This is a genomic window from Shigella sp. SIG6 (assembly GCF_053555815.1).
The window spans coordinates 1-48,661 of sequence record NZ_JBQZXC010000015.1 but is presented as its reverse complement, the minus strand read 5'-3'; the positions used below and the strand labels follow the sequence as shown (position 1 = coordinate 48,661).

Annotated in this window: 41 protein-coding genes and 8 pseudogenes; 33 read left to right on the top strand and 16 right to left on the bottom strand. The window is 54.2% G+C overall.

Features of this window, described 5'->3' with window-relative positions; genetic code table 11:
• Window positions 1-124 precede the first annotated feature (124 nt).
• The 16 genes and pseudogenes from ACUU1M_RS04625 to phnP all read left to right on the top strand — a co-directional run bounded on the left by ACUU1M_RS04625 (window position 125) and on the right by phnP (window position 12,113).
• Entirely contained in the window at window positions 125-460 is a 336-nt protein-coding gene (locus tag ACUU1M_RS04625; protein WP_001300891.1) for a zinc ribbon domain-containing protein YjdM, read from the top strand.
• Window positions 461-717: 257 nt separating this feature from the next.
• The gene (gene yjdN / locus ACUU1M_RS04620; RefSeq protein ID WP_001131335.1) at window positions 718-1,161 is read left to right on the top strand and encodes a VOC family metalloprotein YjdN; all 444 of its coding nucleotides are present in this window, start codon (window positions 718-720) and stop codon (window positions 1,159-1,161) included.
• A 132-nt stretch (window positions 1,162-1,293) separates the two neighbouring features.
• Entirely contained in the window at window positions 1,294-2,082 is a 789-nt protein-coding gene (gene phnC / locus ACUU1M_RS04615) for a phosphonate ABC transporter ATP-binding protein (protein WP_001193423.1), read from the top strand.
• Window positions 2,083-2,106: 24 nt separating this feature from the next.
• Entirely contained in the window at window positions 2,107-3,123 is a 1,017-nt protein-coding gene (phnD, locus tag ACUU1M_RS04610; protein ID WP_000992018.1) for a phosphonate ABC transporter substrate-binding protein, read from the top strand.
• Between the two features lie 105 nt (window positions 3,124-3,228).
• Window positions 3,229-4,008, top strand: coding sequence for a phosphonate ABC transporter, permease protein PhnE (gene phnE, locus ACUU1M_RS04605; protein WP_001193500.1), 780 nt, complete (start codon window positions 3,229-3,231; stop codon window positions 4,006-4,008).
• 20 nt (window positions 4,009-4,028) lie between these two features.
• Window positions 4,029-4,754: pseudogene (phnF, locus tag ACUU1M_RS04600) on the top strand (phosphonate metabolism transcriptional regulator PhnF).
• Window positions 4,755-5,207 carry a phosphonate C-P lyase system protein PhnG gene (gene phnG / locus ACUU1M_RS04595; protein ID WP_000542806.1) on the top strand — a complete coding sequence of 151 codons (453 nt, stop codon included), beginning with the start codon at window positions 4,755-4,757 and terminating at the stop codon, window positions 5,205-5,207. It begins immediately after the preceding pseudogene.
• Entirely contained in the window at window positions 5,204-5,788 is a 585-nt protein-coding gene (gene phnH, locus ACUU1M_RS04590; RefSeq protein ID WP_000171590.1) for a phosphonate C-P lyase system protein PhnH, read from the top strand. The genes phnG and phnH overlap by 4 nt, the downstream gene beginning before the upstream one ends.
• On the top strand, window positions 5,788-6,852 hold the full coding sequence (gene phnI, locus ACUU1M_RS04585) for an alpha-D-ribose 1-methylphosphonate 5-triphosphate synthase subunit PhnI (RefSeq protein WP_005072230.1): 1,065 nt from the start codon (window positions 5,788-5,790) through the stop codon (window positions 6,850-6,852). The genes phnH and phnI overlap by 1 nt, the downstream gene beginning before the upstream one ends.
• Window positions 6,845-7,690 (top strand): alpha-D-ribose 1-methylphosphonate 5-phosphate C-P-lyase PhnJ, encoded by an 846-nt coding sequence (gene phnJ, locus ACUU1M_RS04580; protein WP_000002272.1) that lies wholly within the window; start codon window positions 6,845-6,847, stop codon window positions 7,688-7,690. The genes phnI and phnJ overlap by 8 nt, the downstream gene beginning before the upstream one ends.
• The gene (gene phnK / locus ACUU1M_RS04575; RefSeq protein ID WP_001075532.1) at window positions 7,687-8,445 is read left to right on the top strand and encodes a phosphonate C-P lyase system protein PhnK; all 759 of its coding nucleotides are present in this window, start codon (window positions 7,687-7,689) and stop codon (window positions 8,443-8,445) included. The genes phnJ and phnK overlap by 4 nt, the downstream gene beginning before the upstream one ends.
• A 110-nt stretch (window positions 8,446-8,555) precedes the next feature.
• On the top strand, window positions 8,556-9,236 hold the full coding sequence (gene phnL / locus ACUU1M_RS04570) for a phosphonate C-P lyase system protein PhnL (protein WP_000611402.1): 681 nt from the start codon (window positions 8,556-8,558) through the stop codon (window positions 9,234-9,236).
• Window positions 9,233-10,369, top strand: a complete 1,137-nt coding sequence (phnM, locus tag ACUU1M_RS04565) for an alpha-D-ribose 1-methylphosphonate 5-triphosphate diphosphatase (protein ID WP_000586284.1) — start codon at window positions 9,233-9,235, stop codon at window positions 10,367-10,369. Before phnL ends, phnM begins: the two co-directional genes overlap by 4 nt.
• Window positions 10,369-10,926 (top strand): ribose 1,5-bisphosphokinase, encoded by a 558-nt coding sequence (phnN, locus tag ACUU1M_RS04560; RefSeq protein ID WP_000971876.1) that lies wholly within the window; start codon window positions 10,369-10,371, stop codon window positions 10,924-10,926. Before phnM ends, phnN begins: the two co-directional genes overlap by 1 nt.
• The gene (phnO, locus tag ACUU1M_RS04555) at window positions 10,913-11,347 is read left to right on the top strand and encodes an aminoalkylphosphonate N-acetyltransferase (protein WP_001110500.1); all 435 of its coding nucleotides are present in this window, start codon (window positions 10,913-10,915) and stop codon (window positions 11,345-11,347) included. The genes phnN and phnO overlap by 14 nt, the downstream gene beginning before the upstream one ends.
• A 7-nt stretch (window positions 11,348-11,354) precedes the next feature.
• Window positions 11,355-12,113, top strand: a complete 759-nt coding sequence (gene phnP / locus ACUU1M_RS04550; protein WP_000059937.1) for a phosphonate metabolism protein PhnP — start codon at window positions 11,355-11,357, stop codon at window positions 12,111-12,113.
• Window positions 12,114-12,259: 146 nt separating this feature from the next.
• Here phnP and yjdP read toward each other — a convergent pair whose 3' ends face one another.
• The 3 genes and pseudogenes from yjdP to ACUU1M_RS04535 all read right to left on the bottom strand — a co-directional run bounded on the left by yjdP (window position 12,260) and on the right by ACUU1M_RS04535 (window position 15,586).
• A complete protein-coding gene (yjdP, locus tag ACUU1M_RS04545) occupies window positions 12,260-12,589 on the bottom strand; it encodes a DDRRRQL repeat protein YjdP (RefSeq protein WP_000806198.1) in 330 nt (109 codons plus the stop codon).
• 68 nt (window positions 12,590-12,657) lie between these two features.
• A complete protein-coding gene (locus ACUU1M_RS04540; protein WP_000636708.1) occupies window positions 12,658-13,290 on the bottom strand; it encodes an N-acetyltransferase in 633 nt (210 codons plus the stop codon).
• 80 nt (window positions 13,291-13,370) lie between these two features.
• Window positions 13,371-15,586 (bottom strand): annotated as a pseudogene (locus tag ACUU1M_RS04535) (ATP-binding protein).
• A gap of 113 nt (window positions 15,587-15,699) precedes the next feature.
• Between ACUU1M_RS04535 and ACUU1M_RS04530 the strand changes: the two are divergent.
• From ACUU1M_RS04530 to ACUU1M_RS04505, 6 genes are read left to right on the top strand one after another with little or no spacing between them, the layout of a single operon-like run.
• Entirely contained in the window at window positions 15,700-17,220 is a 1,521-nt protein-coding gene (locus tag ACUU1M_RS04530) for a sugar ABC transporter ATP-binding protein (RefSeq protein WP_152028878.1), read from the top strand.
• Complete coding sequence (locus ACUU1M_RS04525) at window positions 17,217-18,191, top strand: ABC transporter permease subunit (protein ID WP_000213466.1); 975 nt, start codon at window positions 17,217-17,219, stop codon at window positions 18,189-18,191. The genes ACUU1M_RS04530 and ACUU1M_RS04525 overlap by 4 nt, the downstream gene beginning before the upstream one ends.
• 30 nt (window positions 18,192-18,221) lie before the next feature.
• The gene (locus ACUU1M_RS04520) at window positions 18,222-19,163 is read left to right on the top strand and encodes an ABC transporter substrate-binding protein (RefSeq protein ID WP_001237471.1); all 942 of its coding nucleotides are present in this window, start codon (window positions 18,222-18,224) and stop codon (window positions 19,161-19,163) included.
• Between the two features lie 54 nt (window positions 19,164-19,217).
• A complete protein-coding gene (locus ACUU1M_RS04515) occupies window positions 19,218-19,901 on the top strand; it encodes a D-lyxose/D-mannose isomerase (RefSeq protein ID WP_000830343.1) in 684 nt (227 codons plus the stop codon).
• A 14-nt stretch (window positions 19,902-19,915) separates the two neighbouring features.
• Window positions 19,916-20,776, top strand: coding sequence for a ketose 1,6-bisphosphate aldolase (locus ACUU1M_RS04510; RefSeq protein WP_152028879.1), 861 nt, complete (start codon window positions 19,916-19,918; stop codon window positions 20,774-20,776).
• On the top strand, window positions 20,773-21,774 hold the full coding sequence (locus tag ACUU1M_RS04505) for a carbohydrate kinase family protein (protein ID WP_005072244.1): 1,002 nt from the start codon (window positions 20,773-20,775) through the stop codon (window positions 21,772-21,774). The genes ACUU1M_RS04510 and ACUU1M_RS04505 overlap by 4 nt, the downstream gene beginning before the upstream one ends.
• Here ACUU1M_RS04505 and ACUU1M_RS04500 read toward each other — a convergent pair.
• The gene (locus ACUU1M_RS04500; RefSeq protein ID WP_000805934.1) at window positions 21,771-22,478 is read right to left on the bottom strand and encodes a response regulator transcription factor; all 708 of its coding nucleotides are present in this window, start codon (window positions 22,476-22,478) and stop codon (window positions 21,771-21,773) included. The two genes, ACUU1M_RS04505 and ACUU1M_RS04500, sit on opposite strands and share 4 nt — an antisense overlap.
• Before the next feature lie 290 nt (window positions 22,479-22,768).
• Between ACUU1M_RS04500 and yjcS the strand changes: the two are divergent.
• The 7 genes and pseudogenes from yjcS (at window position 22,769) to yjcO (ending at window position 32,933) form a co-directional block, all read left to right on the top strand.
• Window positions 22,769-24,770: pseudogene (yjcS, locus tag ACUU1M_RS04495) on the top strand (alkyl sulfatase YjcS).
• A gap of 208 nt (window positions 24,771-24,978) precedes the next feature.
• Complete coding sequence (locus tag ACUU1M_RS04490; RefSeq protein WP_024260654.1) at window positions 24,979-25,254, top strand: YtcA family lipoprotein; 276 nt, start codon at window positions 24,979-24,981, stop codon at window positions 25,252-25,254.
• Window positions 25,255-25,272: 18 nt separating this feature from the next.
• Window positions 25,273-26,304: a multidrug efflux transporter periplasmic adaptor subunit MdtN gene (gene mdtN / locus ACUU1M_RS04485; protein ID WP_000446345.1), complete on the top strand. Its 1,032-nt coding sequence runs from the start codon at window positions 25,273-25,275 to the stop codon at window positions 26,302-26,304.
• Window positions 26,304-28,355: a multidrug efflux transporter permease subunit MdtO gene (gene mdtO / locus ACUU1M_RS04480; RefSeq protein WP_001275136.1), complete on the top strand. Its 2,052-nt coding sequence runs from the start codon at window positions 26,304-26,306 to the stop codon at window positions 28,353-28,355. The genes mdtN and mdtO overlap by 1 nt, the downstream gene beginning before the upstream one ends.
• Window positions 28,352-29,804: pseudogene (gene mdtP, locus ACUU1M_RS04475) on the top strand (multidrug efflux transporter outer membrane subunit MdtP). Before mdtO ends, mdtP begins: the two are co-directional and overlap by 4 nt.
• Window positions 29,805-30,001: 197 nt before the next feature.
• Window positions 30,002-32,150: pseudogene (fdhF, locus tag ACUU1M_RS04470) on the top strand (formate dehydrogenase subunit alpha).
• A 93-nt stretch (window positions 32,151-32,243) separates the two neighbouring features.
• Window positions 32,244-32,933: a Sel1 family TPR-like repeat protein YjcO gene (yjcO, locus tag ACUU1M_RS04465; RefSeq protein ID WP_000719889.1), complete on the top strand. Its 690-nt coding sequence runs from the start codon at window positions 32,244-32,246 to the stop codon at window positions 32,931-32,933.
• Window positions 32,934-33,010: 77 nt separating this feature from the next.
• On the opposite strand, the gene gltP is transcribed toward yjcO, so the two are convergent.
• The 8 genes and pseudogenes from gltP to ACUU1M_RS04425 form a co-directional block, all read right to left on the bottom strand.
• The gene (gene gltP / locus ACUU1M_RS04460; protein WP_000789587.1) at window positions 33,011-34,324 is read right to left on the bottom strand and encodes a glutamate/aspartate:proton symporter GltP; all 1,314 of its coding nucleotides are present in this window, start codon (window positions 34,322-34,324) and stop codon (window positions 33,011-33,013) included.
• A 341-nt stretch (window positions 34,325-34,665) separates the two neighbouring features.
• Window positions 34,666-35,262 carry a heme lyase NrfEFG subunit NrfG gene (gene nrfG, locus ACUU1M_RS04455; protein ID WP_000812982.1) on the bottom strand — a complete coding sequence of 199 codons (597 nt, stop codon included), beginning with the start codon at window positions 35,260-35,262 and terminating at the stop codon, window positions 34,666-34,668.
• Complete coding sequence (nrfF, locus tag ACUU1M_RS04450) at window positions 35,259-35,642, bottom strand: heme lyase NrfEFG subunit NrfF (protein ID WP_001032549.1); 384 nt, start codon at window positions 35,640-35,642, stop codon at window positions 35,259-35,261. The genes nrfG and nrfF overlap by 4 nt, the downstream gene beginning before the upstream one ends.
• Window positions 35,635-37,353 carry a heme lyase CcmF/NrfE family subunit gene (locus tag ACUU1M_RS04445; protein ID WP_071818682.1) on the bottom strand — a complete coding sequence of 573 codons (1,719 nt, stop codon included), beginning with the start codon at window positions 37,351-37,353 and terminating at the stop codon, window positions 35,635-35,637. Before ACUU1M_RS04445 ends, nrfF begins: the two co-directional genes overlap by 8 nt.
• A 19-nt stretch (window positions 37,354-37,372) precedes the next feature.
• Entirely contained in the window at window positions 37,373-38,329 is a 957-nt protein-coding gene (nrfD, locus tag ACUU1M_RS04440; protein WP_000195180.1) for a cytochrome c nitrite reductase subunit NrfD, read from the bottom strand.
• Window positions 38,326-38,996 (bottom strand): annotated as a pseudogene (gene nrfC / locus ACUU1M_RS04435) (cytochrome c nitrite reductase Fe-S protein). The gene nrfD and the pseudogene nrfC overlap by 4 nt, the downstream one beginning before the upstream one ends.
• Window positions 38,993-39,559 (bottom strand): cytochrome c nitrite reductase pentaheme subunit, encoded by a 567-nt coding sequence (gene nrfB, locus ACUU1M_RS04430; RefSeq protein WP_005071416.1) that lies wholly within the window; start codon window positions 39,557-39,559, stop codon window positions 38,993-38,995. The pseudogene nrfC and the gene nrfB overlap by 4 nt, the downstream one beginning before the upstream one ends.
• Window positions 39,560-39,603: 44 nt before the next feature.
• Window positions 39,604-39,702: pseudogene (locus ACUU1M_RS04425) on the bottom strand (hypothetical protein); the annotation flags it as partial.
• Between ACUU1M_RS04425 and actP the strand changes: the two are divergent.
• Both actP and ACUU1M_RS04415 read left to right on the top strand, forming a co-directional pair.
• A pseudogene (gene actP / locus ACUU1M_RS04420) lies at window positions 39,692-39,997 on the top strand (cation acetate symporter); the annotation flags it as partial. The pseudogenes ACUU1M_RS04425 and actP sit on opposite strands and share 11 nt — an antisense overlap.
• Window positions 39,998-40,174: 177 nt before the next feature.
• Window positions 40,175-41,467, top strand: coding sequence for a pentapeptide repeat-containing protein (locus tag ACUU1M_RS04415; protein ID WP_152028880.1), 1,293 nt, complete (start codon window positions 40,175-40,177; stop codon window positions 41,465-41,467).
• Between the two features lie 153 nt (window positions 41,468-41,620).
• Here ACUU1M_RS04415 and ACUU1M_RS04410 read toward each other — a convergent pair whose 3' ends face one another.
• From ACUU1M_RS04410 to soxR, 3 genes are all read right to left on the bottom strand, one after another.
• Window positions 41,621-43,270 carry a Na+/H+ antiporter gene (locus ACUU1M_RS04410; RefSeq protein ID WP_000402208.1) on the bottom strand — a complete coding sequence of 550 codons (1,650 nt, stop codon included), beginning with the start codon at window positions 43,268-43,270 and terminating at the stop codon, window positions 41,621-41,623.
• A gap of 150 nt (window positions 43,271-43,420) precedes the next feature.
• The gene (gene ghxP / locus ACUU1M_RS04405; RefSeq protein WP_000106882.1) at window positions 43,421-44,770 is read right to left on the bottom strand and encodes a guanine/hypoxanthine transporter GhxP; all 1,350 of its coding nucleotides are present in this window, start codon (window positions 44,768-44,770) and stop codon (window positions 43,421-43,423) included.
• 705 nt (window positions 44,771-45,475) lie between these two features.
• A complete protein-coding gene (gene soxR / locus ACUU1M_RS04400; RefSeq protein ID WP_000412428.1) occupies window positions 45,476-45,940 on the bottom strand; it encodes a redox-sensitive transcriptional activator SoxR in 465 nt (154 codons plus the stop codon).
• 85 nt (window positions 45,941-46,025) lie between these two features.
• Between soxR and soxS the strand changes: the two genes are divergently transcribed.
• On the top strand, window positions 46,026-46,349 hold the full coding sequence (gene soxS / locus ACUU1M_RS04395) for a superoxide response transcriptional regulator SoxS (protein WP_000019363.1): 324 nt from the start codon (window positions 46,026-46,028) through the stop codon (window positions 46,347-46,349).
• A 2-nt stretch (window positions 46,350-46,351) separates the two neighbouring features.
• Here soxS and pdeC read toward each other — a convergent pair whose 3' ends face one another.
• Window positions 46,352-47,938, bottom strand: a complete 1,587-nt coding sequence (pdeC, locus tag ACUU1M_RS04390; protein WP_000019522.1) for a c-di-GMP phosphodiesterase PdeC — start codon at window positions 47,936-47,938, stop codon at window positions 46,352-46,354.
• Window positions 47,939-48,366: 428 nt separating this feature from the next.
• Between pdeC and ACUU1M_RS04385 the strand changes: the two genes are divergently transcribed.
• Complete coding sequence (locus ACUU1M_RS04385; protein ID WP_005072266.1) at window positions 48,367-48,648, top strand: YjcB family protein; 282 nt, start codon at window positions 48,367-48,369, stop codon at window positions 48,646-48,648.
• Window positions 48,649-48,661: the final 13 nt, after the last annotated feature.

The window sequence follows — 48,661 nt, the reverse complement described above, 5'->3', positions numbered from 1 at the left end:
CGATCGTCGTCTAAAATCAGCAGTACCCCCGACAAACTCAGGGATTTTGTGTATAATTGCGGCCTTTTTCGGCAATCTGCCGTTTTTTGGCGCTTTTGCCCTGCTGACTTTTGAGGAAATCCACATGTCATTACCACACTGCCCAAAATGCAACTCCGAATACACTTACGAAGATAACGGCATGTACATCTGCCCGGAATGTGCCTACGAATGGAACGACGCAGAACCTGCACAGGAAAGCGACGAGCTGATCGTTAAAGATGCTAACGGCAATCTGCTGGCTGACGGCGACAGCGTTACCATCATTAAAGATCTGAAGGTGAAAGGTAGCTCTTCGATGCTGAAAATTGGCACCAAAGTGAAAAACATCCGCCTGGTTGAAGGCGACCATAACATCGATTGCAAAATCGACGGTTTTGGTCCGATGAAACTGAAATCTGAGTTTGTGAAAAAGAACTGATTGTATTGTGATCGGTAAGCCGGATAAGGCGCTCGCGCCGCATCCGGCAACGATGCCGACTGCCTGATGCGACGCTTGCGCGTCTTATCAGGCCTACAAATTCCCGCACCCTCCGTAGGCCGGATAAGGCGTTTACGCCGCATCCGGCAACAGTGCCGACTGCCTGATGCGACGCTTGCGCGTCTTATCAGGCAGCCTCTCATCTGTATAAATTTCGAACTACACTTAACTGGCTTCTCTTAACTGAGGTCACCATCATGCCGTTAAGTCCCTACCTCTCTTTTGCCGGTAACTGTTCCGACGCGATTGCCTATTATCAACGTACGTTGGGCGCGGAACTGCTCTATAAAATCAGCTTCGGCGAAATGCCGAAATCAGCGCAGGACAGCGCCGAGAACTGCCCTTCCGGAATGCAATTTCCCGATACCGCCATCGCTCATGCCAACGTGCGCATTGCCGGAAGCGACATCATGATGAGCGATGCTATACCGTCAGGAAAAGCCAGCTACTCCGGCTTTACGCTGGTGCTCGATTCGCAACAGGTCGAAGAAGGAAAACGCTGGTTTGATAACCTTGCCGCTAACGGAAAAATCGAAATGGCCTGGCAGGAAACTTTCTGGGCGCATGGCTTTGGCAAAGTCACCGATAAATTTGGCGTACCGTGGATGATTAATGTCGTCAAACAACAACCAACGCAATAACCCGCCGGGAGGCCCGCCCTCCCGCACTGTCATCGAATTCCCGTTAACTCTTCATCTGTTAGTCACTTTTAATTAACCAAATCGTCACAATAATCCGCCACGATGGAGCCACTTTTTTAGGGAGGCTGCATCATGCAAACGATTATCCGTGTCGAGAAGCTCGCCAAAACCTTCAATCAGCATCAAGCGCTGCATGCGGTTGATCTGAACATTCATCACAGTGAAATGGTGGCTCTGCTTGGGCCGTCGGGTTCCGGCAAATCCACCCTTTTACGTCATTTAAGCGGTTTGATTACCGGCGATAAATCCGCCGGTAGCCATATCGAGCTACTGGGCCGCACTGTCCAGCGCGAAGGCCGCCTGGCCCGCGATATCCGCAAAAGCCGCGCCAACACCGGCTACATCTTTCAACAATTCAACCTGGTGAACCGCCTGAGCGTACTGGAGAACGTGCTGATTGGCGCGCTCGGCAGCACGCCGTTCTGGCGCACCTGTTTTAGCTGGTTCACCGGCGAGCAGAAACAGCGCGCGTTACAGGCGCTGACCCGCGTTGGCATGGTGCATTTTGCCCATCAGCGCGTTTCCACCCTCTCCGGCGGCCAGCAGCAACGTGTGGCTATTGCCCGTGCGCTGATGCAGCAGGCGAAAGTGATTCTGGCCGATGAACCCATCGCCTCGCTGGACCCGGAATCAGCGCGCATCGTGATGGACACCCTGCGCGACATCAACCAGAACGACGGCATCACCGTGGTCGTCACGCTGCATCAGGTGGATTACGCCCTGCGCTACTGCGAACGCATCGTCGCCCTGCGTCAGGGGCACGTCTTCTACGACGGCAGCAGCCAACTGTTTGATAACGAACGTTTTGACCATCTCTACCGCAGCATTAACCGCATCGAAGAGAACGCGAAAGCTGCCTGATATCCCCATCATTGAGGAAAACGAATGAACGCTAAGATAATTGCCTCGCTGGCCTTCACCAGCATGTTCAGCCTCAGCACCCTGTTAACCCCGGCACACGCCGAAGAGCAGGAAAAGGCGCTGAATTTCGGCATTATTTCAACGGAATCACAGCAAAACCTGAAACCGCAATGGACGCCGTTTTTACAGGATATGGAGAAGAAACTGGGCGTGAAGGTCAACGCCTTCTTTGCCCCGGACTACGCGGGCATTATCCAGGGGATGCGCTTCAATAAAGTGGATATTGCCTGGTACGGCAACCTGTCGGCGATGGAAGCGGTGGATCGCGCCAATGGCCAGGTCTTCGCCCAGACGGTCGCGGCGGATGGATCGCCGGGTTACTGGAGCGTGTTGATCGTCAACAAAGACAGCCCGATCAACAACCTGAACGATCTGCTGGCGAAGCGGAAAGATCTCACCTTCGGCAATGGCGATCCTAACTCCACCTCTGGCTTCCTCGTCCCCGGTTACTACGTCTTCGCTAAAAACAATATCTCCGCCAGCGACTTCAAGCGCACCGTCAACGCCGGGCATGAAACCAACGCGCTGGCCGTCGCCAACAAGCAGGTGGATGTTGCCACCAACAACACCGAAAACCTCGACAAGCTGAAAACCTCCGCGCCGGAGAAGCTTAAAGAGCTGAAGGTGATCTGGAAATCGCCGCTGATCCTAGGCGATCCGATCGTCTGGCGCAAGAATCTGTCCGAAACTACCAAAGACAAGATCTACGACTTCTTTATGAACTACGGAAAAACGCCGGAAGAGAAAGCGGTGCTGGAACGCCTGGGCTGGGCGCCGTTCCGCGCTTCCAGCGACCTGCAACTGGTGCCGATTCGCCAGCTCGCACTGTTTAAAGAGATACAAAGCGTGAAAGGCAATAAAGGGCTGAATGAGCAGGACAAGCTGGCGAAAACCACCGAGATTCAGGCGCAGCTGGATGACCTGGACCGCCTGAACAACGCGTTAAGCGCGATGAGTTCGGTGAGTAAAGCGGTGCAGTAAATCGTAGGTCGGATAAGACGCCCCGGCGTCGCATCCGACAATGTGCAGGCGTTGATGCCGGATGCGGTGCAAGCACCTTATCCGGCCTACAGACCGGAGCCAAACATGCAAACCATCACCATCGCCCCACCCAAGCGTAGCTGGTTCTCGCTTCTGAGCTGGGCCGTTGTTCTCGCCGTGCTGGTCGTCTCGTGGCAGGGCGCGGAAATGGCCCCGCTTACGCTGATTAAAGACGGCGGCAACATGGCAACCTTCGCTGCCGACTTCTTCCCGCCCGATTTCAGCCAGTGGCAGGATTACCTCACCGAAATGGCCGTCACGCTGCAAATCGCCGTCTGGGGCACCGCGCTGGCAGTGGTTCTCTCCATCCCCTTCGGTCTGATGAGCGCCGAAAACTTGGTGCCGTGGTGGGTTTACCAGCCCGTTCGCCGCCTGATGGACGCCTGCCGCGCCATTAACGAAATGGTCTTCGCCATGCTGTTCGTGGTCGCCGTCGGCCTCGGCCCGTTCGCTGGCGTGCTGGCGCTGTTTATCCACACCACCGGCGTGCTCTCCAAGCTGCTTTCCGAAGCGGTGGAAGCGATCGAACCCGGCCCGGTGGAAGGCATTCGCGCCACCGGCGCCAACAAACTCGAAGAGATCCTTTACGGCGTGCTGCCGCAGGTGATGCCGCTGCTGATCTCCTACTCCCTCTATCGCTTCGAATCCAACGTCCGCTCGGCGACCGTCGTCGGCATGGTCGGCGCGGGCGGGATCGGCGTCACCCTGTGGGAAGCGATTCGCGGTTTCCAGTTCCAGCAAACCTGCGCCCTGATGGTGCTTATCATCGTCACGGTCAGCCTGCTGGATTTCCTCTCTCAACGGTTGCGTAAGCACTTTATCTGATAAGCGAGGCATTGATATCTATGCACTTGTCTACACATCCGACCAGCTACCCAACACGCTATCAGGAGATAGCCGCAAAACTTGAGCAGGAGCTTCGTCAACACTACCGCTGCGGCGACTATCTTCCCGCCGAGCAGCAACTGGCGGCGCGCTTTGAGGTGAACCGCCACACCCTGCGCCGCGCCATCGACCAACTGGTGGAAAAAGGCTGGGTACAGCGCCGTCAGGGCGTCGGCGTGCTGGTGCTGATGCGCCCGTTCGATTACCCGCTCAACGCCCAGGCGCGTTTTAGCCAGAACCTGCTGGACCAAGGCAGCCATCCCACCAGCGAAAAACTGCTGTCGGTATTGCGCCCCGCGTCCGGTCACGTTGCTGACGCGCTGGGGATTACCGAGGGCGAGAACGTTATCCATTTGCGCACCCTGCGCCGGGTCAACGGCGTCGCGCTCTGTTTAATCGACCACTACTTTGCGGACCTCACCCTTTGGCCGACGCTGCAACGCTTCGACAGCGGTTCGCTGCACGATTTTCTGCGCGAGCAAACCGGAATTGCGCTGCGCCGCAGCCAGACGCGGATCAGCGCCCGCCGCGCCTAGGCCAAAGAGTGCCAGCGCCTTGAAATCCCGAATATGTCGCCGCTGCTGTGCGTGCTCACCCTTAACCACCGTGACGGTGAAAGCAGCCCGGCGGAGTACTCCGTCAGCCTGACGCGCGCCGACATGATTGAATTCACTATGGAGCACTGAATGCACGCAGATACCGCGACCCGCCAGCACTGGATGTACGTACTGGCGCACAGCCAACCGGCTGAACTGGCAGCCCGCCTGAACGCGCTGAACATCACCGCCGACTATGAAGTGATCCGCACCGCCGAAACCGGCCTGGTACAGATTCAGGCGCGAATGGGCGGCACCGGCGAACGCTTTTTTGCCGGCGACGCCACGCTGACCCGCGCCGCCGTACGCCTGACTGACGGCACCCTCGGCTACAGCTGGGTGCTGGGGCGTGATAAACAGCACACCGAACGCTGCGCGCTGATTGATGCGCTGATGCAGCAATCTCGCCACTTTCAAAACTTATCAGAAACCCTTATTGCCCCGCTGGACGCTGACCGTATGGCACGCATTGCCGCACGCCAGGCCGAAGTGAACGCCAGCCGGGTCGACTTCTTTACGATGGTTCGCGGAGACAACGCATGACTCTGGAAACCGCTTTTATGCTTCCCGTGCAGGATGCCCAGCACAGTTTTCGTCGCCTGTTAAAGGCCATAAGCGAGCCGGGCGTGATTGTCGCCCTGCATCAGCTCAAGCGCGGCTGGCAGCCGCTGAATATCGCCACCACCAGCGTGCTGCTGACGCTGGCTGATAACGACACGCCGGTGTGGCTTGCCGCGCCATTGAGTAACGATATCGTCAATCAGAGCCTGCGTTTTCATACCAACGCGCCGCTGGTCAGCCAGCCGGAACAGGCGACCTTCGCGGTGACGGATGACGGAATTTCCAGCAAACAGCTCAACGCCCTTTCCACCAGCACCGCCGTTGCGCCGGAAGCGGGCGCGACGCTGATTTTACAGGTCGCCAGCCTGAGCGGCGGGCGCATGTTGCGTCTCACCGGCGCGGGTATTGCCGAAGAACGAATGATCGCTCCGCAGCTGCCGGAGTGCATTCTGCACGAACTCACCGAGCGCCCGCCCCCGTTCCCGCTCGGCATCGACCTGATCCTGACCTGCGGCGAACGCCTGCTGGCTATTCCGCGAACCACTCATGTGGAGGTGTGCTGATGTACGTTGCCGTGAAAGGGGGCGAAAAGGCGATCGACGCCGCCCACGCCCTGCAAGAGAGCCGACGCCGGGGCGATACCGATTTGCCCGAACTGAGCGTCGCCCAAATTGAACAGCAGCTTAATCTCGCGGTGGATCGCGTGATGACCGAAGGCGGCGTTGCCGACCGCGAACTGGCGGCGCTGGCGCTGAAACAGGCCAGCGGCGATAACGTTGAAGCAATTTTCCTGCTGCGCGCCTACCGCACCACGCTGGCGAAACTGGCGGTAAGCGAGCCGCTCGACACCACCGAGATGCGTCTCGAACGGCGTATTTCGGCGGTTTATAAAGACATTCCCGGCGGCCAGCTGCTTGGCCCAACCTACGACTACACCCATCGCCTGCTCGATTTCACCCTGCTGGCAAACGGTGAAGCGCCGACGCTGACCACCGCCGACAGCGAACAACAGCCGTCGCCGCACGTTTTCAGCCTGCTGGCGCGTCAGGGGCTGGCGAAGTTTGAAGAAGATAGCGGCGCACAGCCGGATGACATCACCCGCACGCCGCCGGTTTACCCCTGCTCACGCTCCTCCCGCCTGCAACAATTAATGCGCGGGGACGAAGGCTATTTGCTGGCGCTGGCCTACTCCATCCAGCGTGGTTACGGACGCAATCACCCGTTCGCGGGCGAGATCCGCAGTGGTTACATCGACGTGTCGATTGTGCCGGAAGAGCTGGGATTTGCGGTAAACGTCGGCGAACTGCTGATGACCGAGTGTGAAATGGTCAACGGTTTTATCGACCCGCCGGATGAGCCGCCGCACTTCACGCGCGGCTACGGGCTGGTATTCGGCATGAGCGAGCGCAAAGCGATGGCAATGGCGCTGGTTGACCGTGCGTTGCAAGCCCCGGAATACGGCGAGCACGCGACAGGCCCGGCGCAGGATGAAGAGTTCGTGCTGGCGCATGCCGACAACGTCGAAGCCGCAGGCTTTGTCTCGCACCTCAAACTCCCCCACTACGTCGATTTCCAGGCCGAACTGGAGCTACTCAAACGTCTGCAACAGGAGCAGAACCATGGCTAATCTGAGCGGCTACAACTTTGCCTACCTCGACGAGCAGACCAAACGCATGATCCGCCGCGCCATCTTAAAAGCGGTGGCTATCCCCGGTTATCAGGTGCCGTTTGGCGGGCGCGAGATGCCGATGCCCTACGGCTGGGGAACCGGCGGCATTCAGCTCACCGCCAGCGTGATTGGCGAAAGCGACGTGTTGAAGGTGATTGACCAGGGCGCAGACGACACCACTAACGCCGTGTCGATTCGCAACTTCTTCAAGCGCATGACCGGGGTGAACACCACTGAACGTACGGACGATGCGACGCTTATCCAGACGCGCCATCGCATCCCCGAAACGCCGCTGACCGAAGATCAGATAGTTATTTTCCAGGTGCCGATCCCCGAACCGCTGCGCTTTATCGAGCCGCGCGAAACGGAAACCCGCACTATGCACGCGCTGGAGGAGTACGGCGTGATGCAGGTGAAACTGTATGAAGATATCGCCCGCTTCGGTCATATCGCCACCACCTATGCTTATCCGGTGAAGGTGAACGGGCGCTACGTGATGGACCCGTCGCCGATCCCGAAATTCGATAACCCGAAAATGGACATGATGCCCGCCCTGCAGCTGTTCGGCGCAGGGCGCGAGAAGCGCATCTATGCGGTGCCGCCGTTTACCCGCGTGGAAAGTCTCGATTTCGACGATCACCCGTTCACCGTTCAGCAGTGGGATGAGCCATGCGCCATCTGCGGATCGACCCACAGCTATCTCGACGAAGTGGTGCTGGATGACGCCGGAAACCGCATGTTTGTCTGCTCCGATACCGATTATTGCCGCCAACAGAGCGAGGCAAAAAACCAATGAATCAACCGTTACTTTCGGTCAATAACCTGACCCACCTTTACGCGCCGGGCAAAGGCTTTAGCGATGTCTCTTTTGATTTATGGCCGGGGGAAGTGCTGGGCATCGTCGGGGAATCCGGCTCCGGGAAGACCACGCTGCTGAAATCAATCTCCGCGCGCCTGACGCCGCAGCAGGGGGAGATTCGCTACGAGAATCGTTCGTTGTATGCGATGAGCGAGGCCGACCGCCGTCGCCTGCTGCGCACCGAATGGGGCGTGGTGCATCAGCATCCACTCGACGGCCTGCGTCGCCAGGTCTCGGCAGGCGGCAATATCGGCGAGCGGCTGATGGCGACCGGGGCCCGTCATTACGGCGACATCCGCGCCACCGCGCAGAAGTGGCTGGAAGAGGTGGAGATTCCCGCCAACCGGATCGACGACCTGCCGACCACCTTTTCCGGCGGCATGCAGCAACGTTTGCAGATTGCCCGCAACCTGGTGACGCATCCGAAGCTGGTGTTTATGGACGAGCCAACCGGTGGGCTGGATGTGTCGGTGCAGGCACGCCTGCTCGATCTACTGCGCGGCCTGGTGGTGGAGCTGAACCTGGCGGTGGTGATTGTCACCCATGATTTAGGCGTCGCCCGCCTGCTAGCGGACCGTTTGCTGGTGATGAAGCAGGGGCAAGTAGTGGAGAGTGGGTTAACCGACCGCGTGCTCGACGACCCGCACCATCCGTATACCCAGCTGCTGGTGTCATCGGTTTTGCAGAATTGAGCCGGTGCCGGATGCGGCGTAAACGCCTTATCTGGCCTACAAATGCGCTCCCCGTAGGTCGGATAAGACGCATCAGCGTCGCATCCGACACCCGAACCACGAGGCGAAAAATGATTAACGTACAAAACGTCAGTAAAACCTTCATCCTGCACCAGCAAAACGGCGTGCGCCTGCCCGTCCTCAACCGCGCCTCGCTCACCGTCAACGCGGGCGAATGCGTGGTGCTCCACGGCCACTCCGGCAGCGGCAAATCAACCCTGCTGCGCTCGCTGTACGCCAACTATCTGCCCGATGAAGGGCAAATCCAGATCAAACACGGTGACGAGTGGGTAGACCTGGTCACCGCGCCAGCGCGCAAAGTGGTGGAGATCCGCAAAACCACCGTCGGCTGGGTGAGCCAGTTTCTGCGCGTCATCCCGCGTATTTCAGCACTGGAAGTGGTGATGCAGCCGCTGCTCGATACCGGCGTACCGCGTGAAGCCTGCGCCGCTAAAGCCGCGCGTCTGCTCACCCGCCTGAACGTGCCGGAACGCCTGTGGCACCTGGCGCCATCAACCTTCTCCGGCGGCGAACAGCAGCGCGTCAACATCGCCCGCGGCTTTATCGTCGACTACCCGATTCTGCTGCTCGACGAACCTACCGCCTCGCTGGACGCCAAAAACAGCGCCGCGGTGGTGGAACTGATCCGCGAAGCCAAAGCTCGTGGCGCAGCCATTGTCGGCATCTTCCATGACGAAGCCGTACGTAATGACGTTGCCGACCGCCTGCACCCAATGGAAGCCTCTTCATGATTATCAATAACGTCAAATTGGTGCTGGAAAACGAAGTGGTACACGGTTCACTGGAGGTGCAGGACGGCGAAATCCGCGCCTTTGCCGAAAGCCAGAGCCGCCTGCCGGAGGCGATGGACGGCGAAGGCGGCTGGCTGCTGCCGGGGCTGATTGAGCTGCATACCGATAATCTGGATAAATTCTTCACCCCGCGCCCGAAAGTCGACTGGCCCGCCCATTCGGCGATGAGCAGCCACGACGCGCTGATGGTGGCAAGCGGCATCACCACCGTACTGGACGCCGTGGCGATTGGTGATGTGCGCGACGGCGGCGATCGGTTGGAGAATCTGGAGAAGATGATCAACGCCATCGAAGAGACGCAGAAACGCGGCGTCAACCGCGCCGAGCACCGTCTGCACCTGCGCTGCGAACTGCCGCATCACACCACGCTGCCGCTGTTTGAAAAACTGGTGCAGCGCGAGCCGGTGACGCTGGTGTCGCTGATGGACCACTCGCCGGGCCAGCGCCAGTTCGCCAACCGCGAGAAGTATCGCGAATATTATCAGGGCAAATACTCGCTCACCGATGCGCAGATGCAGCAGTACGAAGAAGAGCAACTGGCGCTTGCCGCACGCTGGTCGCAGCCGAATCGCGAATCCATCGCCGCCCTGTGCCGCGCGCGACAAATTGCGCTCGCCAGCCATGATGACGCCACCCACGCCCACGTTGCCGAATCCCACCTGCTTGGCAGCGTGATCGCCGAATTTCCCACCACGTTTGAAGCGGCGGAAGCCTCGCGCAAGCATGGCATGAACGTACTGATGGGCGCGCCGAATATCGTGCGCGGCGGTTCGCACTCCGGCAACGTGGCGGCCAGTGAACTGGCGCAGCTTGGCCTGCTGGATATCCTCTCTTCCGACTACTACCCCGCCAGCCTGCTGGATGCGGCATTTCGCGTCGCCGATGACCAGAGCAACCGCTTTACGCTGCCGCAGGCGGTGAAGTTAGTGACCCAAAATCCGGCGCAGGCGCTTAATCTTCAGGATCGCGGGGTGATTGGCGAGGGCAAACGCGCGGACCTAGTGCTGGCGCATCGCAAGGACAATCATATTCATATCGACCACGTCTGGCGTCAGGGTAAAAGGGTGTTCTGATGATGGGAAAACTGATTTGGTTAATGGGGCCGTCCGGCTCCGGGAAAGACAGCCTGCTGGCGGAAATCCGCCTGCGGGAACAAACTCAGTTACTGGTGGCGCATCGCTACATTACGCGCGACGCCAGCGCCGGAAGTGAAAACCATATCGCCCTGAGCGAGCAGGAGTTTTTTACCCGCGCGGGGCAAAATCTGTTGGCCTTAAGCTGGCACGCTAACAGTCTGTATTATGGCGTCGGCGTTGAGATTGATCTCTGGCTGCACGCCGGATTCGACGTGCTGGTCAACGGCTCACGCGCCCATCTGCCGCAGGCGCGGGCGCGCTATCAATCGGCGCTGCTGCCCATTTGCTTACAGGTTTCGCCGGAGATCCTGCGCCAGCGCCTCGAAAACCGTGGTCGTGAAAATGCCAGTGAAATTAACGCCCGACTAGCACGCGCTGCCCGCTATACTCCTCAGGATTGTCTTACGCTCAATAATGACGGCAGCCTGCGCCAGTCGGTCGACAAGCTGCTGACGCTGATTCATCAGAAGGAGAAACACCATGCCTGCTTGTGAGCTTCGCCCGGCTACGCAGTACGACACCGACGCAGTTTACGCGCTGATTTGTGAGCTAAAACAGGCGGAGTTTGACCACCATGCGTTTCGCGTGGGCTTTAACGCCAACCTGCGCGACCCAAACATGCGCTACCATCTGGCGCTGCTGGATGGCGAAGTTGTCAGCATGATCGGCCTGCATTTGCAGTTTCATCTGCATCATGTCAACTGGATCGGCGAAATTCAGGAACTGGTGGTGATGCCGCAGGCGCGCGGTCTGAACGTCGGCAGTAAATTACTGGCATGGGCAGAAGAAGAAGCCTGCCAGGCCGGGGCCGAAATGACCGCGCTTTCGACCAACGTGAAACGCCACGACGCGCACCGTTTCTATCTGCGAGAAGGCTACGAACAGAGTCACTTCCGCTTCACCAAGGTGCTGTAACATGAGCCTGAGCCTGACCCTCACGCTCACCGGCACTGGCGGCGCACAGGGCGTTCCGGCATGGGGCTGCGAGTGCGCGGCCTGCGACCGAGCGCAGCGCTCACCGCAGTATCGCCGCCAGCCATGCAGCGGCGTAGTGAAGTTTAACGACGCAATCACCCTGATCGACGCCGGGCTGCACGATCTCGCCGATCGCTGGTCGCCCGGATCGTTCCAGCAGTTTTTGCTGACGCATTATCATATGGATCACGCCCAGGGGCTGTTTCCGCTGCGCTGGGGCGTGGGCGATCCGATCCCGATCTACGGCCCGCCGGATGACCAGGGTTGCGACGATCTGTTTAAACATCCGGGCCTGCTTGATTTCAGCCACACAGTGGAACCGTTTGTGGTGTTTGATTTGCAGGGGTTGCAGGTCACGCCGCTGCCGCTTAACCACTCAAAACTGACCTTCGGTTATCTGCTGGAAACGGCACATAGCCGGGTGGCGTGGCTATCTGACACCGCTGGCCTGCCGGAAAAAACGCTGAAATTTTTACGCAATAATCAGCCACAGGTAATGGTGATTGATTGCAGCCACCCGCCGCGCGCGGATGCGCCGCGTAATCACTGTGATTTAAATACCGTGCTTGCGCTGAATCAGGTTATCCGCTCGCCACGGGTGATTCTGACCCATATCAGCCACCAGTTTGATGCGTGGCTGATAGAAAACGCACTGCCGTCGGGGTTTGAGGCGGGGTTTGATGGGATGGAGATTGGGGTGGCGTGATGAGAGGGAATGTGCGCGCTGGTCCCCTCACCCTAACCCTCTCCCCAGAGGGGCGAGGGGAGCGATTGTGCTCGATATTGAATATTGCGCTGGTTTTCTCCCTCTCCCCATTGGGGTGAGGGGCGATGCCTGCTCCATACCCAACCTCATCGCCCATACTCATCTTCCATTCTCCGCTCTTCATCTTCTAGCTGCCGACGCTCCTGATCAAGCTGGCGCTGGCGATCGTCCAGCTGCCTGCGGCGATCTTCAAACTGGCGGCGGCGGTCGTCATATTGTCTGCGCCGATCGTCGCTCACTTCACGCTGCCAGCCGTCGTCGCGCGAATCTTCATAGTCTCGCCCACGGTCAGAGTTATAAGCGTCATTAATCGCCTGCTGAATATTACCAATAGTATCGTCGATAATATCGGCCTGGGCCGGAACGGTGGACAGCGTGAGCAGGGTGAAAAGAAAAAGCGTGGAGTAAGGTTTCATAAGCCAGTCTCTGCGATGGACTGGCTTAACGTTAGTTGAGTGTGAATGACCGGAGTAGCGGAGTAATCTCAAATTCGGTAAGGCGCAGACTCTTCCATTAGCTGGTTAGCTCGCTGTTTATTTTCCGCCACCAATACAATGCCATGACATTTTTGATCCGGTGAAATACTCCAGATACGCTCTTCCGGAATGCAGCCGCCATCGTAGATCACTTTCGTGCCATCGTAGGGCCAAAATGCCCCTTGTTCAGTGTCTAATACAAACACGGAAATCTGATCGGACTCGCGTGCGATCTTCTGCCAGAGCATCTTCCCGCCATCATATTGATCAAAATCGCTGATTAGCGTGATACCGCATTGCAGGATTAGCGCTTCATACAGCCGAGTTGCCAGACCCTTATCGCGCTCACCTGGAGAGACACAAATACCTTCCACCTGTACCAGATCCGAGTCTTCCCACCAGCGTTCAACGGCAATGATATCGCTGCCGAACTCTTTTTTACGCTGCAGATCGAGAGCGGCAAGTACCCGATGACGCGGCACGCCTGCAAAAACTTCAATGTCCGCTTCAATGATGGCCGCTCTTGGCGTCTGGTTGTCATAAATTACCTGTAACAGACGTCCAGAAAGCTCGATCTCTTCCACCACGCGAAAAGAACGAGCAACCGTCATAGGGCTATAGGTAGTTGGCATCACGATCATATGTAAATCACTTCAATTCAGAACAGAATTGCTCACAATAGCAGCACGTTTGCTTCGAGCCTCTTGATAAATTCTGAAAATCATCCCTCAATTTGCCCCAGCACCTGCGCCAGCTGCGCGCGGGTAAAGGGTTTGCGCAGCAGCGCCACGTCCGGCAGCGCGGGGTTATGGCTGGGGCGTAAATCCTGACCGCTGATGAGTAGCAGCGTCAGGTGCGGGTAAAGTTTGCGGGCCGCATTGACCACTTCTGCGCCGCTCATGCCGCCAGCAGGTCCAGCGCCTGTTCGCCGCTGCTCGCTTCCAGTGTCAAATAGCCCAGCAGGTGCAACTGCTCGCAGATGGTCTGGCGCACCGCGGCTTCATCTTCCAGCACTAACACCAGTTTATCGCCATTAACAGCTGTCTGTTCTACCGCCGCTGGCGATAGGTTTTTCGCCGCCGTCAGCGCGCGGGGAAGCTGTAATCTGACCGTTGTCCCCTGCCCCGGCGCGCTTTCAATTTCCACGCGCCCGCCGGACTGGCGCACGAAACCATAGACCATCGACAAGCCCAGCCCGCTGCCGCTCCCCGTCTGTTTGGTGGTAAAGAACGGCTCGAACACCTGGCTTTTCACCGCCTGCGACATACCGCTGCCATGATCGATGACCTCCAGTGCCACCATGTCCTGACGCTGCCCACTGCTGCGGGTAACACGCTGATTCCAGGTACGAATTTTGATAATTCCCGTCTGCCCTTCCATCGCGTCGCGGGCGTTCATCACCAGGTTGATGATGGCGTTTTCCAGTTGGCTGACGTCAATCCACGCGGACCACGCCGGAGACTGCGCTTCAATCTCAATCGTCAGCGTCGCCGGTAAGGAGTGGCGCATTAATTCGCTTAACTCTTCCAGCAGTGTTTTTAGTTCAACGGCTTGCGGATGTAAGGACTGCTTGCGGGAAAATGCCAACAATCGCTGGGTCAGTAGCGCGCCACGTTCGGCGGCTTGCTGCGCCCGCTGTATTCGCGGCGCGTCGGGTGAGTTCGTGTTCACCAGTTCCAGGCTACCAATAATTACCGCCAGCAGATTATTAAAATCATGGGCCAGCCCGCCCGTCAGTTGCCCGACCGCTTTTAACTTCTGGCTGTGCAATAGCGCCTCTTCCAGCCCCTGCCGCTCGGTTTGGGCAATCTCCATCTGCGTGGTTTTCTCTTTCAACAGCCGTGACGTTCGTTCAAGTGATGCGGTATTGCGGGCAAAAACGTTAAAGGCGCGCGCCAGTTCACCCAACTCATCGCGCCGCTGTAACGCCGGAAAAGTGACGTCCGCTTCGCCGTGCGCCAGGCGGCTCATCGCGCGGGAAATCGCCGTCAGGTTAGAGCCGAGATTGCGATAGATATACCAACCTGCAAACGCGGTGATCACCACCGCTAACAGGGCGAAAATCATGATCAGCCTCTCGCCGGAGCGCAAATCCTGGTAACTTTGCTCCACCCGCTGACCAGAGAGCGTCGCCACCTGTTCGGCGTAACGGTTGATGTCGCCATTAAGGATCGCCACCAGCGCTTTGATGTGAAACATATACCAGCTGATTGCCAGATCGCTTTGCTCCAGAGCCGCCGAAAGTGGCGCGAGTTTACGCAGTTCACGATTAAAATCAGCGAGTAGCGTATTAACCAATGGCGTATCGCTGTGAGTTGGCAAGGCAGACATCACTCCGACCAGTTGATGAATAATCGCCTGCGGCGCGGGGGTGGCAATGGCGGCAACAATCAGTCGGTTCATCTCGTTAAGCAAAATATTATCTTGCGCGTGAGTGACTTTTTGCAGATGCCGCAGATAACTTAAGTTTTGATACAGCGAACTTAACAGCGCGTTACGCTCCAGATGCCGCCTTTGCCCGCGTTCCAGCATTCCGCCGACGCTGGTTTGCAGTTCGTTGCTACGCGTGATGATGCGCGTCACCAGCCCGGCTTCCTGCTGCGCTAAAGGCGCGTTCGCCAGTTGTGCAAGCGAGCTTTTTAATGCCCGCTGTGTCTCCTGCAACCGCTCGGCTTCGCCTTTATATTCCAGTGCTCCCACCACCTGCGACAATCGCACTGCCGCCGTTGCCACGTTTGCCGTGTCGCGCGCCAGATTCAGGCTGCCGGTCATATCATCTACAGTTTGCTGCTGCACCAGCTCTTGCATCTGGCTGGCATGACGAAAGCCCATTACCGCCACGCCGCTGACCATCAACGTCACCGCCACCACCAGCAAATTCAAAAGCAGCAATCGCCCGCGCGCGCTGGCAAAAAAGTGACGTCCGGGGTGCGCCATATCACGCTCCGTGAAGAAAAATCGCAATATGACAAATATGAACGGCTTCTGACATTTTGCATTTACTTTCCTGTGATGGAGTGCTGATATCGACAACCTCGCAGGAGTCCACCATGAACAGCACGCCGGTTCTTGAGATGCGCAATATTGCCAAAGCCTTCGGCAAATTTTATGCGCTCAAAGGGGGGGATTTGACGGTCTACCCTGGCGAGATCCATGCCCTGATGGGGGAAAACGGCGCGGGAAAAAGCACGCTGATGAAGGTGCTGGCGGGGGCGTATACCGCCACCAGCGGCGAGATCCTGATAGACGGCAAGCCCTTTCACATTCGCACGCCAAAAGATGCCTTAAGCGCCGGTATTACGCTGATTTATCAGGAGATGCAGCTGGCACCCAATTTGACGGTGGCAGAAAATATTTTCCTCGGCAGCGAGCTTTCCCACGGCGGGCTGGTGCAGCGAAAAGAGATGCTGGTGCAGGCGCAAAGAGTGATCGACCGCCTCGGCGCGCAGTTTAACGCCAGCGATAAGGTCATGACGCTGACCATTGCCGAACAACAGCAGGTCGAAATCGCCCGCGCGCTACATCGCAACAGCCGCATTCTGGTGATGGACGAACCCACCGCTGCCCTCTCCTCCCGTGAAACTCACCGTCTTTTTGAACTGATTATGCGGCTGCGCGATGAAGGGATGGCGATTATCTACATCAGCCACCGTATGGCGGAAGTGTATGAGCTTTCCGATCGCGTCAGCGTGCTGCGCGACGGGCAATACGTTGGCAGCCTGACCCGCGATAACCTCAATGCCGGGGAGCTGGTGCGGATGATGGTCGGCAGGCCACTGAGCGATCTGTTCAATAAAGAGCGCGATATCCCGCTCGGTAAAGCCCGCCTGAATGTTCACCACCTGACCGACGGCGGCAAAGTCCAGCCGAGCTGCCTGCAGGTGCTTTCCGGCGAAATTGTTGGCCTCGCCGGGCTGGTGGGAGCCGGACGTTCCGAACTGGCGCAGTTAATTTTCGGCGTGCGGAAAGCGACAGGCGGAATGATTGAAGTCGATGGCGAACCGGTGGTGATCCACTCCCCGCGCGAAGCCATCGATCTTGGCATTGGTTTTCTCACCGAAAACCGCAAAGAACAAGGCTTATTCCTTGAAATGGCGGCAGTCGAAAACATCACTATGGCAACCCTGGAGCGCGATGCCAGCTGGGGAATGCTCAATCGCAAAAAAGCGCAAACCATTTCCGATGACGCCATTAAGTTGCTCAACATTCGCGTGCCTCATGCCCAGGTACGCGCGGGCGGGCTTTCCGGCGGCAATCAGCAAAAACTGTTGATCTCCCGCTGGGTGGCGATTGGCCCGCGCATTTTACTGCTCGATGAACCCACCCGCGGCGTGGACGTTGGCGCAAAAAGTGAGATCTACCGGATCATGAACGAGATGGCGCGCAAGGGCGTGGCGATCCTGATGATCTCCAGCGAACTGCCGGAGATAGTGGGAATGAGCGATCGCGTCCATGTGATGCGCGAAGGCAGCATTGCCGGTGAGCTAAATGGCAAAAACATCACCCAGGAAAACATTATGACCTTAGCGACTGGCGTCAACGACGCCCATTCCCAGGCGGTGACCTCATGACGACCTCTGCAAAAACCTCTGCCAAAAAAATGCTGATGAGCGATCTGATGCAAACGGTCGGCATTTTGCCCATTTTGATCCTGATCGTAGCGGTATTTGGCTTTATCGCGCCAAACTTTTTTACCGAAAGCAACCTGCTAAATATTACCCGCCAGGCGTCGATCAACATTGTGCTGGCGGCGGGGATGACCTTCATCATTTTGACCGGTGGGATCGATCTTTCTGTAGGTTCAATCCTCGGCACCACGGCGGTGGCGGCAATGGTTGTCTCCCTTAGCCCGGAGTTCGCCATGTTGTCTATCCCGGCGGCGCTGATGCTCGGCCTGCTGCTGGGGCTGTTCAACGGCGCGCTGGTGGCCTTTGCCGGATTGCCGCCGTTTATCGTCACGCTTGGCACCTATACGGCGCTGCGCGGGGCGGCGTATCTGCTGGCTGATGGCACCACGGTTATCAACTCCAACATTAATTTCGAGTGGATAGGCAATAACTATCTCGGGCCGGTCCCGTGGCTGGTGGTGATTGCGCTGGCGGTGATCGTGCTGTGCTGGTTTATTCTGCGTCGCACCACGCTTGGCGTTCATATCTACGCCGTCGGTGGCAATATGCAGGCGGCGCGTCTTACCGGCATTAAGGTCTGGCTGGTGCTGCTGTTTGTTTATGGCATGAGCGGCCTGCTTTCAGGGCTTGGCGGGATTATGAGCACCTCGCGGCTGTACAGCGCCAACGGCAACTTAGGTATGGGTTACGAACTGGATGCCATTGCGGCGGTGATCCTCGGCGGCACCAGTTTTGTCGGCGGCATCGGCACCATCACCGGCACGCTGGTGGGGGCGCTAATTATCGCCACGCTCAACAATGGCATGACCTTAATGGGCGTCTCTTACTTCTGGCAGCTGGTGATCAAAGGGGCGGTGATCATCATTGCGGTGCTTATCGACAAATACCGTACCCGACATCATCAAAGTGCATAACAACAATACCCTACACATGAGGAATACAGCATGAGATTGAAGCCCTTAGTGACCGCGCTCTGTGCAGGCGCGCTGCTGGCCGCAGCACCGTTCGCCCAGGCGAAAGATCTGAAATCGATAGGCGTAACGGTAGGTGACCTGGCGAACCCGTTCTTCGTACAGATCACCAAAGGCGCGGAGCTGGAAGCACGCAAACTGGCGGGCGATAACGTCAAAGTGACGCTGGTTTCCAGCGGCTACGATCTGGGTCAGCAGGTCTCGCAGATAGACAACTTTATCGCCGCTAACGTCGATATGATCATCCTTAACGCTGCCGATTCAAAAGGGATCGGCCCGGCGGTGAAACGGGCAAAAGACGCCGGGATCGTGGTGGTGGCGGTTGACGTGGCGGCAGAAGGTGCCGATGCCACCATCACTTCCGATAACACCCAGGCAGGCGAAATGGCCTGTAAATACATCACCGATCGCCTGAAAGGCAAAGGCAACGTGGTGATCATCAACGGACCGCCGGTGTCCGCCGTGCAAAACCGCGTCGAAGGCTGCCAGACCGAATTTAAACGCCATCCTGACATCAAGGTGCTCTCTGACAACAAGAACGCCAAAGGCAGTCGTGAGGGCGGGCTGGAGGTGATGACCGGGCTGCTGGCGGCAAATCCGAAGATCGACGGCGTATTTGCGATTAACGATCCGACAGCGATCGGTGCCGATCTGGCAGCAAAACAGGCGCAACGTAACGAGTTCTTTATTGTCGGCGTGGATGGAAGCCCGGACGCCGAAGAGGCGCTCAAGCGTGAGAACTCGTTGTTTGTCGCTACTCCGGCGCAAGATCCACAGGTGATGGCAGCGAAAGCGGTTGAGATCGGTTATGACATTTTGCAGGGCAAACCTGCGCCGAAAGAGCCGGTGCTGATCCCGGTGACGATGATCGATAAAAACAACGTCGGCAATTACAAAGGCTGGACGGTGAAATAAGTCCACACGCCGGGCGGCGATGCTGCCCGACCACCGCTAAGGAGAACGCTTTCGATGAAACGCTCCGCTATAAACAACATTCTCGGCCATACACGGCAATTCTTTTCGCAACATGACGTACATCTGCCGCCCTTTGCCAGTTTCTCTCCTGCTCAATGGCAGCAGCTCGACACCGCCGCGTGGGAGGAGGTTTTTGATCTCAAACTCGGCTGGGATGTTACCGCTTTTGGTGGTAACAACTTTGCAGCACAGGGGCTGACGCTGTTTACCCTGCGTAACGGCTCAGCAAAAGGAATGCCGTATGTGAAATGTTACGCCGAGAAGATCATGCATGTGCGCGATGCGCAGGTCACGCCAATGCATTTTCACTGGCGTAAGCGTGAGGACATCATCAATCGCGGCGGCGGCAATTTGATTGTTGAACTGTGGAATGCCGATAGCAACGAGCAAACAGTTGATACCGACGTTACGGTGGTGATCGACGGCTGCCGCCAGACTCATGTCGCAGGCAGTCAGTTACGCCTGTCCCCCGGCGAAAGTATCTGCCTGCCGCCCGGCCTGTATCACAGCTTTTGGGCGGAAACCGGTTTTGGCGATGTTCTGGTTGGCGAAGTCTCTTCTGTCAATGACGACGACCACGATAACCACTTTTTACAACCGCTGGACCGCTACAACCTGATTGACGAAGACGAACCGGCCCAGCTGGTGTTGTGTAACGAATACCGCCAGTTCCTCTGAATAAGGATAACGTTATGCCGTTGATTTCTCTCGCTGAAGGGCTGGCACATGCCCGCGAACATCACTATGCGTTAGGTGCGTTTAATGTGCTGGACTCACACTTTTTACGCGCCTTGTTTGCTGCTGCCAGACAAGAACGTTCGCCCTTTATTATCAACATTGCCGAAGTACATTTTAAATATATCTCGCTGGATTCCCTAGTCGAGACAGTGAAATTTGAAGCGGCGCGTCAAGCGATTCCGGTGGTATTAAATCTCGATCACGGGCTGCATTTTGAATCGGTAGCGCAAGCGTTACGGCTGGGATTCAGCTCGGTAATGTTTGATGGCTCCACGCTGGGGTATGAAGAGAATATCCGCCAGACGCGGGAAGTGGTGAAAATGTGCTATGCCGTTGGCGTATCGGTAGAAGCTGAACTGGGCGCGGTGGGTGGTGACGAAGGCGGTGCGCTTTACGGTCATGCCGATGAATCTCTGTTTACCGATCCGCAGCTGGCGCGTGATTTTGTCGACCGTACCGGCATTGACGCGCTGGCCGTGGCGATTGGCAATGCGCACGGCAAATATCGCGGCGAACCGAAACTCGATTTCCCGCGCCTCGACGCTATCCGCCAGCAGGCGGCTATCCCGCTGGTATTACACGGCGGTTCAGGGATTAGAGATGCCGATTTCCGCCGCGCCATCGAACTGGGTATCCACAAAATCAATTTCTACACCGGCATGTCACAAGCGGCGCTGGCTGCCGTTGAGGCCCGAATGGCGCACCGTCAGCCGATGTATGACGAGTTTGCCGAGTTACTACTAGCAGTGGAAGCCGCCATCAGCGATACGGTTGCACAACAGATGCGTATTTTCGGCAGTGCGGGGCAGGCATGATGGAACGTAAAGGGATTATCGCCGCAGGCAATATGCTGGTTGACCACGTCCACCAGATTATCCAGTGGCCAGAGCGCGGCTGGCTGGCGGAGATTACCCACAGCGAACGCTCCACCGGCGGCGCGCCGCTTAACGTCCTGCTGACACTGGCGAAAATGCGCACCGGGTTGCCGTTACAGGCGGTCGGGCTAATCGGTCAGGACAGCGACGGCGATTACATTATGGCGATGCTTGAGCAATATCACGTCAATCGTCAGCATGTGCAGCGCACTACCTTTGCCCCGACGTCAATGTCGCAGGTAATGGCTGATCCAAGCGGGCAGCGGACGTTTTTCCATTCGCCAGGTGCAAACAGACTTTTGGATCTTCCGGCGTTCGATCAGCTCGATAACACCATGAAGATTTTCCATCTCGGCTATTTACTGTTGCTCGACAGCCTGGATATGCCGGACGATGTTTACGGCACCCGTAGCGCACGCCTGCTGGCGCAAATGCGTGATACTGGCTTTGAAACCTCACTCGACCTGGTCTCCCGCAAGGGCGATCCGCGTTATCAGCCGCTGGTGCTGCCCGCGTTGCGCCATCTGGATTACCTGGTAATTAACGAACTGGAGGCCGGGGAGTTTAGCGGGCTGGAAATTCGGTTACCCAACGGCGAACCGCATATCGCGCATATTGCTGCCGCCGCGCGTGAACTGTTAGATGCGGGCGTACGCCAGCGTGTGGTGATCCACTGCCCGGAAGGGGCGTGGGGAGAGACCCCGGAACAGTGCGGCGTGTGGATCCCTTCGCAAAAGTTAGAACAACGGGAAATTATCGGCAGCGTCGGTGCGGGCGATGCATTTTGTGCCGGATTTTTATATGGCTGCCATGAACGCTGGACGCTTACCGAGAGCATCAAACTGGCACACGCCTGCGCGCGAGCAAGCCTGTTATGCGCCAATGCCATCGACGGGGCGAAAACGCTGGAAGAGCTGCAAACAGAAATGTCGGATTAATGCACGTCGGCAGCGAAGACATACCCCAGACCGCGCAGAGTTTTAATCAACATCGGCTGATGCGGGTTGAGTTCGATTTTGCGTCGTAAGCGCATGATTAATACGTCGATGGTGCGATCAAACACCTCCACGCTGTCGCTATGAGTGAACGCCAGCAGCTGTTCGCGGCTTAATACCCGACGGGCATTTTGAGCCAGGGCCAGTAACAAGCCATATTCGCCCTGAGTCAGCTCGACATGTTGTTGTAGCGGACTATGCAGTTGGCAGCGAATGGTATCGAGATACCAGCCATTGAATGACAGCCCGGCGTTTTTCTCCTCATTAACCGCCAGCGCGCCAACCCGTCGCAACACCGCTTTCAGTCGTGCGACCACCACCCGTGGGGTGAACGGCTTGCAGATGTAATCATCCGCGCCCATTTCCAGCCCGACCACCACATCAGACTCACTCCCCATTCCGGTCAACATCACCACAGGCAATGCCGGACGCAGTTTCTGGATTTGCTGCAATACCCTCAGGCCGTTGGTATCGGGCAGCATCATATCCAGCACCACCAGCGCAATGTCAGGCTCGCCCTCAATACGCGATATGGCCTCCTGTCCGGTATGGCTGACTGAAACCGTAAAGACATGTTCACTTAACACGTCCTGCAACAGTGCGCAGATAGCCGTGTCATCATCCACCACCAGCACGACGGGTTTCATGGTTACACTCCGCATCATTCATCTAATTAATCATTGTGCGTACTTCTTGTCGAAGTGAAAGCGGAAAGTAATATAAATAATAAAAATATAAGTCAGGTCACATTATTGATGATAGTAATAAATATGCCGTGCTTTTCCCTCTTCAGCACAAATGCCTAATAAAATGGCGCGTTCCGCTCACACTTCCACTTATTAAAGTCGCAAATTCCCAATTATGATAACCCCAGCTTTAAATGACGTATTTTGCATGGATTACATATTTACGACACAAATGATAAATGGAGATTTATATGAATAACTCTCGGTTATTCCGTTTGAGCAGAATTGTTATTGCGTTAACTGCCGCCAGCGGCATGATGGTAAATACCGCTAACGCGAAAGAGGAAGCGAAAGCCGCCACTCAATATACCCAACAGGTTAATCAGAATTACGCCAAATCATTACCGTTTAGCGATCGTCAGGATTTTGACGACGCTCAGCGTGGATTTATCGCTCCGCTGCTGGATGAAGGTATTCTGCGCGATGCTAATGGCAAACCATATTATCGCGGGGAAGATTATAAATTTGATATCAATGCGCCCGCGCCCGAAACCGTTAACCCTAGCCTGTGGCGTCAGTCGCAGTTAAACGGTATTTCCGGCCTGTTTAAAGTCACCGACAGAATGTACTAGGTTCGCGGTCAGGATATCTCCAACATCACCTTTATCGAAGGTGATACCGGGATTATTGTCATCGACCCGCTGGTGACGCCACCGAGCGCAAAAGCCGCCCTTGACCTTTACTTCCAAAATCGCCCGCAAAAACAGATTGTTGCGGTTATTTATACCCACAGCCATACCGACCACTATGGCGGCGTGAAAGGCATTATCTCTGAAGCCGATGTTAAATCAGGCAAAGTTCAGGTGATTGCCCCAGCAGGCTTTATGGACGAAGCCATCAGCGAAAACGTGCTGGCGGGGAACATCATGAGCCGCCGTGCGCTCTACTCTTACGGTCTGTTACTGCCGAACAACGCGCAAGGCAACGTGGGTAATGGCCTTGGCGTGACGCTGGCAACGGGCGACCCGAGCATTATTGCACCGACTAAAACTATCGTCAGAACTGGCGAGAAGATGATTATCGACGGCCTGGAGTTTGACTTCCTGATGACCCCAGGTAGCGAAGCACCAGCCGAAATGCACTTCTATATTCCGGCCCTGAAAGCGCTGTGTACCGCCGAGAACGCCACGCATACCCTGCACAACTTCTACACTCTGCGCGGCGCGAAAACCCGCGACACCAGCAAGTGGACCGAGTATCTGAACGAAACGCTGGATATGTGGGGTAACGACGCGGAAGTCCTGTTTATGCCGCACACCTGGCCGGTCTGGGGCAATAAGCATATCAATGATTATATTGGTAAATATCGCGATACTATCAAGTACATTCACGACCAGACCCTGCACCTGGCGAACCAGGGCTACACCATGAATGAAATCGGCGACATGATTAAACTGCCGCCTGCACTTGCCAATAACTGGGCCAGCCGTGGCTATTACGGTTCTGTCAGCCACAACGCCCGCGCGGTGTATAACTTCTATCTTGGCTATTACGACGGTAACCCGGCTAACCTGCATCCGTATGGTCAGGTGGAGATGGGTAAACGTTACGTGCAGGTGCTGGGCGGTTCCGCACGCGTTATTAACCTGGCGCAAGAAGCGAACAAGCAAGGTGATTACCGCTGGTCGGCAGAACTGCTGAAACAGGTGATTGCCGCCAACCCGGGTGACCAGGTCGCGAAGAATCTGCAAGCGAATAACTTTGAACAGCTGGGCTATCAGGCCGAGTCCGCCACATGGCGCGGTTTCTACCTGACCGGCGCGAAAGAGCTGCGCGAAAGAGCTGCGCGAAGGGGTGCATAAGTTCAGCCACGGCACCACCGGTTCCCCGGACACCATTCGCGGGATGTCGGTCGAAATGCTGTTCGACTTTATGGCCGTTCGCCTCGATAATAGCGCGAAAGCGGCGGGTAAAAATATCAGCCTGAACTTCAATATGAGCAACGGCGATAACCTCAACCTGACGCTGAACGATAGCGTGCTTAACTACCGTAAAACACTGCAACCGCAAGTCGACGCCTCTTTCTACATCAGCCGTGAAGATCTGCACGCCGTGCTGACCGGACAGGCAAAAATGGCGGATCTGGTGAAAGCGAAGAGAGCCAAAATTATTGGCAATGGCGCGAAACTGGAAGAAATTATCGCCTGTCTGGATAATTTCGATTTGTGGGTGAATATCGTAACCCCAAATTAATGTCACTCGCTTTTGGGGGCGCTGAAGCCCCCAAAAACATTTATTTTAAAAATATATACAGCCAATTAATAAATAAAATATATAAGTTATGAATGCGGTGGCTGAATAAAGCTATTTTTATTCATCGAGAAAATAGCCATACTGACGCCTTCAATGGATATTGATATTCACTACAGATATTGTTCGCAGCAGACAGGATGTATTTAATATGCCAACAGTTCTCTCTCGCATGGCGATACACCTCAAAAAAACAGCCTGGATAATTCCCGTCTTCATGGTTTCGGGATGCTCATTATCTCCGGCAATCCCGGTGATCGGCGCTTATTATCCCAGCTGGTTTTTCTGCGCCATTGCCAGCCTTATTTTGACGCTCATCACGAGGCGAGTTATTCAGCGGGCAAATATCAATCTGGCATTTGTCGGAATTATTTATACCGCCCTTTTTGCTCTCTACGCCATGCTGTTCTGGCTGGCATTTTTCTAATCTATTTGAGACGCGCTCATGGAAAGTACGCCGAAAAAAGCTCCTCGCAGTAAATTCCCTGCTCTGTTAGTGGTTGCGTTGGCGCTGGTTGCCCTTGTTTTCGTTATCTGGCGCGTAGACAGTGCGCCATCAACTAATGACGCTTACGCGTCAGCAGATACCATTGATGTGGTGCCGGAAGTCAGCGATCGCATTGTAGAACTGGCGGTCACCGACAACCAGGCGGTGAAACAGGGCGATTTGCTGTTCCGCATCGACCCGCGCCCGTACGAAGCCAACCTGGCGAAAGCCGAAGCCTCCCTCGCGGCGCTGGATAAGCAAATTATGCTCACCCAGCGTAGCGTTGACGCCCAACAGTTTGGTGCCGACTCGGTTAATGCCACGGTAGAAAAAGCCCGTGCCGCCGCGAAACAGGTCACAGATACATTACGCCGCACCGAGCCATTACTGAAAGAGGGTTTTGTCTCAGCAGAAGACGTTGACCGTGCAAGAACGGCGCAGCACGCCGCAGAAGCGGATCTTAATGCCGTATTGTTACAGGCGCAGTCAGCCGCCAGCGCCGTCAGCGGCGTCGATGCGCTGGTGGCGCAACGTGCGGCGGTCGAAGCGGATATTGCCCTGACCAAACTACATCTGGAAATGACGACCGTTCGCGCGCCATTTGATGGCCGGATCATTTCCCTCAAAACCTCCGTCGGGCAATTTGCTTCTGCCATGCGCCCTATTTTTACCCTCATCGACACTCGTCACTGGTACGTGATCGCCAACTTCCGCGAAACCGATCTGAAAAATATTCGCTCAGGTACACCCGCAACGATTCGCCTGATGAGTGACAGCGGCAAAACCTTCGAGGGTAAAGTGGATTCGATTGGCTACGGCGTGCTACCCGATGACGGCGGCCTGGTGCTGGGCGGCCTGCCAAAAGTGTCTCGTTCTATTAACTGGGTCCGCGTTGCCCAGCGTTTTCCGGTCAAAATCATGGTCGATAAACCTGACCCGGAAATGTTCCGCATCGGCGCTTCGGCAGTCGCTAATCTTGAGCCGCAATAATGAGCGCGCTCAACTCCCTGCCATTACCGGTGGTCAGGCTGCTGGCGTTCTTTCATGAAGAGTTAAGCGAGCGGCGACCCGGCCGCGTGCCGCAGATCGTGCAACTCTGGGTAGGCTGCCTGCTGGTGATTCTGATCTCGATGACTTTTGAGATCCCTTTTGTGGCGTTATCGCTGGCAGTGCTGTTTTACGGTATTCAGTCGAACGCGTTTTACACCAAATTTGTGGCGATCTTGTTTGTGGTTGCCACGGTGCTGGAGATCGGCAGCCTGTTTTTGATCTACAAATGGTCATACGGCGAACCGTTGATCCGATTGATCATCGCCGGGCCGATCCTGATGGGCTGCATGTTTTTGATGCGCACCCATCGGCTGGGACTGGTCTTTTTCGCTGTCGCCATTGTCGCCATTTACGGGCAAACCTTCCCCGCCATGCTCGACTATCCGGAAGTAGTCGTGCGCTTAACGCTGTGGTGTATCGTTGTTGGCCTCTATCCAACCTTGCTGATGACGTTAATCGGCGTGCTGTGGTTTCCCAATCGTGCCATTACGCAAATGCATCAAGCGCTTAATGATCGGCTTGATGATGCCATTAGCCACCTGACGGACAGCCTCGCACCGCTACCCGAAACGCGGATTGAAAGAGAGGCGCTGGCGCTGCAAAAACTGAATGTCTTTTGTCTCGCGGACGATGCCAACTGGCGAACTCAAAGCGCATGGTGGCAAAGCTGCGTGGCAACGGTAACCTACATTTACTCGACGCTGAATCGCTACGATCCCACCTCTTTTGCTGATTCTCAGGCAATTATTGAATTTCGGCAAAAATTAGCCTCAGAAATCAACAAGCTGCAGCATGCCGTTGCTGAAGGTCAGTGCTGGCAAAGCGACTGGCGGATCAGTGAAAGTGAAGCGGTGGCGGCACGGGAATGTAACCTGGAGAATATCTGCCAGACGTTGTTACAACTGGGCCAGATGAACCCGAATACGCCGCCAACGCCCGCCGCCAAACCGCCATCAATGGTCGCCGATGCTTTTACCAATCCAGACTATATACGCTACGCGGTAAAAACATTGCTCGCCTGTTTGATCTGTTACACCTTTTACAGCGGCGTGGACTGGGAAGGCATTCACACCTGTATGCTGACCTGCGTGATCGTCGCTAATCCAAATGTCGGTTCGTCGTACCAGAAGATGGTGCTGCGTTTTGGCGGGGCCTTTTGCGGCGCGATTCTGGCGCTGTTATTCACGCTACTGGTCATGCTCTGGCTGGACAATATTGTCGAATTGCTGTTTGTGCTGGCACCGATTTTCCTGTTGGGCGCATGGATTGCCACCAGCTCTGAACGCTCTTCTTATATCGGCACACAGATGGTGGTCACCTTCGCGCTCGCCACGCTCGAAAACGTTTTTGGCCCAGTGTACGACCTGGTGGAAATTCGCGATCGCGCCCTGGGTATCATCATTGGTACCGTGGTGTCCGCGATGATTTACACCTTTGTCTGGCCTGAAAGTGAAGCGCGCACGCTGCCGCAAAAACTGGCTGGCGCGCTGGGTATGTTAAGTAAAGTAATGCGGATCCCACGCCAGCAGGAAGTCACGGCTCTGCGCACTTATCTGCAAATTCGTATCGGTCTGCATGCGGCGTTTAATGCCTGTGAAGAGATGTGCCAACGCGTGGCGCTGGAGCGTCAACTGGACAGCGAAGAACGCGCCTTACTGATTGAACGTTCGCAAACGGTTATTCGTCAGGGCCGCGATATCCTTCACGCCTGGGATGCCACCTGGAATTCGGCGCAGGCGCTGGATAACGCACTACAGCCGGACAGAGCAGGTCAGTTTGCCGACGCCCTGGAGAAATACGCTGCCGGTCTGGCAACCGCACTCAGCCGTTCTCCTCAAATAACGCTTGAAGAGACACCCGCCTCGCAGGCCATCCTGCCCACCTTATTAAAACAGGAGCAACACGTCTGCCAGCTTTTCGCCCGCTTGCCAGACTGGACAGCCCCGGCATTAACGCCCGCCACGGAACAGGCACAAGGAGCCACGCAATGATCAATCGTCAACTTTCACGTCTGCTGTTGTGCAGCATTCTCGGCAGCACGACGCTGATTTCCGGCTGTGCCCTGGTACGTAAGGATTCTGCGCCTCATCAACAGCTCAAACCGGAACAAATCAAACTGGCCGATGATATTCATCTTGCCAGCTCCGGCTGGCCGCAGGCGCAGTGGTGGAAACAACTCAATGACCCGCAGTTGGATGCCCTGATCCAACGGACGCTAAGTGGTTCACACACCCTCGCCGAAGCGAAACTGCGGGAAGAAAAAGCGCAATCGCAGGCCGATTTGTTAGATGCCGGTTCACAGTTGCAGGTGGCAGCGTTAGGGATGCTTAACCGCCAACGTGTCTCGGCGAACGGCTTTTTTGGATGCGCCCGCACTGGGGATGGACGGGCCGTACTATACGGAAGCCACAGTAGGTTTGTTTGCCGGACTGGATCTTGATTTGTGGGGTGTGCATCGCTCAGCGGTTGCCGCCGCCATTGGCGCGCATAATGCCGCGCTGGCAGAAACCGCAGCAGTAGAGCTATCGCTGACCACGGGCGTAGCGCAGCTTTATTACAGTATGCAGGCCAGCTATCAGATGCTCGATCTGTTAGAACAAACTCGCGATGTGATTGATTACGCGGTGAAAGCGCACCAAAGTAAAGTGGCGCACGGTCTGGAAGCACAAGTGCCTTTCCACGGCGCGCGGGCACAGATTCTGGCGGTCGATAAACAAATTGCTGCCGTCAAAGGGCAAATCACCGAAACGAGAGAATCTCTGCGCGCATTGATTGGCGCGGGAGCCAGCGATATGCCGGAGATCAAACCTGTGGCATTACCACGAGTCCAGACCGGCATTCCGGCGACACTCTCTTATGAGTTGCTCGCCAGACGCTCGGATCTGCAAGCCATGCGCTGGTATGTTCAGGCGTCATTAGATCAGGTGGATTCCGCGCGGGCGTTGTTCTATCCGAGCTTTGATATCAAAGCGTTTTTCGGCCTTGATGCCATCCACCTGGATACCTTATTCAAAAAAACCAGTCGCCAGTTCAACTTCATCCCGGGTCTGAAATTGCCGCTGTTTGACGGTGGACGGTTGAATGCCAATCTCGAAGGCACGCGCGCCGCCAGCAACATGATGATTGAACGTTACAACCAGTCAGTACTGAACGCGGTGCGTGACGTTGCCGTCAACGGCACGCGTCTGCAAACGCTCAACGACGAGCGAGAAATGCAGGCTGAACACGTGGAAGCAACGCGCTTCACCCAGCGCGCTGCCGAGGCCGCCTATCAGCGCGGCTTAACCAGCCGCTTACAGGCCACTGAAGCCCGGTTGCCAGTACTTGCCGAAGAGATGTCATTACTGATGCTGGACAGCCGCCGGGTGATCCAAAGCATTCAGTTGATGAAATCGCTGGGCGGCGGGTATCAGGCGGCTCCCGTCGTCGAGAAAAAATAAAATGTCTGCCGCGTGATGGCTGTCACGCGGTATTTCGTTTCGTCACGTCAAAACTGACGACAGCCTGTTTTTCGTCAGAGTTTTGAATAAATAGTGCCCGTAATATCAGGGAATGACCCCAAATAAAATGTGGCATAAAAGATGCATACTGTAGTCGAGAGCGCGTATGCGTGATTTGATTAACTGGAGCGAGACCGATGAAAAAAGTCGTCACGGTTTGCCCCTATTGCGCATCAGGTTGCAAAATCAACCTGGTCGTCGATAACGGCAAAATCGTCTGGGCGGAGGCAGCGCAGGGGAAAACCAACCAGGGTACCCTGTGTCTGAAGGGTTATTATGGCTGGGATTTCATTAACGATACCCAGATCCTGACCCCGCGCCTGAAAACCCCCCATGATCCGTCGCCAGCGTGGCGGCAAACTCGAACCTGTTTCCTGAGATGAGGCACTGAATTACGTTGCCGAGCGCCTGAGCGCCATCAAAGAGAAGTACGGTCCGGATGCCATCCAGACGACCGGCTCCTCGCGTGGTACGGGTAACGAAACCAACTATGTAATGCAAAAATTTGCGCGCGCCGTTATTGGTACCAATAACGTTGACTGCTGCGCTCGTGTCTGACACGGCCCATCGGTTGCAGGTCTGCACCAATCGGTCGGTAATGGCGCAATGAGCAATGCTATTAACGAAATTGATAATACCGATTTAGTGTTCGTTTTCGGGTACAACCCGGCGGATTCCCACCCAATCGTGGCGAATCACGTAATTAACGCTAAACGTAACGGGGCGAAAATTATCGTCTGCGATCCGCGCAAAATTGAAACCGCGCGCATTGCTGACATGCACATTGCACTGAAAAACGGCTCGAACATCGCGCTGTTGAATGCGATGGGCCATGTCATTATTGAAGAAAATCTGTACGACAAAGCGTTCGTCGCTTCCCGTACAGAAGGCTTTGAAGAGTATCGTAAAATCGTTGAAGGCTACACGCCGGAGTCGGTTGAAGATATCACCGGTGTCAGCGCCAGTGAGATTCGTCAGGCGGCACGGATGTATGCCCAGGCGAAAAGCGCCGCCATCCTGTGGGGCATGGGTGTAACCCAGTTCTACCAGGGCGTGGGAACCGTGCGTTCTCTGACCAGCCTCGCGATGCTGACCGGTAACCTCGGTAAGCCGCATGCGGGTGTAAACCCGGTTCGTGGTCAGAACAACGTGCAGGGTGCCTGCGATATGGGCGCGCTGCCGGATACGTATCCGGGATACCAGTACGTGAAAGATCCGGCTAACCGCGAGAAATTCGCCAAAGCCTGGGGCGTGGAAAGCCTGCCTGCTCATACCGGCTATCGCATCAGCGAGCTGCCGCACCGCGCAGCGCATGGCGAAGTGCGTGCCGAGTACATTATGGGCGAAGATCCGCTGCAAACTGATGCGGAGCTGTCGGCAGTACGTAAAGCCTTTGAAGATCTGGAACTGGTCATCGTTCAGGACATCTTTATGACCAAAACCGCGTCGGCGGCGGATGTCATTTTGCCGTCAACGTCGTGGGGCGAGCATGAAGGCGTGTTTACTGCGGCTGACCGTGGCTTCCAGCGTTTCTTCAAAGCAGTTGAACCGAAATGGGATCTGAAAACGGACTGGCAAATCATCAGTGAAATCGCCACCCGTATGGGTTATCCGATGCACTACAACAACACCCAGGAGATCTGGGATGAGTTGCGTCATCTGTGCCCGGATTTCTACGGTGCGACTTACGAGAAAATGGGAGAACTGGGCTTCATTCAGTGGCCTTGCCGCGATACTTCAGATGCCGATCAGGGGACTTCTTATCTGTTTAAAGAGAAGTTTGATACCCCGAACGGTCTGGCGCAGTTCTTCACCTGCGACTGGGTAGCGCCAATCGACAAACTCACCGACGAGTACCCGATGGTACTGTCAACGGTGCGTGAAGTTGGTCACTACTCTTGCCGTTCGATGACCGGTAACTGTGCGGCACTGGCGGCGCTGGCTGATGAACCTGGCTACGCACAAATCAATACCGAAGACGCCAAACGTCTGGGTATTGAAGATGAGGCATTGGTTTGAGTGCACTCGCGTAAAGGCAAAATTATCACCCGTGCGCAGGTCAGCGATCGTCCGAACAAAGGGGCGATTTACATGACCTACCAGTGGTGGATTGGTGCCTGTAACGAGCTGGTTACCGAAAACTTAAGCCCGATTACGAAAACGCCGGAATACAAATACTGCGCCGTGCGCGTCGAGCCGATCTCCGATCAGCGCGCCGCCGAGCAGTACGTGATTGACGAGTACAACAAGTTGAAAACTCGCCTGCGCGAAGCGGCACTGGCGTAATACAGTCCTTTCTACAGCCTCCTTTCGGAGGCTGTTTTTTTATCCATTCGAACTCTTTATACTGGTTACTCCCTACCCAATCGTATTATCAAAATGAAAAAAATTATCGCATTGATGTTGTTTTTGACATTCTTTGCCCACGCGAACGACTCCGAGCCTGGCAGCCAGTATTTAAAGGCAGCAGAGGCCGGGGACCGACGCGCACAATATTTTCTTGCCGACAGCTGGTTTAGCTCCGGCGATTTGAGCAAAGCCGAATATTGGGCACAGAAAGCTGCCGACAGCGGTGATGCTGATGCCTGCGCGCTGTTGGCGCAGATCAAAATCACCAATCCGGTCAGTCTGGACTATCCACAAGCAAAAGTTCTTGCAGAGAAAGCGGCGCAAGCGGGCAGTAAAGAAGGTGAAGTAACGCTGGCGCATATTCTGGTAAATACTCAAGCGGGTAAACCGGATTATCCAAAGGCGATTTCGCTGTTAGAAAACGCCTCGGAAGATCTGGAGAATGACTCCGCCGTCGATGCCCAAATGCTGCTTGGTTTGATTTACGCCAACGGCGTGGGCATTAAGGCCGACGATGACAAGGCAACCTGGTATTTCAAACGCAGCTCTGCAATTTCCCGAACCGGTTATTCCGAGTACTGGGCGGGAATGATGTTCTTAAACGGTGAGGAAGGTTTTATCGAGAAGAACAAACAAAAGCCGCTGCACTGGTTGAACCTGAGCTGTATGGAAGGGTTTGATACCGGGTGTGAAGAGTTTGAAAAATTAACCAACGGTTAAGGTAGGCCTGATAAGACGCGGCAAGCGTCGCATCAGGCATCCACACATTGCCGGGGGATATCCCCGGCAATCTTCAATTATTGATCCGCAGTTTTATCAAATTTGCCCAGCACTTCACGCTCATAAGCCAGCGCCTTTTTGCGGTCAAATTTGTGTTCCCACTTGGCAATCACCAGCACCGCCAGCGCATTACCCACCACGTTCAGCGCAGTACGCGCCATGTCGAGGATACGGTCAACACCAGCAATAAACGCCAGACCTTCCAGCGGAATACCTACGCTACCCAGCGTTGCCAGCAACACCACAAACGACACGCCAGCCACGCCAGCAATCCCTTTCGAGGTCACCATCAGCGTCAGCACCAGAATGATTTCCTGCCAGATGGACAGGTCAATGCCATACAGCTGAGCGATGAAAATAGCGGCAATACTTTGATACAGCGTCGAACCATCAAGGTTAAAAGAGTAACCGGTCGGCACCACGAAGCTGGTGATCGACGCCGGTGCTCCGTAGGCTTCCATCTTCTCAATAATTCGCGGCAGTACGCTTTCAGAGCTGGCAGTGGAGTACGCCAGAATCAGCTCATCTTTCAGAATACGAATCAGGATCCAGACGCTTAACCCGCACAGACGTGCCACAATTCCCAGCACTACCAGCGCGAAGAACAGAATGGCGAAATGCACCAGCAGCACCAGTTTCGCCAGTGGCCACAGAGACGAGAAACCAAAGTTAGCCACCGTCACCGCAATCAGCGCAAACACACCCACCGGTGCATAACGCATCACCATGTGAGTCACTTTAAACATGGTTTCAGAGATGGAGCGGAACACGGTCACCAGCGGTTCACGATGCGTCGCGGGCAGGGAAGAAAGCCCCAGACCAAACAGCACCGAGAAAAAGATGATCGGCAGCATTTCGCCTTTCGCCATCGACGCCACAATGTTCGTCGGCACCAGCGACAAAATCGTGCCCATAATGCCGTGGGAACTGCTTTGTACCGCTTCCGTAGTGCTCTGATATTTCGAGATATCGACGGTCGCCAGCTGCGACATATCCACCCCGGCACCGGGCTGGAAGACGTTCGCCAGAGTGATCCCCAAAATGATGGCGACGGTGGTGATCACCTCGAAGTAAATAATAGTTTTCGCGCCAATACGCCCGAGCTGTTTGGCATCACCAACACCCGCGATACCCACCACCAGCGTGGAGATCACAATCGGCACAACAATCATTTTGATCAGATGGATGAAGATATCACCCGCCGGAGAGAGCAAATTGACGACCAGCCAGTCGCGGCTGTCGCTATGGTAGTGCAGGTAGCTTCCCAGGAGAATGCCCAGCACCATAGCAAACAGAATCTGCCAGGCCAGGCTGAATTTTATATTTTTCATCAGAATAACTTCCTCAATGGAGCGCCGTTCCCCGTTCAGAAACGCGAGAACGTGACATACTGCCAGGGCATGAATTGTGTTGCGTTGGTTTGTAGATTTTTTTAACGCTTATGATCAGTATCATTTGCGCGGTATGTTGCGCAACCCTTTAACAACAGAGCTTTTCGCTGCATTAATGCATAATAACGCGAGTTTATGGCAGGATTAATGAATAACCATTTGTTATGGAAAGATTTTTATTTGTTTAATCTGCAATAATACTGATTGGTGATTATTTTTGGTATATGTTCATTCGATTATTTTTTATGCAGCTCAATGACATAATCTTCATCACCAGATGATTAATCCGATCTCCGCTGCAACAGTTTTGCCATATTAATCGACTCGACCAGCTGTGTCCGGTTGATCCGGGGTGAGTTGAGATCCATCACTTTTTGCCATAGTTCGATGGCTTGCGCGTAATTCGCCTGCATAAACGCATCGGAAGCCAGCAGCATCAGAGCGGTGATTTCGTTAGAGTCCAGCGCGAGGGCTTTGTCGATCATTGCGCGAGTCTGGGCGGTCATATGCTGGCTGGCCTGGTAATAAAGCACCGTCGCCAGCGCCGCATACAGTTCAGCGTTCTCACCACGTAGTTGCAACGCCTGACGATACGCCAGCAGCGAATTGCTGTAATCGTTTTGCCACAGATAGTACTCGCCCAGTAACGCCCATTGTTCGCTGTTTTGTGGATTAGCGCGGATTTTATCCTGCAATGCCTGAAGCTGCGCTTCCGGGGTTTGCTGGCTGGCAAACTGATGTAGCGGATCGCGCTGACGCTGATACTCCGCACGTACCGCCTGCCATTTTGGGCTTAACAGATAACTGCCGACACAGAGGAATACCATCAATATCGTGAGTGTTGTCAGCATTTTCACCGGTATTTGAGGCTGTTTCATCGCTTAGCCCTCACTCGCCAGAGGATCAGTGCCATCAGCAATAACAACACCACTGGCAGCGCCCACAACACCAGCGTCTGACCCGTTAACGGTGGGTTATAGCGAACAAAATCTCCGTAGCGTTCGGTCATCCAGCCAATGATTTCGACTTCGTTCTTCCCCTCCGACACCATGCTATAAACCTGATGGCGCATACTGACCGCCACCGGCGCATTGGATTCGAGTAAGTTTTGATTCTGGCACTGCGGACAACGTAACTGGCTGGCAATATTTAACGCCTGTTGCTGTTGTTGCGGATTGGCGAATTGCCAGGTGTCTACAACCTGAGCGCGCGCAAAACAGGTAAATAACAGCAGTAGCGTGAGAAGCCCTTTATTCATCGCGCTTCTTCCCCCGCCATCCGCTTAACAATGCGCCCGCAATCATCAACAATCCTCCCCCCCAGATCCAGCGCACACCGCTTTGTACATACAAACGAAAAGCGTAACGATCCGCTCTGGTTTTTTCACCCATGACCGCATACCAGTCATGGATGCCGTTCCAGCGAATTGACGGTTCCATCATTTGCTGACGGCGTGCTTCATAAAAACGCCGCTCCGGCGTTAATTCACCAATGCGTTGCTGATGGTCAAACAGCGCCACTATCGCTTTTTCGCTGGTGTAATTGCCTCTGGCTTGCAGATCGAGTCGCTCAAAACGGAAGGTGTATCCTGCCAGCGTCACCTGCTGACCCGGCTGTAAATTCAGGCTGATCTCCTGACGACTGACACTGGAAACCACGATCCCCGCGGCAAATAACAGCACGCCAGCATGAGCTACCAGCGCCGGAAGCTGCACACGTTTGCCAGAGACAAACGTCGCCAGCACAATCACCACCAGCATCAACAGACCAAACGGTAACGTCGCGCGGTTAAAATACGGCGCGCCAACGGAGAGGCGTCCCCAGCCCAGCAGGCCGTAAATCATCGGATAAAGCGTTCCCACCAGCACGATCAGTAGCACTGCGCAAAACAGCAACAGCGTAGCGAGGATTAACATTTCCCGCGATAACCCCGAAAAACGCACAGCCGGGCCACCGTCCCGCGCTCGCCAGCCATACAGAGCCAAAGACGCAAGGCTAATCAGTGCAAACAGGCTGAACAACGGCACGGCGCGGACGTTATCCAGTGCGAACGCATGAACCGAAACCAGAATGCCAGAACGGACAATTAAGGTGCCCAGCAGCGACAGCATCAGAGTAACTATCGCCAGCAACAGCGACCAGTGGCGGAAAATCCCCCGCTGGCGTGTCAGGGACAAACTGTGCAGCAGCGCAGTGGCAGAAAGCCAGGGTAATAAAGAGGCGTTTTCCACCGGATCCCAGAACCACCAGCCGCCCCAGCCGAGTTCGCAGTAGGCCCACCAGGAACCGAGGATGATCCCCGCCGTTAATGCACTCCAGCCAGGTAACGCCCAGCGCCAGCAAATTCGGGCGCTGGCCGCATCAAACTCGCCGCGCAGTAGACTCGCCAGCGCCACGCTCGCCGCTACCATCAAACCGCCATAGCCAAGGTAAAGCAGCGGTGGATGAAAGATAAGACCGGGATGTTGCAGCATCGGATTGAGATCGCGGCCTTCGATTGCTGGTGGAAATATCCGCACGAAGGGATCGGACCACAGCACCACAAACAGTAGCAGTGCGGCGAGCATGAGAGATAAAACGGCTAGCGTCAGCGGAAATAGCGGATCGCTTTGCTGCCGATAATGCCAGGCAAACAGCGCGCTCCAGGCGGAAAGCAGCAGCACCCAAAGCAGCAGCGAACCTTCATGACCGCCCCACACCGCCGCCAGTTTGAGTTCCCACGACAGCAGGCTGTAGCTATGTTGGGCGACATAAATGACCGAGAAATCGCTGATGAGAAAACAATACGTCAGTACGCCAAAGGCGAGCAGCAGGAGCGCGAACTGCGCCAGAATGCCGATGCAAGTGAGTCGCATCATGGCAGGCCAGCGCAACCGCACTCCCGCAAAGGCCGTCAACGGGGTCAACACGTTGACCCCGAGACTTAACAACAACGCCAGAAAACCGACTTCAGGAAGGAATACGTCCAGAAACCACCTCTTTTCTGGCTTACGCCACCGTCAACTGTCCGGCGTAGAGAATGAAAAAGCGCAGCATCAACACGCCGACCAGACTGGCCCCACACGCCGCCAGCACGGCAGGAATGCCGGAACTGCGATTGACCCACGGTTTGAGCAACATTGGCACAATCAGCCCCAGCCCGGCGACACCAAGCCAGAACCACCACGTCCAGAAACCGCCACCTAATGCCGCCACCAGCGCACGAACTTTACCGTCATCGCCCAGCGCCAGACTGACAAAAAACGCCACCAGCAGGAAGATTTCACCCCATACCACGGGGATTTCCATCCGGTGAACAAAGTGCGCTTCCGTGGAATGCGGGTTACTGCGTTGGCGTATCGCCATGGCGATCAGCGCCACCGCCGCACCGGACGAGATGCCGGAGAAGAGGAGCAGCACCGGCAGGCTCGGGTTATTGAGGAACGGATACGATTTCAGCGCCGACAGCAGAAAGCCGGTATAAGCCCCCAGCAGCACCGCCAACACCAGCATCAGCGTTTCCAGTCCGCGATGAACGGGCGTCAGCAGGCTCAGAACCTTTTGCACGATCCCCAGCTTCGGCAACCAGCGTTGTTGCAGGGCAAGCAAATCATGTTCAAAGATTTTCGCCAGCCACAGCACCAGCACCACCATGTAGAGCTGAAACAGCATCACCCCCATCGACATCACCGAGGTAAAACTGTAGTGGAACATCAGCTTCCAGAAGGTCCACGGTCTTGTCAGGTGGAAGACGAGGATCAACAGACCGAGGATCACCGCGCCCGGCCCGACAATCAGCGTGGTGCGCAGCAACGTACTGTCTGCACCGCCCGCCTGCGGGTAGAAGCGACGTAACAGCACGGCCAGCGTCACCAGACCGGCAGAAATACCAATCAAAAACAGGTAGATGGCAATCGGCCAGTCCCACACCAGCGATTCAAAATGAAATGCGGAAGTCTGCGTCATTGGCTCACCTCCCCGTATTTAAACGGTACGCGGTACAGCTTCGGTTTGGTTCCCAGCGCCAGCTTGTAGCGGTAAGTAGGCTTCTGGCGCAGCAGTTGCGAAATCTCACTGTTAGGATCGTCCAGATTGCCAAACGTCAGCGCCTTCGTCGGGCAAGCTTCAACGCACGCGGAAGCTTACCGGCCTGCAAATTGGTCTTACGACAGAAATCGCATTTGTCCGCCGTCTTCGTGACCGGATGGATAAAGCGCACGCGGTACGGACAGGCGGCGATGCAGTACTGACAACCGACGCAGAGATCAGGATTAACATCGACAATCCCGCTAGCGGCATCACGAAAAGACGCACCGGTCGGGCAGACGTCAACGCACGGCGCATGATCGCAGTGCTGGCAAGACTTACGGAAGAAGCGATATTTCACATCAGGAAATTCGCCCTGCGGCTCGCTACGAATAATCGTCAGGCGCGAGACGCCTTCCGGCACCTTGTTCACTTCCCGACAAGCATCCATACAGGCGGTACAGCCGATGCATAACGACTCGTCATGCACCATGCCGTAACGCACCCCATTGATATTCAACGTTTTCGCCACCACGCGCCCTGCGGTGCCGCTGACGGCTGCCAGCACGCCGACGCCGGTGAGAAACTGGCGACGAGACCAGGTCATGGCTGCTCCTTAAGCAACGGAACAGACGCCGGGTTAAAGTTCGGATTGGTGCGCTGATCGCTGTGGCAATCGACGCAAATCTTAATCCGTCCTTTGTCACTTAACGTCTGCATCGTATCTTGCTGTGGATGCAGGGAATGGCAGCTGGCGCACGCCACTTTGGTTACGTGGACATCGTGCGGCCAGAACGCTTTTTGCAACTGTTCCGGCAGATGACAGGACATACAGACGCTGTTCTGCTCTCCGACCTTGTACATCGGCTCGTTAAAGCGCATCACATCTTTCACCCCTTCGCGGTGTTGCGGTGATGGCTGGCCGTGACAGTTGGTGCAGGTGACCGGCAATTTGTTATTCGGGTTGATAACGGAAGCATGTTTGCCATGCATACCTTCGGTATCTGGTTTATGACAGTCCAGACAGGCGGCATCCGGGTTACGCTGCTGGGTAACTTCGTAGCGATCACCAGATGCCTGCACCGCAGGGGTAGCGGTAATTCCGTTCAGGCTCCACAACAGGCCCGACGCCAGCACCCCAGCAGTTAATAACGAACGTAATACGCTCATATTCACTCCATTGTGTTTTCCGCCCCTTGCGAGGCGGAACGGGGTTATTGGCTTAACAGACCGTTTTTACGTGCCTGCTCTTCCCACTGCGGGATCACCGTTTTGATGAAGTCCTGCTTCTCGGCCTTGATTTGTTCCATGTACTGGTCGAAACTGACTACCCGTGGCGCGATGCTGGGCGGCTGGCTGGGGCTGATTACCGCAGTGGTGCTGATGATCCTCGGCCCGACTATTTGGGTACAGATCCTCGGTCACGAAAAAGCCATCTTCCCGTATGAATACCCGGCGCTGTTCTCTATCAGCGTGGCATTCCTCGGCATCTGGTTCTTCTCGGCAACCGATAACTCAGCGGAAGGGGCGCGCGAGCGTGAACTGTTCCGCGCGCAGTTTATCCGCTCCCAGACCGGCTTTGGCGTTGAGCAAGGCCGCGCACATTAATCTCTCCCCTTCCCCGGTCGCCTGACCGGGGAATACTCTTCCTCTCCAACATGCATCACCTTTTCCCATAATATTAAACAAATAAACTCATTAAAAAATGAGCGATTTTTGACAGTCGTAGAAAATGATAATGCAGAGAATATGCCTTTTCTTTCTTGTTAATTATAAGGATATTTTATGCGCTATAATGGTTTAAATAATATGTTTTTCCCTCTTTGCCAGATTAACGATAACCACTCTATCACAAGTTCATCACATACAAAGAAAACAAAATCAGATAATTACAGCAAACATCATAAAAACACGTTAATTGACAATAAAGCCCTCTCTCTTTTCAAAATAGATGATCATGAAAAAGTGATAGGCTTGATTCAGAAAATGAAAAGAATTTATGATAGTTTACCATCAGGAAAAATCACGAAAGAAACGGACAGGAAAATACATAAATATTTTATAGATATAGCGTTATATGCAAATAATAAATGTGACGATAGAATTACGAGAAGAGTTTACCTTAGTAAAGAAAAGGATGTATCCATTAAGGTGGTATATTTTATAAATAATGTCGCCGTCCATAATAATACTATCGAAATTCCACAGATAGTAAATGGTGGTTACGATTTTTCACACCTTAGCCTGAAGGGTATCGTGATTAAAGATGAAGATTTATCCAATTCGAATTTTGCAGGTTGCAGACTACAAAACGCTATTTTCCAGGACTGTAATATGTATAAAACGAATTTTTATTACGCCATAATGGAAAAAATACTTTTTGATAATTGTATTCTCGATGACTCAAATTTCGCTCAGATAAAAATGGCCGACGGAACTCTAAATGCATGCTCCGCTATGCATGTTCAATTCTACAATGCAGCAATGAATAGAGCCAATATTAAAAATACCTTCCTTGACTATTCAAATTTTTATATGGCGTACATGGCTGAGGTAAATCTTTATAAAGTAATAGCGCCATATGTTAATTTATTTAAAGCCGACCTTAGTTTCTCTAAACTCGATTTAATTAACTTTGAACATGCTGATCTGTCTCGCGTCAATCTGAACAAAGCAATCCTCCAGAATATAAACTTAATTGATAGCAAACTCTTTTGTACGTGGCTGACAAATACATTCCTCGAAATGGTTATATGTACCGGCTCTAATATGGCTAATGTTAATTTTAATAATGCCAATTTAAACAACTGCCATTTCAACTGTTCTATTTTAACAAAAGCCTGTATGTTTAATACCCGTCTCTATCGGGTTAATTTCGATGAGGCTAGCGTCCAGGGAATGGGCATTTCCATTCTCCGTGGGGAGGAAAATATCTCCATTGATAGTGATACCCTGGTAACACTACAGAAATTCTTTGAAGAAGATTGTACCTCTCATACTGGCATGTCACAAACTGAGGATAATATTAATGCAGTCGCTATGAAGATTACTGCAGATATTATGCAACACGCAGATTGAGGTTAAGTCGAAGAACAGCCAATGAATTGACTTTACAAGAGAGATAACTTATTTGTTTTAGAATCATGAATGTTCGCCCGAGCTAACCTGTTAAAGGTGCAAAAGATTGCACCTTTTTCAGATTACCTCGGGCCTGGTTACGTCGCTTTCGGCTTACTGATTTTCCTCAATTAGCAACGCTTCAAGCAAATCGAGATCGTGCAGTAATTTTTGCAGCGTTTCGTTGCTGATCTCCCGCGTGGCGCGCAGGTGGTACAGTTCAGCACGTTCAGAACGCAATGCCACCAGACGGAAGCGACGCTCAAGGTTCTCTTCCTGCACGGAACTTTCAACGTCGTTACGTCCATCGGCGCGACGACGCAGGTTACCAATGACGCGAGAACTGACCTCCGTAAGCAACTGGTTATCGATATTCTCTTCGGTATCCGCCGCCAGACGCTCCTCCATTTTCTGGATCGCCACAATCGCCACTTCTGCCGTTGCCGCTCGCGCAATACGTTCTTCTTTCAATTGTTGTGAATGGTCCGCGACTTCAATGTGTTGTAGCAGAATAGGCAACATCACCACGCCGACAAACAGCGAGAAGAGAATGACGCCAGCCGCCAGGAACACCAGCTCATAGCGCGCCGGGAAGACGTTACCATCCGGCAAGAGCAGCGGGATTGAGAGCACACCGGCCAGAGTGATCGCCCCACGCACCCCAGCGAAAGACGCGATCAGGATTTCTCGTGTGGTCCACGAACCAAACTCCATCGGCTTCTTCTTCAGGAAGCGGTTGCTGAACTTTTTCATCGTCCACAGCCAGCCGAAACGGACCAGCATCAGCGCCGCATATATCAGAATAATATCGGTAAACAGCATCCAGATTTCGACGTTAGGGTCGATTTCTGCCGCCATCAGCGACGTCTCCAGAATACCCGGCAGTTGCAGACCTAACAGCAGGAACACCATGCCGTTAAAGACAAATTCCAGCATCGCCCAGGTGCTGTTTGCGCGCAGGCGCATTGCCAGTGGCGCACGGCGCATCACACCGGAGCGGGTGATGGTCATCCCGGCGGCAACCGCAGCGAGGATGCCCGAAACGCCAATATGTTCGGCAATCAGATAAGAAGCGAATGGCAGCAAGAACAGCAGAACGATCTGCGTCGCGGGTTCATCACCGCCCCAGCGGCTGAGGAATCGCAGCGAGCGACCATACAGCCAGCTCACCACAAAACCGGCAAGAATACCGCCAATGGCTACTTTCATAAATTCGACCGTCGCACCGCCGACAGTGAAGATCATCGTCCCCATCGCCACTGCCACGGCAAACTTCAACGACACCAGGCCGGAAGCGTCATTCATCAACGCTTCGCCCTGCAAAATGCCCATGATTTTTTTCGGGATGCGCCCTTCGCCAACAATCCCGGAGAGCGCCACAGCATCGGTCGGAGAAAGTACCGCCGCCAGCGCAAAGGCGGGGATCAGCGGAATGCCCGGCACCACCCAGTAAATAAGGAAGCCAATGCCGACCACGGTGACCACCACCAGCGCCAGCGCGAGGCCGAAAATCTCTCGACCATGTTCGAGAAATTCACGGGTCGGCGTTTTCCAGCCATCAGCGAACAGCAACGGCGGGATAAACAAGACTAAAAAGAGTTCAGGATCAAACTCCACATGCAAACCAAACGTCGGCCACGCCAGTAGCGCACCGATGGCGATTTGCATAAGCGGAAGCGGGATCTGAAAGGGCATGACACGAGTGACCACCCCGGACAGCGAGACCACGAGGGTCATTATCAGTATGGTGAAGAAGATTTCCATGCGTTCCCTGTTTGCGATGTTTTTTATGATCTGAGAAAGACGTTATGCCTGAATTCTCATTTTTTCAGAATATCGCAAAAGCTCACACAATGTGCAGAGAAAATAAAAACGGGCAGCCATTGCCACCCGTTTTCAGAATCCGATGAAAGATTAGATAGCCCAGCCACCCGCATAGAAGGTCACCAGCGCCACGGCGATAACGACCGTACCGATGTTCAACTTGCGCCATTCACCGGAAACCAGACGACCAATCACCAGAGTCGCGAAGCCGATCATGATGCCTGTTACGATGTTACAGGTCAGCACGATGAATACCGCCGTAACCAGACCCGCCATCGCATCAACAAAATCAGCAAAGTCGATTTTCGCCACGTTGCTCAGCATCAGCAGGCCAACGTACATCAGCGCCGGAGCCGTTGCATACCCCGGAACGAGGTAAGAAAGCGGAGAGAGGAACAGAATCAGCAGGAACAGCACGCCAACGGTGATAGCCGTCAACCCGGTTTTACCGCCCGCCGCCGTACCCGCCGCAGACTCGATGTATACCGCTGCCGGAGCTGCACCCACCAGGCCAGAGAAAACGCTGCTCATGGAGTCAGTGGTCAGTGCTTTCCCGCCGTCGATGATCTGCCCATCTTTATCCAGCAGGTTCGCCTGGCCGGCGACAGCGCGGATAGTTCCGGTGGCATCAAATACTGCCGTCATCACCAGCGCCAGAACGCTTGGCAGGACTACAGGATTCAGCGCGCCCATAATGTCCAGGCTGCCAATCAGTGAATTGCCGTTTTCATCGCTCAATGAAGGCATGGCGAAAACGCCGGAGAAATGGACGTTAGGATCGAAGATCAAACCGACAATTGAGATACCGATAATGGTCAGCAGAATGCCACCAGGGACTTTCAGTTTTTCCAAGCCGATGATCACCGCCAGACCTACCAGTGACATAATCACCGGGAAGGTCGCGAAATCACCCAGCGCAACGGGCAGACCATCAAGCGGGTTTTTAATCACCAGACCGACACCATTAGCGGCAATGAGCAGCAGGAACAGACCGATACCGATCCCCGTGCCGTGCGCCACACCGTGCGGCAAGTTGCGCAAAATCCAGCTACGGATACCCGTGGCAGAAATTACCGTAAACAGCACACCCATCAGGAACACGGCACCCAGAGCGACAGGTACGCTAATATGTTGCCCCAGCACCAGGCTGAATGCGGTAAACGCCGTCAGGGAGATGGCGCAACCAATCGCCAACGGCAGATTAGCCCACAGACCCATCACGATAGAACCGAGTCCGGCAACCAGACAGGTTGCAACGAAAACTGCCGCAGGCGGGAAGCCTGCTTTACCCAACATACCTGGAACGACGATGACCGAGTAGACCATCGCCAGAAACGTTGTTAACCCGGCAACCACTTCCTGACGGACAGTGCTTCCACGTTGTGAAATTTTAAACCAGGCGTCGAGTGAACCGCCGGTACGCGCTGATGGCGTAGACATAAGAAAACATCCCCTGAGAGTTTAATTTTCGTCAAGATGCGTGGCGGACAATCCCCTGCCAGCGAAACGTTATCTTCCTGCTCCAGGTTTGCGGCAATTTGGTGCGTCGCAAAAAAGCAAACGTTTAGCTCCGCGCATACAAAACGGGTGGTAAAAAAAAGCAAACGATTATCTGGCGATCATAGCGGCTTTTTCAACCGAAGTTTGCTGCTTTTTTCTCTTTTATTGTCTTGACGATGAAAAACCAGGCAATTGATGCGCAAACGTTCTCGTCGATGTGCAAGATTGCAGCGTTATCGAGCCGTATACCGTTCTGGATTGCGATAAAAAATCGTCTGAGATGACAAAAATATTGCGGCTAAAAAGTATACTTTTACACTGGCGAAGAAACGTCGGTGACATACAATTAAAGCATCAACACCAACCGGAACCTCCACCACGTGCTCGAATGAGGTGTGTTGACGTCGGGGGAAACCCTCCTGTGTTCCAGCGGGATAGAGAGAAAGACAAAGACCGGAAAACAAACTAAAGCGCCCTTGTGGCGCTTTAGTTTTGTGTTTGCGGATAATTCCAAAAGAGCTCGATCAGTCCCCTCGCCCCTTCGGGGAGAGGGTTAGGGTGAGGGGAACAGGCAGCACCAGTGCAAATATTTACCCTCACCCCGGCCCCATAGTTAACGATGAGTCAGCTTGTCCTTGTGGCGCTTTAGTTTTGTTCATCTTCCAGCAAGCGTGCGCCGGTACCTTCTTCTCCTAAGCGGTCGCCCGGGTTACGCAACGGGCAATCACTGCGCGAAAGGCAGCCACAACCAATACATCCGTCCAGTTCGTCACGCAGCGCCACTAAGGTATGAATGCGCCGATCCAACTCTTCTCGCCATTGGGACGAAAGCTGTTTCCACTCTTTCGCACTTAACGTATGCCCTTCTGGCAACACGCCAAACGCTTCACCAATGGTCGCCAGCGGAATGCCAATACGCTGAGCGATTTTGATAATTGCGACATATCGCAACACATCACGTTTATATCGCCGCTGATTGCCGCTGTTACGGATACTAGTAATCAACCCTTTGCTTTCATAGAAATGCAGCGCCGATACCGCCACACCGCTGCGTTTCGCCACTTCGCCAGGGGTTAGCAGCGCTTTAATGCGGGGTAATTTCTTTTCCATAAATCGCTTTACCTCAAGTTAACTTGAGGAATTATACTCCCCAACAGATGAATTAACGAACTGAACACTGAAAAGAGGCAGATTTATGTCCCATCAGAAAATTATTCAGGATCTTATCGCATGGATTGACGTGCATATTGACCAGCCGCTTAACATTGATGTCGTCGCAAAAAAATCAGGCTATTCAAAGTGGTACTTGCAACGGATGTTCCGCACGGTGACGCATCAGACGCTTGGCGATTACATTCGCCAACGCCGCCTGTTACTGGCCGCCGTTGAGTTGCGCACCACCGAGCGTCCGATTTTTGATATCGCAATGGACCTGGGTTATGTCTCGCAGCAGACCTTCTCCCGCGTTTTCCGTCGGCAGTTTGATCGCACTCCCAGCGATTATCGCCACCGCCTGTAGTTTTATTGCCCGCGCGTTAACTCCCGCGCGGGTAATTGCTCCATCCATTGCATAAACACCTGCGGCGGCATCGCCTTCGCAAAAAACCATCCCTGGCAATAGCGCACGCCGCGTTTGCGCAGCCAGTTAACCTGCTCCTCAGTTTCGACGCCTTCAGCGATCGTTTTTAACCCCAGGCTGTGCGCCAGCTCGATGATGTGTTCCGCAATCAAATGACTGGTTTTGTGGGTGGTCAGCGTTTCAACAAACGATTTATCGATTTTCAAAATATCGACATTCAATGATTTAAGGTTATGCAAGTTAGAGTAGCCAATACCAAAATCATCAATTGCCACTTCGTAACCAGCCTGGCGGAAAGCCAGAATAATCGGCGTCATTTTTTCGACATCAAGAAATGCATGCTCAGTCACTTCAAATTTAATTTGCTGCGGACGCACCGCGTATTGCTCTGTTTTCTGATTGATTCGCGCTATCAACCGTGACGTATGAAAATCGGAGGCCGACAGGTTAATAGAAACATAGCGATCGGCATGTGTTGCCAGGTACGCGCCCAGATCGCGGAAGACATTATCAATAACATAATCAGTTATCTGTTCTATCATCCCCTCCTTTTCTGCCAGCGGAATAAACTCTGCCGGATTCATTATTTGCCCCTGCTCACCAGGCCAACGTAACAACGCTTCAGCGCCGATACATTTTTCTGTTTTGATATCGATTATTGGCTGGTAATAAAGACAAAGTTGATGTTTTTCGAGGGCGCGTTGCAATTTACGTTTGGGAGATAAATAGTTTTGTCGAATACGTAGCCAGAGTAATAGCAGAACAAGACTCCCCAAAATACCGGCGGGCAACGCAAAAATAAGATGATTATAAAAATGGGTTATAAGACGTTGATATGAAGTCGCAACAATGGCTGCAATTGGGCGTTTTGTCGAATAAATTGTCGCATATAAATAGCCATTTCTTTGTACGGTTAAATCCTTCAAATGAATCAGCGGAGAAAACGTTGCTGCCGAGGCCTCTTTGCTTAACGAGAAAAAGGTTTTCGTCACCGTATCATACACACCCCATTGCAATGTCGGGTCATCAGACATCACTTCACTCCAGAAGAGAGGGTTGATAACCGCCACATAATTTCCCCGCTGCATATAGGTCATTTTATAGCCAGAGAAAAAAGGCGTATCGCGGTAATAATAGATAGAAACGTTAGGTTCACGCTTATAATCGGCCGGTGCAATCGTATAGCCGTTTACAGGCGCTATCAGCGATGAGCATAAAAAATGGTTATCACGGGCATAGATCAATTCATTAATATAAAGATAGCCACGAATAATATTCAACATTCGCTTTTGATGGGCTGGAGTGCAAACTTGCCCCTGATAGCGTTCAGCTGCATCGCTCACTAAATCTGCCTGGCGAATGACCAGCTCGGATTTATCCAGTGCCAGTTGAGCAAAGGTTCGGAGCTGATTATTCACTTCTGATTTTGCCCAAAGGAAGGCAATCCATAGCGAAAGAATGATGGGAAAGAGAACTAAAAAGATAATGCCCGGCAACGCCAGTAATTGGTGTCGTGCACGATGACTCATTGCTATCAATTTCCTGCCTGTTTATACCCGGCCATTGCAAGGTGAAACCCTGGCTACCGACGTCTTTAGATAAATCTTACGGTATAAATAGCACTTTTGCCTGATTTGAAATTGATACCTTTTTAATCGTCACCTGGATGAAAATAATTCATTGATATTCAAAATTAATTTTCTACAGGAATACAGAGGCGGCGGGAAGATATGCCCTTAATGCCACTGAAAAACCACATAATCTGTACAGCAATAAAAGTCACGGCCTAATATGGCTAACAAACAATCAATTGTGATATAGTTCACAAAATTAATGAAACAAACAGAGTGTTTCATTTTTGTGTTCTGCAAGCCCCGCGATAGCCAGAGTGTACCACGCCTCCCGTGAACAACGCCGCGCTGTCCAGGGCATCGGCTCTTTTCAGAGGAATTGTTTGATGGCTACCCTCACCACTGGCGTGGTTCTTCTTCGCTGGCAACTTCTTAGTGCCGTAATGATGTTTCTGGCCAGCACACTCAACATCCGTTTTCGTCGGTCTGATTATGTCGGGTTTGCAGTGATCAGCAGCGGTCTGGGCGTTGTTTCCGCCTGTTGGTTCGCAATGGGGTTGCTTGGCATCACAATGGCGGACATCACCGCTATCTGGCACAACATCGAGTCGGTGATGATAGAAGAGATGAATCAGACACCTCCACAATGGCCAATGATTTTGACCTGATACGTAGAAGCCT

Excerpts from the sequence above, each read along its gene's own strand:
- ACUU1M_RS04625 (WP_001300891.1), top strand. The coding sequence starts at position 125 with ATGTCATTACCACACTGCCCAAAATGCAACTCCGAATACACTTACGAA.
- yjdN (WP_001131335.1), top strand. The coding sequence starts at position 718 with ATGCCGTTAAGTCCCTACCTCTCTTTTGCCGGTAACTGTTCCGACGCG.
- phnC (WP_001193423.1), top strand. The coding sequence starts at position 1,294 with ATGCAAACGATTATCCGTGTCGAGAAGCTCGCCAAAACCTTCAATCAG.
- phnD (WP_000992018.1), top strand. The coding sequence starts at position 2,107 with ATGAACGCTAAGATAATTGCCTCGCTGGCCTTCACCAGCATGTTCAGC.
- phnE (WP_001193500.1), top strand. The coding sequence starts at position 3,229 with ATGCAAACCATCACCATCGCCCCACCCAAGCGTAGCTGGTTCTCGCTT.
- phnG (WP_000542806.1), top strand. The coding sequence starts at position 4,755 with ATGCACGCAGATACCGCGACCCGCCAGCACTGGATGTACGTACTGGCG.
- phnH (WP_000171590.1), top strand. The coding sequence starts at position 5,204 with ATGACTCTGGAAACCGCTTTTATGCTTCCCGTGCAGGATGCCCAGCAC.
- phnI (WP_005072230.1), top strand. The coding sequence starts at position 5,788 with ATGTACGTTGCCGTGAAAGGGGGCGAAAAGGCGATCGACGCCGCCCAC.
- phnJ (WP_000002272.1), top strand. The coding sequence starts at position 6,845 with ATGGCTAATCTGAGCGGCTACAACTTTGCCTACCTCGACGAGCAGACC.
- phnK (WP_001075532.1), top strand. The coding sequence starts at position 7,687 with ATGAATCAACCGTTACTTTCGGTCAATAACCTGACCCACCTTTACGCG.
- phnL (WP_000611402.1), top strand. The coding sequence starts at position 8,556 with ATGATTAACGTACAAAACGTCAGTAAAACCTTCATCCTGCACCAGCAA.
- phnM (WP_000586284.1), top strand. The coding sequence starts at position 9,233 with ATGATTATCAATAACGTCAAATTGGTGCTGGAAAACGAAGTGGTACAC.
- phnN (WP_000971876.1), top strand. The coding sequence starts at position 10,369 with ATGATGGGAAAACTGATTTGGTTAATGGGGCCGTCCGGCTCCGGGAAA.
- phnO (WP_001110500.1), top strand. The coding sequence starts at position 10,913 with ATGCCTGCTTGTGAGCTTCGCCCGGCTACGCAGTACGACACCGACGCA.
- yjdP (WP_000806198.1), bottom strand. The coding sequence starts at position 12,589 with ATGAAACCTTACTCCACGCTTTTTCTTTTCACCCTGCTCACGCTGTCC.
- ACUU1M_RS04540 (WP_000636708.1), bottom strand. The coding sequence starts at position 13,290 with ATGATCGTGATGCCAACTACCTATAGCCCTATGACGGTTGCTCGTTCT.
- ACUU1M_RS04530 (WP_152028878.1), top strand. The coding sequence starts at position 15,700 with ATGAACAGCACGCCGGTTCTTGAGATGCGCAATATTGCCAAAGCCTTC.
- ACUU1M_RS04525 (WP_000213466.1), top strand. The coding sequence starts at position 17,217 with ATGACGACCTCTGCAAAAACCTCTGCCAAAAAAATGCTGATGAGCGAT.
- ACUU1M_RS04520 (WP_001237471.1), top strand. The coding sequence starts at position 18,222 with ATGAGATTGAAGCCCTTAGTGACCGCGCTCTGTGCAGGCGCGCTGCTG.
- ACUU1M_RS04515 (WP_000830343.1), top strand. The coding sequence starts at position 19,218 with ATGAAACGCTCCGCTATAAACAACATTCTCGGCCATACACGGCAATTC.
- ACUU1M_RS04510 (WP_152028879.1), top strand. The coding sequence starts at position 19,916 with ATGCCGTTGATTTCTCTCGCTGAAGGGCTGGCACATGCCCGCGAACAT.
- ACUU1M_RS04505 (WP_005072244.1), top strand. The coding sequence starts at position 20,773 with ATGATGGAACGTAAAGGGATTATCGCCGCAGGCAATATGCTGGTTGAC.
- ACUU1M_RS04500 (WP_000805934.1), bottom strand. The coding sequence starts at position 22,478 with ATGAAACCCGTCGTGCTGGTGGTGGATGATGACACGGCTATCTGCGCA.
- ACUU1M_RS04490 (WP_024260654.1), top strand. The coding sequence starts at position 24,979 with ATGCCAACAGTTCTCTCTCGCATGGCGATACACCTCAAAAAAACAGCC.
- mdtN (WP_000446345.1), top strand. The coding sequence starts at position 25,273 with ATGGAAAGTACGCCGAAAAAAGCTCCTCGCAGTAAATTCCCTGCTCTG.
- mdtO (WP_001275136.1), top strand. The coding sequence starts at position 26,304 with ATGAGCGCGCTCAACTCCCTGCCATTACCGGTGGTCAGGCTGCTGGCG.
- yjcO (WP_000719889.1), top strand. The coding sequence starts at position 32,244 with ATGAAAAAAATTATCGCATTGATGTTGTTTTTGACATTCTTTGCCCAC.
- gltP (WP_000789587.1), bottom strand. The coding sequence starts at position 34,324 with ATGAAAAATATAAAATTCAGCCTGGCCTGGCAGATTCTGTTTGCTATG.
- nrfG (WP_000812982.1), bottom strand. The coding sequence starts at position 35,262 with ATGAAACAGCCTCAAATACCGGTGAAAATGCTGACAACACTCACGATA.
- nrfF (WP_001032549.1), bottom strand. The coding sequence starts at position 35,642 with ATGAATAAAGGGCTTCTCACGCTACTGCTGTTATTTACCTGTTTTGCG.
- nrfD (WP_000195180.1), bottom strand. The coding sequence starts at position 38,329 with ATGACGCAGACTTCCGCATTTCATTTTGAATCGCTGGTGTGGGACTGG.
- nrfB (WP_005071416.1), bottom strand. The coding sequence starts at position 39,559 with ATGAGCGTATTACGTTCGTTATTAACTGCTGGGGTGCTGGCGTCGGGC.
- ACUU1M_RS04415 (WP_152028880.1), top strand. The coding sequence starts at position 40,175 with ATGCGCTATAATGGTTTAAATAATATGTTTTTCCCTCTTTGCCAGATT.
- ACUU1M_RS04410 (WP_000402208.1), bottom strand. The coding sequence starts at position 43,270 with ATGGAAATCTTCTTCACCATACTGATAATGACCCTCGTGGTCTCGCTG.
- ghxP (WP_000106882.1), bottom strand. The coding sequence starts at position 44,770 with ATGTCTACGCCATCAGCGCGTACCGGCGGTTCACTCGACGCCTGGTTT.
- soxR (WP_000412428.1), bottom strand. The coding sequence starts at position 45,940 with ATGGAAAAGAAATTACCCCGCATTAAAGCGCTGCTAACCCCTGGCGAA.
- soxS (WP_000019363.1), top strand. The coding sequence starts at position 46,026 with ATGTCCCATCAGAAAATTATTCAGGATCTTATCGCATGGATTGACGTG.
- pdeC (WP_000019522.1), bottom strand. The coding sequence starts at position 47,938 with ATGAGTCATCGTGCACGACACCAATTACTGGCGTTGCCGGGCATTATC.
- ACUU1M_RS04385 (WP_005072266.1), top strand. The coding sequence starts at position 48,367 with ATGGCTACCCTCACCACTGGCGTGGTTCTTCTTCGCTGGCAACTTCTT.